Here is a 53,977-nt window from a genome sequence, read left to right on the forward strand (position 1 = left end):
TTGCCGACGGGTGCCATGGCGACGAGTTTCGGCAGATCGCGCGATTCCTTGATCGGGGTATTGTCGAATTTGACGATGACGTCCCCTGTCTGCAGCCCGGCCACTTTGGCAGGTCCCTTGGAGTCGACACCGGCGATCAGCGCACCGCGCGCATTGCCAAGGTTGAGGCTCTCGGCGATCGTTTCGTCGACATTCTGAATATGGACGCCGAGCCAGCCGCGCCGGGTCTCACCGAATTTCTCCAGCTGTTCTACAACCGGCATCACAGTGGCGCTCGGCGTCGCGAAGCCGATACCGATCGAGCCGCCGGAAGGCGACAGAATAGCCGTGTTGATGCCGATGACTTCACCGGCCATGTTGAACAAAGGTCCACCGGAATTGCCGCGATTGATGGCGGCATCTGTCTGAATGTAATTGTCGTAGGGACCGGAATCGATGTTGCGGTTACGGGCCGAGATGATACCGGCCGTCACCGTGCCACCGAGACCGAAAGGATTGCCGACGGCCAGAACCGGATCGCCCACGCGCATCTTGTCGCTATTGCCGAATTTGACGGCTTTCAATGGTTTTTCTGGTTTGACCTTGAGTACGGCAACGTCGACTTTCGTATCCTTGCCGATGACCTGCGCCTTGAGTTTTTGGCCATCCGTGAAAATGACAGTCACTTCGTTGGCATCGGCGATGACATGATTATTGGTGATGATGATGCCTGCGGGATCGATCACAAAGCCCGAGCCGAGTGAATTCGAGCGCCGCTCGCGGGGCTTGGCGCCACGCTCGCCGCCGCCGCCGCGCTGCTGCCGGCGACGGAAAAACTCTTCGAACAGATCGTCGAAAGGCGTGCCTGGCTCGAATTGCGGCGCGCCATTGCCGCCGCCGCGTTTGTCTTCGACGGTCTGGCTTGCAGAAATATTGACGACGGCATCGCTGACGGCCTCCGCCAGATCGGCAAGCGATTCCGGCATGTGGGAGGCGGTAGGCGCGCTTGGTTTCACCGGCTCTTCCGCGAAAGCAGGCAGGGCCGCCGCCGTCAGCATGAGGCCGAGAGCGAGGCGCAACCTTGCCGCCCGCGCTGCCGTGGCAGGGTAAACAGGACGGGATCTACCAACCGAACCCATGAAACATTCTCCAATTATGGCGTAATGCCTGTCGCGTTTCGTTTTCAGAAGAATGGGCTATCCGAAGAAACAATGAATGGTGCCGTCATGAAACGAAAGCGCGGTTTTTTCGTGCCAAAGATGCCATTTGCGCGTGTGAGCCGCTGGCGAAAGCGCTTTGTCTCATGGCGCCTTCGTAAACTGCAAGGAGAAACCACATAGAGAAATCAGCCCAATTGACGAAAATGTGAGGGGAGAGCGCCGGCGCTAAGGAACAATTTTTTCTTTAACTATGCGTCGGAAGATTCCGGGTCTTTTCCGTCGAGCAGCGCATTGACATAGGGGCGACCTCCAAGGCATCCCTGAAGCTCCTGAACACGATGTCTGGAGACCATCATGCAGCGAATCAGGTTTGTCATCGCAGCCATTCTGGCCACGGGGCTTGGAGTGCAAGGCTTGCTTGCCGAGACGGCGCCGGAAAAGGCGAAGGGAGCCGTGCAGGAAAAGACGGTCGCGAAGGATTTTGCCAATCTCTCCGCAGACGGCCATCTCGCTTTTGAGGACATCGATCTCGCCCGCCAGGCGCTGTTCGATGGCGATCCGCAATCCGCGGTGAAGCTCGTTACCGAGGCGCAGCAGGCCCTGGGGCGCGCCAAGAATGATGACGCCATTTTCCTGAAGGATGCCGGTAAAGGCGCCGCGGCTCCCGCCGAGGCCTCAAAGGCGGCCGAGAAGCCGAATGATGCGGAAAAGCCAGCGGTTGCCTGGATCCCCGTCGATGGCGAATTTGTCCTGAACGAGAGCTTGACCGCGAGCCGCATCAAGAATGCCGCCGTCGCTACTGCGAACCGGCATTTGCGTCAGGGCCATCCCGGCAAAGCGCATGAAGTGCTCAAGGTCACCGGCGCGGAGGCCGATTTCATCCTTGTCGTAGCGCCGCTTCAGGCCACGACAGATGCCGTTGCGCATGCCGCAAGCCTGCTCGATGCGAAGGATTATTATAACGCCGGTCTCGCGCTCAAGGAGGCTCAGGAAGGGCTTCGCTACGTTGCTAAGGATCTGATCGCCAAGCCGAAGGAGGCTGGTGAACCCGCCAAAAAGACCTCTGGCGCCGCCAAGCCCGCAGAAAAATAATTCGTTCAACGGCATTAAACCGGAAAGTGAATATGACTTTCCGGAAGACATTTGTTGCTCTCAAGCGCTTGCGGATGGTTCCGAAACGCTTTGGACTATGTGCAAATAAGAGCCACCCGTTTGTTTTCGGGTGGCTCTTTTATTTTGATGGTTTTCTTTATCGTGCCGATGCGGCAGCGGGAAGTTTCGCATCATTTGTGACCGGGCGGCCGGATGCTGTCCCGAAATAGCGGAAGAAGTCGGAATTGGGGTCGATCAGAAGCTTCGTCGTCGCCGGTTTCAGGCTCGTTTCATAAGCCTGCATCGAGCGATAGAAGGTGAAGAAATCGACATCACGGCCAAAGGCTGCGGCAAAAATCCGGTTGCGTTCCGCATCACCCTGGCCGCGAATCCGTTCCGCTTCGCTTTGGGCTTCGGCACGGATGACGGTGACGTCGCGATTGGCCTTCGCCTTGATCTTCTGAGCCTGTTCCGATCCTTGCGCGCGATATTCAGCCGCCTCGCGCGCGCGTTCCGTCTGCATGCGGCTGAACACTTTCTCCGAAATCTGGCGTGGCAAATCTGCTCTGCGGATCCGTGCATCGATGACTTTGACACCGAGATTGGCCGCCTGTTCATTGACCTGATCGCGAATCGTCAGCATCAAGCGTTCGCGTTCATCACGCACGATCTGCGCGAGATTGGCATCGCCGAGCACCCTCCGGACGGCTGAATTCAGAATATAGACGAGCTGATTATCGGCACGTTCCACCGAGCCGACGCTTTGGTAAAACCGCAGCGGGTCGATGATCTTGTAGCGAAGGAAGGCATCGACCTCGATGCGCGTATTGTCCGACGCCAAGACTTCCTGCTTCGCTGTCTCGGCGTCGAGAATGCGATTGTCGAACAGCACGACACTCTCGATCAGCGGCCATTTGAAATGGAGCCCAGGCGTCGTTACAACCGCCCGGCCGGGAACGGGTTCACCGAAACGAAGCACGAGCGCTTGCTGCGTCTGCTGGACGGTAAACAGGGCACCGCCCGCAAAAGCCAGAACGGCAACGGCGAGAACCAGAAGAACCACAAGGCCCGTTTGCGTTTTCATTTGGTGTCTCCCGCCTTTGCAGCCTCGCTCCCCCTTGTCTCCATCCCTCGTGTCTCCTTCCCGAACGCCTCGCTTCCCTCACCTTCATCTCGGGGCAGGATGCGATCGAGCGGCAGATAGGGCAGGACCCCTTGCAGCCCGCTCGCCGTGCCCTGGCCGGTTTTCGTGTCGATGAATACTTTGTCGAGACCACCAAGCACGCGTTCGAGTGTCTCTAAATAAAGGCGCTGACGCGTGACGACGGGTGCCTTGGCATATTCATCATAGATGAGGTTGAAACGACCAGCCTGGCCATTGGCCTCGGCAATGGCGCTCACCTTATAGCCCTCGGCCTCCGCGAGAATGGCGGCCGCGGCACCCCGCGCTTCCGGCACGATCCGATTGGCATAGGCTTCGGCCTCGTTCCGCATGCGATCGAGATCCTGCTGTGCCGCGGTGACGTCGCGGAAAGCCGCAACCACCTGTTCAGGCGGATCGACAGATTGAAGCTGGACCTGCAGAATGAGAACACCGGCTTGGTAATCGTTGAGAATTTTCTGGATGAGAGCCTGAACCGCAGGTTCGATCACCTTGCGCTCGGCGGTCAGGATTCTCTGGATCTGGCTGCGGCCGATTACTTCCCGCATCGCGCTTTCGGCGACAGCCTTTACCGTCTCCCGCTGGTTGGCGACATTGAAAGCGAAATCTTCCGGGTGCAGCGGATCGATCTGCCAGACGACGACGAATTTGACATCGGCGATATTTTCATCACCCGTCAGCATCAAGCTCTCTTCCGGCAATTCATAATGGATCGGCACGTTGGGATGGCGCGGGTCTACACGCACGGTGAAGCCGATGTTGATCGTATTGCGATCGGTGACCTGCAATAATTGCACGCTGCCGACCGGAAACGGCAGATTGTAATTGAGACCGGGACCAGCTTTGCCTGTATACCGGCCAAAAACCTTGTTGAGACCGATTTCGTTGGGGCGGACCGTGTAAAATCCGGAAGCGAGCCAAAGCAGGATCGCTCCCAAAACGGTGGCGGCTACGACCCACAGGTTCCATCCATCCGGAAGATGATCGTGGAGGCGGCTCCAGAGAGAGCCTTTGCCTTGCCGCATCATTGTTCTGAAATCGAAGGGAACAGGCTCCGGGCGCTGACCCCAAGGGCCGGCCTTGCCAGGTTTCCAGGGATCGCGGCCATCGTCCTGTGAGGATCCGTTTCCATTATTGATCCAGGGCATCATTCCATCCGGGTTGGGAGAGCATGGTTCGCGCCTGTGATGCTCTCAACAAATTTTCCCGAGTTTTCTTGAACTCTGGAATTTCGGGTAGCAGTGATTTCGGGTTGAAAAAGCAAAATCACCCGGGTTTTGGGCAAGCAAGACCGCCTAGAGCATTTTGTCTTTATATTGGATCGCTCCGCGATTCCATTTACCTGAAAATGCTCTAAATTCTCTGAGTGGAGCGTTTCTGGATATATCCGAAACGCTCTAGAGATTATATTGAACCGTGCCAATCTCAAGCTGCCTAGAATGGGAAGGGCAGTTGAAAACTGCCTGTCCTGTACCGCTGGTATGGTGCCAATGCACCCTTTTCGTCGGATTGCCTTCAAGGATCGGGTGAAAATGAGAGATCATGCGCCGGTAGCAAGCCTGCGATTCGATTCTGCGGCAGGATTTGGCTCTGTTCCCGAGATACGATGATAATCGACGAACACATAGGAAGTTTCGTCGCCTGGACCTTGCTGTGGAGGGGATCTTTGTTCCTCCCGCCATTGTGCCCAATCGACGGGCGGGAAAAAAGTGTCGCCTGACGGCGCCGCATCGACGAGCGTCAATTCGAGCCATGTCGTGCGTGGCAGAAAGGCTTCAAAAAGGACGCTGCCGCCAATCAGCGCCACCCGGTCGGCGTCAAGGGCCTGCGCCCGCTCGATTGCCAAAGCGAGAGCCGCTTCAGGGTCATGCGCAACGAGCACGCCACTGGCGGCAAAGGATCGGCGCGTCGTCAGTACGATGGTCTCGCGTCCGGGCAAGGCGTGACCGATGGATTCGAACGTCTTGCGGCCCATGAGCATGGGCTTGCCCCAGGTCCTTTCCCGAAAATGGCGTCGATCTCCAGGGAGATCCCAGGGCAGATGACCGGCTTGGCCAATGACCCCATTGCTGGCGATGGCGGCGATGATGCTCAGGCCAATTGTATGCGTGGACAACGACAAGAACTCGAAATTATGGATCACGCCGTCTGCCGGGCGACCAGAATGGAATGTCTGATTGTGCGGATGCGTTCCTGAATCGCTGGAACATCGCTCTCACAGCGCCCCAATGCCATCGCTGATTTGCGGAAAAGAATGATCGATTTCAATTCTGTTCCGGCACGCCGGATTGCGCAAGGTTCAGGAGACCGCCTCCGTCGATACGGCAACTGGTCCATTGATCCAGGAGTGTCGCACCCATATGGCGGTAAAAGCCGATCGCCGGTTCATTCCAGTCGAGAACCGACCATTCGAGACGGCCGAGATTCTCGCGCGCACAGCGGCGCGCGAGATTGACGAGAAGCGCCTTGCCGCAGCCATTGCCGCGGAAGGGAGGGCGAATATAAAGATCCTCCAACCATATGCCATGAAGGCCCTTAAAGGTTGAAAAGGAATAGAACCACACGGCGAAGCCAGCGAGCTGGCCTTTGAAATCGATGAGTTCGCAAAATACGCGGGGTGCCGGGCCAAACAACGCGACGCGCAAGCTCGCAATATCGGCTTCCACGTCGCTGCTCAGCTTTTCATAGGCTGCGAGTTCCTGCACGAGGGCGTAAATCGCGTCTATGTCTTCGGCCACGGCGCGGCGAATGCGCAACCTCGATGGTTGCGTTCGCGCTATGAAATCAATGATCGTCGCCATGCTTTGCCTGAACCGCGTGTTTGATCTCCCGCGCGGCATCAATGGCGAGTTTGATCTGCGTGTCTGTCAGCGCTTTGTTCGCTTGCAGAGCCGCCTTGATCTTGGGCATTTCGACATGTTTCGCGTCGGGAATTTCACTGACGAAAGCCGTAAGGGCGGCGATGGCCGCCAGCAATTCGTCCAGCTTGTCATCGATGGATTTCGGTTCGGACATGAGGATCTCCGAAAAGACAGAGGCGGGATCTTTGACAGAGCCGAGACATCATCAGTATCGGACCTGCTTGACTTCGCTATGACGGATCGAGAACAGACCTTTATCGATCCAATGGTTTTGCGGGCCGCCGCTGCAATATACGGTCTGCACCGTAAAGGATTCGCAAAAATCGGGCGCTTTCCAACCCGTTTAGGGGGCAGGCGCCTTTAAAGCAAATTTCAATGCTATTGCATCGCTTCGAAGAGACTCTGATTTTTGAGTGAGGTATGTCGGCACTTGTCCACCGCGTTTCGCCCTTCGGGTGCGGTGTGACCAATTTTACCAAGGGGATGCGCGCCCAAAGGATGTCCAGCTCGCAATGGACAGGGACCAGCCGGCGACCTATAAGCGCCGTCGATCATCCCTTCGTGTCTTGCACGAATTGAAGCTATTTTGATCGCAAGAACTTACTCTTGCCGGGTGCAAGGAACTTTGCGAGACGCTTCCGTCAACAAAACCGCTGGCGTATTTTCGCGAATCCTTGGGGGCGCGGACCGATGATCAGCCCAAGGGACCAACGAAATTCGGGCAATTCAAGAAAGAAGATGGCAAGAGCGGGATCGGGTTTTTATCGACGATCTTCTATCTGGGCCGGTTCTGCCACAAGCCCGATCACAATGATGAAAAGCTGAGCGTGGCCGAGGCGGGGCAGAAAGATCACGCCTTTTTGCTTGCAACCGGCGTGTCGGCATTTGCCTGTGCGGGAGATACATTTTAGGCAGTGGCGATTCTGCTTCAAAAATGCAAAATCAATCGCAGCCTGTGCCATGCCAGACGGATTCGGGTCCGGTTTCAGCGCCGACGCCGGAGATGGTTTCCGATCGGTGCTTCGGCAATCGATGCGCCTCCATGCCGTCCTTTGTCTTGAAGAGTTCAGGAGTATCGCTCAGGAACCAGATTCACGAGTGATGCCCCCGGTTTTTGATGAATGCGTCAAGCCTTTCCAAAAGGGCGTCCTTTTCGGTTTGATGCCGGAGCCTTCCTTTCAGGAGTTTTCCATGACTGCAACGTCGCTCGGTGAATCCGCACCGTCCTCCAATCCGGCTCTTGGGGACCAATCCTTTCTGTTGCGCCAGACCATGGTTGATTGCCAGGTGCGTACCTTCGACGTCATCGATCAGCGCCTGCTGCAGCAGATGCTTGACGTGCCGCGCGAGGATTTTCTGCCCGCCTCACTCGCACCTCTCGCTTATTCCGACAAGGTGCTGACTCTGGTTCCGACGACTCCCGGCACCGCCCCTCGGAGCCTGCTGCCGCCGTTGATTCTGGCGCGGCTCCTTCAGGGTGCCGGGGTGCGCCCCACTGATCGCGTCCTCGATGTCGCGCCGGCGCTTGGCTATTCGACGGCATTGCTCGCAGGCTTGGCGAAGGATGTATCGGCGCTCGAATGCGAGGCGGAATGGGTGGCGGCAATGGGCGGCGCTTTCGCGACTCATGGCCTGAAGAATGTTTCTGTTTTCCAGGGGCCGCTGGCCGGAGGCGTTCCGTCGAAAGCACCTTTCGATCTCATCGTGATCAACGGTGCCGTCATGGCGCATCTTGAAACGGCGCTGGATCAATTGGTTGAGGGCGGTCGGCTCGTCGCTTTCCATTATGAACAGAATGATCCAACGCGGCGGGCTGGCAAGGCTGTCCGTTTCGAAAAAATCGGCGGGGATATCAGCCGGCGGGTCCTGTTCGATGCGTCGCTGCCGGTCCTCGATGCTTTCGCTGAGCCGGAACGCTTCACCTTCTGAGCAGTCTTGTGGTGCGGAACGGTTCAGAATGCGGCGGTTGATCCTGGTTGTGAAACCGGGATCAAGAATGTCGTGCGGATTCTGTCGGCTTGATTCTGCGCATGATTCTCTCGTGGCCGGTGCCGCTGCTGTCTGTTGAAAAAATAGCACACAACTCAAAACTTCAGCCACCGCCGACAATATGGCCACGACAGATAATTCCGATTTTCATAAGCTTCAGCCTAACGTAGGGTCACCAATAGTCTTCCCGAAGCTTTAACCAAAGAGCAAACACTTCGACCGATTCTTGGTTTTCGTTGAAAGAGACTGGAATCATTTCGGAGCCGCTGCTGAAATATTCGGGGTGGCCTTGCGATGGAGGAAAGCTGCAGCCTCATGGCAATGCCTGGATTTTTCGAATTGCATTCAAAAAGTCTTGTGCGTTGCGTTGGTTAATCCCTTTTGTCCTCGACAGTCGGGACGAGCCCAGACCGGGGATGCGGTATGAGATGTCTGGTAAAAACTAACGCTTTAGGTTAAGTCGTTTTTACACTGATTTAATGGGTTCGTTCCACGGCGCCTATGGTAAGCGGAAAGCCGGAACGGCGTTCTGCGTCCGAGGAGTACGGGGTGCAGAGGAATGGGATCGGGCTTGCGTGATGCCTCACATTGAACGTCGGCGAAAATCATCCACCCTGGATGGTCGAGGCCTGAATGATCAGGGTTCCTGCACGCGTGCCAACGCCGATTGTGTCGATGTCGATCATGTCGATGCGAGCTCCATTCACCAGCTCATAAGGAAGGGCTTCTTGAGGAAGGAATCCTTCGCCCGATCGCGCCATGCGGCCGGCCTGTGCATGGCCCTGCTGCCGTTTTTCGCCGCTTTTGCGCCCGATGCCAGGGCGGAAAGCATGTCCAGTGCGTTGGCGCGTGCCTATATGACTAACCCTGATCTCAATCAGGAACGTGCCTCCGTTCGCGCTACAGACGAATCCTTGCCGCAGGCGACTTCCGGCTGGCGGCCCAATGTGTCGGCTGTCGGCAGCTATGGTTACAGCCACCTTTATACCAATCTGCCGACGCAAGGCACGGTCTTCTCCGGTACCTATAACAACGATATCGGTTCGGTGGGTTTGAATTTCTCCCAGAATGTTTTCAACGGTAATCGAACGCTCAACACCGTTCGCCAGTCCGAATCAAACATTCTCGGCGCGCGCGAGGGCATGCGCAATACCGAGCAGAATATTCTGCAATATGGCGCGACAGCCTATATGAATGTTCTGCGCGATACCGCTATTCTCAATCTGCGCCGGAACAACATCATCGTTCTTGAAGAACAATTGCGGCAGACCCGCGATCGCTTCAATGTCGGTGAAGTCACTAAAACCGACGTCGCGCAGTCGGAATCGAGCCTCGCTTCCGCGCGTTCGGATTATTTCGCCGCCCAGGCGAATCTGCAGACCAACATTGCCAATTATCGCCAGATCATCGGCGTTGAACCGAAACGGCTGGAACCTGCTGCGACCATCGAGAAATTGCTGCCTGGCAATCTCGATCGGGCTGTGGATATTGCGATGCTCGAGCATCCGGCCATTCAGGCCGCGCTCCATTCCGTTGATGCAGCGCAATCGCAGGTCAAAATCGCCGAAAGTGCGCTTTATCCGAAGGTGGATGTCGTCGGCCAGGTCCAGCGCCAGTTCAACGCGAATGGTATTCCCGGTTATCCGACCTTCAACGTCTCGCTCGTTGGACAGGTTTCCGTTCCGCTCTATGAGAACGGCGGTGCTAGCTATTCGCAGATTCGTCAGGCGAAGGAAAAGCTCGGTCAGGCGGAATTGCAAGCCGATCTGCAGCGCACTGCCGTGCGTGCTTCCGTGGTTTCCAGCTGGAGTCAGCTCGAAACCGCGCGGGCGGTTATTCAATCCTCTCTCGCAGCGGTGAAAGCCGCCGAGATTGCCCTCAATGGCGTCCGTGAAGAAGCCCGCGTCGGCCAACGCACGACACTCGACGTGCTCAATGCCCAGCAATATCTCTTGAATACCCGCGTCAGCCTCGTCACGGCGCAGAGAGATCGGGTCGTTGCGTCCTATGTCGTCATGGCATCGATCGGCAAGCTCACAGCGTCGAACCTTCATCTTTCCGTGGTCCAATACGATCCGACCGTTCATTTCGAGCAGGTCAAGGATAAGTGGATTGGTATTCGTACCCCTGACGGGCGCTGATTCCTTTGCCTCGCCTCCTCAATGGGAGGGGCAGGGCCTGTAGCCGAATGATTCCGGTCCTGCCTACGGAGCAGGCCAATCTAAAATTTGCTAGAGCGTTCCGGATATTTTCGGAAACGCTCGGCTAGAAGGAACCAGAGCGTTTTCAAAGCTACGGAATCGCGAAGCGATTCAGCTTCATCGGACAATGCTCCCGAGCATTGAACCTGAAAGTGGACGTCTTTTTCTACTCGAAGGCGAAGCGTTTACGAAAAGTTGGAGTATCGCTCACATGTCCGATCGATCGAGCGATTCTCTTCAAACGCGGGGCGAAGTCTTCGGCCGCCCACTGCGCTGAGGCATCAGGACCGAAAAGATTCCACTTTCGGAATCAGGCAAATGCATTTCCGAAGAATGAGTATCGGGCAGAATTCGAAGGAATTGTCCGAGGCTCTGGTGATGATGCCTCGGTTTTCGTGACAGGAGGAAATGCTCAAAATCCACATGTCCACGCAATGGTAATTACACCAAGCGTTTTGGCATATTTATCGTATTGCCATACTCAGTTTATCGGTGCTTCGCGCCAGAATTCACCAAGGGCAAGCGTTAACCTTAAGTAAAAATGCTTCCCACTTTCGTTTCCAACGCTTGCCTTGATGGTTCAGCCGAGTTTACTTTACAAAAAGTAAATGCTGGCACAGGCAGCAGGGATGCGTAAGCAATCGACCTCGTGCCTGTCCTAATTGAAGCGTAACCCTGTTGGAAAGCGTAAGAGGCCATGAGCGCAGTCAACCCTGTTGCAAAAGACAGCCACGAGGCTGAATCCAAGGCGAATGAACCTTCGATGGAGGACATTTTGGCTTCAATCCGCAGGATTATCGCCGATGATCAAGGCACATCGGGACAGGCTGTCCGTGGGCCGGCTTATTTGCATGCAGAGGCAGAGACTCAGTCGGCCGCAGCCGGAGAGCTCGTTCCGCATGAGGGACTTCGCGAGGGATCATTGATTTCTGCTGAAACCGCGGCGTCGCTGACGGCTTCTTTCAACGCCTTGTTCGGTAGCCGCTTTGTTCAGCAATCGGATGTGATTATCGCCATGACGCAGGATATGCTCAAACCGATGCTGAAAGCTTGGCTCGATGAAAATCTGCCGGCTCTCGTCGAGCGCCTCGTCCAGGCCGAGATCGAACGCGTCGCACGCGGCGAATAATCTTGGGTTCTTCTCTCGCAGCTTTGGTGATGGAGAATCAGGATCGTTGATACAGCTCAAGAGATCTGCATTTTGCCTGCGTCGCCTCTGAATGCTGCGATCATGACAATAAGGTGGGATGTTCGGACGAGACCGGACCTCTCCTGATAAAGAATCGGAAGCAGGTGTCGCATGCGACCGGTTGGTTCCTGGTGTTCCCGAAGGGACGCAGTGCGATAAGGAAATAATACTGGTGCCTTTCAATCAGGCTTGCATGCAAAGCCATTGGATTGAAAGAGACAATGCCAGAGGGCGCGATCATCGGGTGGACCGACCCGGACATGCCGAAGAGGAATGCAAAAAGGGAGCTTTCCGAGTGAAAGCTCCCTTTTTGCATAGTGGCGCCTATTGCATTTGCTACCGCTTATGCCGCAGCCGTGGTTAAAAGGAGGCGATCCAGTGATGTCGCTTCCATAATGCCGCTTTATGTTTGATGCTTGGAAATGGAATGCTCGGGAACGCGGGGGCTTCGTGGGTCCGCTGACGCTCCAGACCTGTTGACAAGCCGGCCGTGAACGTGATCCCACACATATGGCCGATGGCTATGAAGAATGCGAAATTTGAGTCGAATCCCGAAGTGCCGTCGCAGGGCCTGCATCAGGCTTGATGGCTGATCGGGCGCGGGATCGACGGGCGGGTGGTGACAAAATGGAAAAGACTTTCGATCCACAATCGGTCGAAGGCAAGATCGCGGCACGTTGGGAAGAGGCGGGCGTGTTTCGCGCGGGCCGGACGGACAGGGCGAATGCTCCAGCTTTCTGTATCGTGATTCCGCCGCCGAATGTCACTGGCACGCTGCATATGGGCCATGCGCTCAACAATACATTGCAGGATATTCTCTGCCGTTACGAGCGCCTGCGCGGCAGGGACGTGCTTTGGCAGCCGGGCATGGACCATGCCGGTATCGCGACACAAATGGTCGTCGAACGCCGTCTCGCCGAGCATAAGGAGCCGGACCGCCGCACGCTCGGCCGCGAGAAATTTCTCGAAAAGGTCTGGGCCTGGAAAGAGGAATCAGGCGGCGCCATTCTCGCGCAGCTGAAACGGCTGGGCGCCTCCTGCGACTGGTCGCGCGAGCGCTTCACCATGGATGAAGGGCTGTCGCGGGCGGTCGTCAAGGTTTTCGTCCAGCTCTATAAGGAAGGGCTCATCTACAAGGACAAGCGCCTCGTCAATTGGCATCCAGGCCTGCAGACGGCGATTTCCGATCTCGAAGTCGCACAGGTCGAGACGAAAAGCTTCCTTTGGTATTTCAAATATCCGGTGGTCGATGAAATGGGTGCCGATACGGGCACTTTCATTATTGTGGCGACCACCCGGCCGGAAACCATGCTGGGCGACGCCGCCGTGGCCGTGCATCCGGACGATGAACGCTACAAAGACTTGCAGGGATGCAATGTCCGCCTGCCGCTCGTCGGGCGCATCATTCCGATCATCGCCGACGCCTATTCCGATCCGGAAAAAGGAACTGGTGCCGTCAAGATCACACCGGCGCATGATTTCAACGATTTCGAGGTTGGGCGGCGGCATAATCTGCCGCAGATCAATATTTTCGACGCCGAAGCCAAATTATCCTTGCAGGAGAATGAGGATTTCCTTCTTGGCCTCGATGATTCCATCGAAGCGGGCATTGTGCTCGATGATTTCGAGGGATTAAGCCGGGAGGAGGCGAGGACCCGCATCGTCGCCATGATGGAGGAACGCGGTCTCGTTGAGAAGATCGAACCGCATGTGCATATGGTCCCGCACGATGAGAAGAGCAAAAGCGTCATCATCGAGCCGTTTCTGACTGATCAATGGTATGTCGACGCCAAGACCCTGGCGCGTCCGGCGCTTGCCGCCGTGCGCGATGGCCGGACGCGTTTCGTTCCCAAGAATTGGGAAAAGACCTATTTCGATTGGCTCGAAAACATCCAGCCCTGGTGCATTTCCCGCCAGCTCTGGTGGGGACACCAGATTCCGGCCTGGTATGGGCCGGACGGCCATGTTTTCGTCGAAGCCTCGGAAACCGACGCGGAAATCGCCGCGCTCGCGCATTATGGCGCGCCGACGAGCTTGATCCGCGACGAGGATGTGCTCGATACTTGGTTTTCCTCGGCTCTGTGGCCGTTTTCGACGCTAGGCTGGCCGGAGGAAACGCCAGAACTCAAGCGCTATTATCCGACCAATGTGCTCGTGACGGGATTCGACATCATCTTCTTCTGGGTTGCCCGAATGATGATGATGGGCCTGCATTTCCTTGGCGAAGTGCCGTTCCGCGACGTCTATATCCATGCCCTGGTTCGCGACGAAAAAGGCGCGAAAATGTCGAAGACCAAGGGCAATGTGATCGATCCCTTGAATCTCGTTGAGCAATATGGCGCCGACGCTCTGCGCTTTACACTTGCCTCGATGGCCGCGCCCGGGCGCGATATCAAGCTGTCGACGCAACGCGTCGAGGGTTACCGCAATTTCATGACCAAGCTGTGGAACGCAGCGCGTTTCGCCGAGGTCAATCGTTGCGGCCTGAAACCGGATTTCGATCCGCATAAAGTGGTGGTCACGCTTAATCAATGGATCGTTGCCGAGACCGCCCAGGCGATCGAGGCGATCGGGACGGCGATTGAAATCTACCGGTTCGACGATGCGGCGAATGCGGCCTATCGTTTCGTCTGGAACGTGTTCTGCGACTGGTATCTCGAACTGGCCAAGCCTCTTCTGCAAACGCGGGAGGCCGGGGAAAGCGCGGAGAATTTCGTTCCGGACGCAGCGGCCAGCGAGGAGACACGGGCAACTGTCGCCTATGTCCTCGATGTCATCGTGCGGCTTCTGCATCCCTTCATGCCTTTCGTCACCGAGGAACTCTTCGCGCAATCGCATCCCGGAGAGCTTCTGGCGGCTGCGGACTGGCCGCGCCTTCTCGGCTGTGCCAATCCGCAGGCGCAGGCGGAAATCGGCTTTCTCGTGGCATTGGTCTCGGAACTGCGTTCCGTGCGCTCGGAGATGAACGTGCCGGCGAGCGCGCAAATTCCGCTCGTCGTGGTCGGCGCCTCGCAGGAACACATCGCGCAGATTCTGCATTCGGAAGAAACGCTGAAACGGCTCGCGCGGGTGAGCGAACTCGCTTTCACCACGGAAGCGCCGCCGCAATCGGTGCAGATCATCGTGCAGCAGACGACATTCGCTCTGCCACTTGCCGGCGTCATTGATTTCGATGTCGAAAAGCGCCGTCTCGCCAAGGAGATCAGCAAGCTCGAAAGCGAGGCGCAAAAGATCGCGGCGAAACTCGACAATGCCGATTTCCTGGCCCGCGCCCCGGAAGAGGTGGTCGAGGAGAATCGTGAGCGCCGCGAGGAAATGCTCGCCAAAAAGGAAAAGCTCGAAGCGGCACTTCGACGCTTCGGATGATTTGGCAGCGACGGCGAATGCATGGCATTGCATTCGCCGTCGCTCAAAACATCGTGCCGAGAGCGCGGATCAGATTATGGCCATCTTCCATTCGGGCAGAACTGAAACGCGGGGTTTCAGGACGATAGCGTCGCCGGGTGATACCAGAATTTGGGCATGAGGAGCTCCCATGGCCATAAAACAAAAGGCCGGGTGTTAACCCGACCTCTCACAATCACCTGACTCTTCTGCTGCCAGTCCATCCGTGGTCAGCGGGAGCGAATGACGAATTCAAGCCGCTTCAGGCTGCCTGAAGGTTGTCTGCGGAGCTCTTGCCCGACTTGCGATCCTGAACGATGTCGTAGCGGATTTTCTGTCCATCCGAGAGAGACCGGAGGCCAGCGCGTTCGACAGCGGAGATATGGACGAAGACGTCGGTGCCGCCGTTGTCAGGCTGAATGAAGCCGAAGCCCTTTGTAGCGTTGAACCATTTTACAATACCAGTGTTCATAACGATTTCCTTTCCAAGCAATCGTTGTGGTTCCCACGATACCTTGCGGGATTAGATCGATTATTTGAGAGGAAATCTGACGGGAGCGAGACGCTCTGGACCGATGTCACAGGCAATGTTCGATAATTACTGATATAGGCGCAATTTTCGATTCCACAACGGGTGAAACGCATTTTTTCGTCCAAGCCATTTAAAGCGACTTCCCAATAGGCTGTTTGCAAAGGGGAATATTTTTGCCTGCGGGACGATTTATCGTCGAAATTTCTCTCTTCGCGTTGCAATTTACGATCGTCGAACCATGGAGGAAGACGCGATGAATGTTGGATTTGTTGGTCTTGGTGCGATGGGCCATGCTATGGCGCAGCGCCTTCTCGATGCAAAACACACCCTCACCGTTTACAACCGCACCACGTCCAAGGTGGCTGATCTCATAAGCGGTGGGGCGCATCTCGCGCCTACACCGGCCGATGCGGCGCGGGGCGCGGATGTCGTGTTTAGTATGCTGCTTGATGATCATACAGTCGAGGAGATGACCTTTGGAGAAGGAGGCATTGCTGCCGGATTAGACGGGGATACCATCCATGTTTGTTCAAGCACGATCTCGCTCAAACAGGCGGAGCGGCTCAAGAATGAGCATGCCGAACGCCGTCAGAATTTTGTGACGGCGACGGTTCTGGGGCGTCCGCCGGCGGCGATCGCAGGTGATCTTTACGTTTTGCTCGGCGGCGCGGAATCTCTTCGTAAAACGGTGACACCGCTGCTTCAAACATTCGGCCAGCGTATTTTCGTCGTCGGCGAGGATCCGGTTCACGCCAATCTGGTCAAGCTGTCCCTGAATTTCATGATCATGTCGACGATCGAACAGATGTCGGAGGTTTTCGCCATCAATGAAAAGGCGGGAGTAGCGCCAGAAACGATTTTCGAAATCATGATCAATAGTTTCTACACGGCGCCGGTTCACAAGAATTACGGCAAGATCATGGTGGAGAAAAACTACAAGCCGACCGGGGCGCCGATGGCCATCGGCCTCAAGGATACCGAATTGTTTCTGCAGGCCGGGCATGATCTCAATGTCCCGCTCCCCTATGCCTCGGTGGTGCGGGATCGTTTCCTGTCAGCGCTCGCCGTTTTGGACAAGGATCTCGACTTTGCGGCGATCCTGGAACGCGTCCGCGAGGATGCGGGGCTTCCACGCGAAGTTTAGAGCATTTTCAACGATGTTGGAAATGCTCTACGGCGCATCAATGTTAAAGGTGCGTTTCCTTGATCCGGGAGGCGATACTTTGGGCGATGTGAGGCCACAGGCTCTCATCATTCGCACCGTCACTTCTCAAGTTGAAAGTCGTAACGGTTTCATCATTTCTGATATCGATGATCTGCATATCGAAGAACGTGAGCAGGTTACTTAGTTTTGTAACCTGGCCAACCAGAATATAGTGTGCATGGGCATCCTTGCCGATGTCCAGCATACATGAACGACATTGAGTCGGATATTGATAACGGGCTGTCTGTGAGTTGAATGATGCTGACAGTCCGAGGGGCTCGAAAATGGCAAATTTGGATTTATCGTTCAAGCTCTCGCGAATTTCGCCGGGTAATGCAGCCACCCATTTGCGCAGCGCCTGAAGCCCATCCGGCCGATTGTCCAGAGAATAGTTGACTACGTCGAATGGCAGGATCATGAGCGAAGGTTTTGCTATGGTTGGTGCATTTGGGTTGCTTTGCCCATTGTCTGCACGCGTGGCGCCGTGGAAGCCGTCGAACCAAGCGAAGAGCCCGATGACGGCAACGAGCCACGCACCATGTCTGTGTAACCTCCGGACCCGCGTTTGGTGAGGCCGCTTGCGATAAATCGTCCGTTCTCTGGCGATGTCGCCCCACCTTATCGATTTGCTTCCGTGCATCGTTTGTCTCCCTGCCGCCAACGCTGGATCCGCTCCCGGATGACGTTTTCGTCGCTTGCTTTCCATTGTTCGGCGCGGAGAGTTTACACCGGTCCGCCGATATTCCGGAGCGCAGAGTTGCTTTTTCCTTGTTGCGGTATTGTTCGCAGCACGCCGTCGAGAAGCGAAGTTGAATGTCTGACGAGACTGATTGAACGGCCTGCAGGCGCTGCGAGCCAAACCGCCGGGTGAACCTGGAATACATGCGCGATGCTCGGCGGGACCGGTGACGCCTGATCTTTTCTGTCATTCTTGCAAAATGGTGGAAACCGTGAAAGCGTCCCTTTCCGGGCGGCGCGCAAATTGCCGAAATCCTTTTCTGCACCCCCAACTATATGACGTCGACTATCTTGCCGCCTGCATGTATAGCATCGCGCGGCTTTCGCGCGTTCGAAGGCTTCGGAACAGGCGCAGTGCAACAAGGCATGCGGGACCATGCAAAAACGGACGGGCGAGCGCTCCCATGCGCTGGAACAAAAGCAGCAGGATCAGCGGCGGCTCGATCTCGCCGCACGGGCTGCCTGGCTCGCCTATGCACTTGGCCGCACGCAGGATGAAATCGCGGCTGAACTCAATCTGTCGCGCCAGAATGCGCAACGCCTGATCGCGCTTGCCAGCGCGCTCGGTCTCGTCAAGTTCCGGCTCGATCACCCGCTCGCCGATTGTATTGTCAAAGCCCAGAAATTACAGGATAAATTCGGACTGAGACACGCCGAGGTGGTGCCGGCGACGCAGGATGAGGCGGATAACCGGCTCTCCATCGGTGTGGCGGTCGCTTCCTATATTGAGACGCTGCTATCGCGAACAGAGCCGCAAATACTCTGCCTCGGCACCGGCCGGACATTGCGTGAGGCGGCGCATCAGATCCCATTGTTGGAAAAGCCGAAACACAGGATCGTGTCGCTGATCGGCACGGTCGGGCCGGATGGACGCGCGAGCCCCTATGATGTCGTCATGCGTCTTGCCGATCGCGTCGGGGCCCAATGTTACCCCATGCCGATGCCGGTTCTGGCGGATGGTCCGGAGGAACAGCGCGTTCTGCAGGCGCAGAAAGGCATGCGTGCGCTCCTTGCGCTGGCCGAGGAGGCGCGTACCTGGATCGTCGGCATTGGTGATCTTGGACCGCAGGCTTCCCTCCATGTCGATGGCTTCGTCACCGATGAGGAACTGGCGGAAATGCGCGAAAAAGGTGCGATCGGGGAAATTCTCGGCTGGACCTTCGATGCCGCCGGGCAAAAGGTGAAAACATCGATCCATGATCGGCTGATTTCGGTCGGTCTCGCTTCTCCCATTCCGGAACATCGGACGATTATCGCTGCTGTGGGAGGCGCGCAAAAGGTGGCGCCACTGCTAGGGGCTTTGACTGGCGGATTGATCAATGGCGTGATCACGGATGAGCGAACCGCGCAGGCTTTGATCGATATGTCGTAGGTTCCAGGCTGAGACGTGCTCTGCCTGCGAACGCAGGATGAACGCGGCTCGCCCTCGATGGGTCCCGCGACTCCCTAGTGCGGCGTTCCGTCGCACTTCATGGTTGCCGACCGGGCGTAACCCATTGGGAATGTCGAGATTCCTATGGGAAGCAAAGGTTGAGCATGGTTGGGCTCCAGCTAAACCCTGGCAGGAAGTCCGATTGCTTGTAGCGGTTCGATAGGAAAATATGAAAAGTAACCAAAGATCGGACCGAAGAAAAACGGCATTATCAGAAATAATTTCCGGAATTATCGAAAAATTTTCAAGCCGGCGAAGTTGGTGGATACTTCCGGCAGATATTGGGATCATCTTTCAGTACGTTTCAAGTGCGGCAAAGCTGGATCGGAATGCTGTTGCAATGAAGTCAGTAGGAGGCCGTGCTCTCTCATTTTGCCCATTGCGCCGGTGTCGATAGCCACCAGATTTCCCGAAAGGGGACGGCCGCATTTTGAATTGATGCATTTTGGAAGGATTTAAAGTCGATGACGGGGCTTATTCAGCCGCTCAAACTTGCCGACAAGGTCGCACAATATCTCGAACGCCTGATTCTCGAAGGCGTTCTGAGAGAAGGGGAGCGGCTTGGCCCCGAGCGCGACCTTGCCGAGAAGCTTGGCGTCTCCCGCCCTTCTCTGCGGGACGGACTTGCCCGCCTCGAGCAAAAAGGTTTGCTGGTTACCACCAAACACGGGACTTTCGTCACCAATTTCATGGCGCCGATTTCCGAACCGCTTGCGGCTTTGTTCAGCAGCGAACCCAGTGCCTTGAAGGATTATTTCGAGTTTCGGCGTCTGCTTGAAGGACAGGCGGCGGCGCTTTCCGCCGAGCGCGCCACATTGATCGATCGCGAGAAGATCGCCGCTTGTCTCGAACAGATGCAGGCCTCTCATAATGAAGACGATCCGCGCAATGAGGCTCGGCAGGATGTCGATCTGCATGTGCTGATTTACGAGGCGACACATAATGTCGTTCTGCAGCATACGATGCGCATGCTCGCCAATATGCTGATGAAAGGCATTTTCTACAGCAGGATCAGGCTTTACGAGCGGCCTGACGTGCGCAAAAACCTGCTGGATCAGCATGTCCGTCTCGCCAAAGCCGTTCTTGAGGGGCAACCGCAGGAGGCGCGGGATGCTGCTCATGCCCATATCGATTATACGGGGCAGGTCACGGCGTCACTCGCCGAGGAGGATGAGCGCACGGCGGCGTCGCTGCGGCGTCTCAATCGCGAGGATTTTCTGGCAGGCTGATCCTTCAGCGATAATCCCACTGACCGCCGATTCCGAGCTCGGCGCCTCCATCCATTCCGGACGAGCCCGTAACTTTGAGATTGCGGGTGATATCGATATCCACCGTCGCCCGGCTGGAGCTTGGTGTCGTGCCCTGCGTGACGCCGAGATAGATCCGGTCGTTGAGCCTCTTGCCGAGGCCGAATTGCGCGCCGGAACCGCTGCTCGTATCGACTCCGAGCGTATCGACTCCGAGCGTCTTGCGCAGGGAATTGAGGGCGCTCGATCCGCCCCCGGAGAATTGCGCGACCGTCTGCGCGAGCTGGATCGCCTGGCTGGTGGTCAGCGAGCCGGTCGAGCGGCCAAAAAGCAACCGCGCCAGAATTTCATCCTGAGGCAGTTCTGGCGTCGAGCTGAAGGAGATTTTGGGCTCCGAAGCGGTTCCGGTGACGAGAATTTTCGCCGTTATATCAGAGCTGGTGGTCTCTGTGGTGAAATTGAGATCAGGATCAGTGGTGCCGTTGAAGGCGACGTGACCTTCTGTAAAGGTGAGGCGGCGGCCGAGCACATCGAATTGACCACGCTGGAGGTCGAAGGCGCCGGAGGTTTGCGGCGCCGCGCTGGTGCCGGTGATATGCAGATTTCCACTCAATTCGGCGGCCATTCCCATGCCGTGGACGAAGACATTATTCACGGCGGCAATGGTCAGGTCGAGATCGGCGATGAAAGGTTGCGGCCGCTTTTGCTGGTTGCGTTTGCGGCGCTCAGCCTCGGCCATCCGTTTGGCGATTGGATGGTTGGCCGGCACATTGATGTGGTGCACGCGCAGAATTTCGGCGTCCGAGCCGGGCAGGCGTTCCTGAATATTGATGTCGAGCGCCTTGACGTCGATGCGGCCGGCGACTTTCGGCCGCTGCGAGAGCGAGCCGGTCAGATTGAGCTTGCCGTTGGCGATGAAGCGCATGAGATCGCTTGAAACCAGCACCGCATTGTTCATTCCTATATCGATGCTTCCAGGGAAACCTGCTGCTGGATCGATCCTTATCTGTCCCTGTCCGTGCAGGCTGCCGTTCGTTTGTGTCTGCGCGGTAAAGGAATTGATCCTGATATCGCGGCCTGACGCCGTTGCCGTTGCGGTAATCGGATCGAGTTTCACGCCGTTGACGACATCCTCGAAGGCGCCATTCGCGAGCCGCAGCGAGCCATAGACCTGCGGCGCGGCGATGGTTCCCTTCACATCGGTGTCGATAGTCACCTCGCCGCCGACACGCATGCCCGAGGTTGCGAGCAGGGCATTGGCCTGTTCAAGCGCTAGCGTGCCGCGCAGTTTCAGCGCAAGCGCACCATCACCGAGTGGCGCCGAGCCGGTCACAGTGAACGGCCTCCCTGAAAGGCCGGACAGGCGCCCGTCGATACTGACGCGCTTGCCATCGAGCTGGCCGCTGGCGCTGGCATCGAGCGGCCTGACACCGGAGCGGATCAATTGCGGCATGGTGAATTGCTTCACCGAGACCGAATAACGCCCCGACGGTGCCGAGGCCGAACCCGTAAGATTGACCGTGGCATTGACCGTGCCGCGCAGATCGAGATCGGGTGAGGAGGCGCGGGCGACCGCCAGAGGCAGATTTTGCACGGCGACATCAAGCGCGAGCGTTTTTCCGGCGCGGCCGCGAACATTGATTTGGCCCCGGTTGGCAGCTAGCACGAAACGATCGATCGTCAGGGTCCCGTCGCGCCAGAGAAGTTGCGCGGGCGGGCTGAGCGTGGCGGTGACGTCGGAACGGGCGAGCCGCAAGGATCTAAGCGTAACCGCTTTCTGATCAGCGGTGGATGTCAGCAGGGCATCTGCCGTGAGCCGGCTTCCATAGCCTTCCCCGGCGAGGGAAAGCGTGCTCGAGGGACCGCTAGAGGCGGCGTTGAGGCGAAGCGTGTCGAAGCGTGCGCCGGCGGCCTCTATGCCGGAGAGGCTGGCCTTGCCGTCGAGCAGCAGACTTGCCTGTGGATCGGCAACGCGCAGATCAAAGCTGGAAGCAGCGAGCCGATAGGTATCGTAGAGAAGGTTCGTGGCATTGCCTTTGGCATTGATGATCGGCTTGCCGTTCTGCATCGAAGCCGAAACCTCCGCGTCGAGCCGGCCACCGAGTTGCGCCAAGATAAGTGGTGAAAGATCGCCGAGATCGGTGGCCTTGATCTGAACCTTGCCGTCGAGCGCCCCATCAACCGCGCGCGTGCCCTGTCCTACGAGCCGGACGGACCCAAGCGAGAGATCGAGCCCTTCAAGCGCCTGCGACTGATCCGGCCGGGTCAGAAATTGGCCACTGCCTGAAGCTGTCTTGCCGCCGATTTTTCCGGCCAGGGTCAATTGTGCTTGCGGCGCGCCGATGAGATCGGCGCCGATGATGGCGAGGCGGAGATCCTCGATTCTTTGTCCCATTGCCTGTCCCTGCGGCACGCGGAACGTGAGATCGAGACCCGGTTTGTTCAGACTCCCAGTGACGGCTACGGTCACGTTTGCCTTGCCCGCGAGACGATCGTCGAACAGGGAGAGATCGGCGGCGGCAAGATCGAATTTGAGATCGGATTGCGTGCTGTCAACGATCCCGTTGGCGGTCAGATCAAGTCCCTGCGCATTGAGCGTAAAAGATTTGACGGACAGGGTGCCGTCCTTGGCGCGGGAGAGAGCCCCGTTGAATTTCGCCTGTTTGAAGGGGCGATCTATGGCGGGGATGTTCATTTTGAGATTGCGCAAGTCGCCGGAGAGATCGATCGCGACCTGGCTAAGGTCGGGCGCTCCGTCGAAACGTGCGGATAATTGCATCGTCCCATCGACCGGCCGCCCGACGAGGGGCGCGAAAGCCGAAAGATCGAGCCGTGGCATTTGCATCGTGCCGTTGAAGGCGCCGCCACCGAGCTTGCCTTCGAATTGCGCTTCGAGCGGCAGGAAATCGAGGCGCGCGGAGGTCCAGGTCATTGCATGATCGGCTGACAGAAGGCCATCGGCGGAAAAACGGGCCTCCTTGCCGATCGCTTGGGCGATTTTCGGCGAATCCGCGCGCAATCCGGAAGCCGATGCCTCGACCCGCAGGGCGAGCGGCGCCAGCGGCGAATGCTGCGTGGTGGCATTCACGGCCAAGGTCCGGGCGCCATAGCCATCGGCGGAGGGCTGGTCGATGACGAGCTTGGCATTTGCGAGTGGTTCGAGAAGGGCGCCGCGCGCCGAGCCGCTGAGATGCAGACCGGACCAGTCGAGACCGCGTGCCAGTGCGCCATAATTTTTTGCGGCACTTCCCTCGGCCTTGAAGGTGAGATTGGTTTGATCGGCGGCAAGATCCAATGTTCCCTGCATCTCGGCCGAGAGCGCCGCCAGAGACAGGGCAAGGGAATCGATGGCGAGCTTTTTGTCTTCGCCGATCGTCATGGTTCCGGTGAGTTTGGAAGCTCCGGCCACCAGCGGCGCGACCTCTTCGGAAACGAGCGGCGCAAGATCGCCATTGAAGGCGAAACCGGCGTTGATGCCTTGCTGTGCCGCGCGCAATTGAACGGTCCCCTTCAACCGCTCTGTCTCATTGGCAGCGAGGTCGAGCGCACCATCCCAGTTTTTCAGCGTGCCGCTTCCCTTGATGGCGAGCCGCAGGGCGGGCTGATCGCGCAGAGAGAGAAGGGTTCCGACGAGACCGCCAGCAGGCTCCGAGGCTTCGATGTCGAGATCGAGCTTTTCCCCGTCCGGAAGGTAGCGCAAAGTGCCGGCGAAACGGCCTGGCACATCCTTGCGATCGAGCGTCAGGGCGAGCTGCAATCCCTGCGCGGGGTCGTCGAAGGCGGCGGAGCCGTTGATTGCAAATTGTACCGGCTGGCCGAGGACCGGAGCGCCGAGACCGATGTTGGGCATCGAAAGATGATCGAGGCGCAGGCTGGGCAGGGAAGGTAGCGAGAAGGATTGACCGGAAGCGGGAGATTGAGCCTGACTTTCCGGCAGCCGGAAGAGATGGACCGTGCCGGCGCTCAAATCCTCGACGTGGATGCGACCGCCAAGAAGCGCCAGCGGTTTCCAACGCAAAGTGGCATCCGTGACCTCTGCGACGGCACCCTTGCGGTCTGTCACATTGATGCGGCCGACGTGTATGTCGAAGGGCACGAAGCCGCTGATCCGCTCGATCGTGATGGTCTGGTCCGGTGATGAGGCGAGGCGTGACAGTAGGGACGCGAGTGCATCCTGGCCGGGGCGTGTCTGCAGACCGAGGATGATAAGGCCACCGAGGCCCGCGAGTGCGGCGAGCGTGGTCGCGCCTGTACGAACCAGAATCCGCCTCAAAACGCCTGTCCTATGCTGATATAGATGCCGTAATTGGAATCGCCCGGCTGACGGTTGATCGGGACGCCGACGTCGAGGCGAATGGGGCCAACGGGTGTGTAATAGCGCAGGCCGAGACCCGCCGAATAACGGATCGTGCTGAGCGACGGCAGCGAGCTGCGAAACGCCTCGCCGGCGTCGATGAATGGCACGACGCCGATGGTATCGGTGACGCGGATACGCATTTCCGCCGAGGCCATGAAGAAGCTGAGGCCACCGATCAGATTGCCATATTGATCACGCGGGCTCGCCTGCTGATAGCCATAGCCGCGCAATGTCCCGCCGCCGCCGATATAGAACCGCCGTTGTGGCGGCACGGCATAAAGATCGGCGCCGATCAGGCTGCCCGCGCCGACCCGCCCGGCGATAATATACTTTTTATCCTCGTCGAAGGCATGGTACCCGGAAACGATGGCCTTGGCGAGAACGGGGCCGGGGCCGTTCTGGCCGAGCGAGGCGAAAGGCTCGAGTGTCGCGGTGACGCGCGCGCCGCGTGACGGATCGAGCGGCGAATCGGTTGAATCATAGGAAAGATCGATCGGGATGCCGGCGGTGAAATCGTTGCGCGGGTAGATCGGATTGTCCTGGCTGCGTGAATATTCGAGGTCGACGCCGGCCTGTACGCTTAGCTGATCGGAATAGCGGTGCCTGACGCCGCCGAGGAATGTCGCGGCGGAACGGACATAGGCGCTGGTGACCTCGCGCAGAATGGCGGCCTGCGCGTTGAGATCGTCCTGCGGCGTAAAGATATCGGGCTTGGTGAAAGTGGCGGCGAGCTTATAGCCCAGCCGGTTGGCATTGGGCACGCCATAGAGCGCGCCGCCATACCAGGAGCCGTATGCGTCGATGCGCAGGCTTTCGCCGCGTCCCCAGAGGTTTCTGTCACCCCAGAAAGCGTTGATGGCGCCGCCTTCGGTATTGGAATATTTGGCATTCGCGCCGACGAAATGCGGCAGACGCTCGACAATATCGAAGGTGACAGGCAATTCTCCGTTCTTGTCGAGCGATTGTGCCTCCTTGATCCGGACCGTGCTGATAGCGGGGAGGGCGACGAGCCTCTTGCGGATACGGCTGATGCGATCGGGGGAATAGGGTTCGCCCTGTTCGATGTCGATCTGACGCTCGACGAAATCGCGTTTCAGATCCTGCGTCCCCGTCACTTGGATGGGGCCGAACCGGCCCTTGGGACCAGGATCGACGAAAAAGGTCATATCCAATTGCCGCGTCGCATGATCGGCGACAATGTCCCGGCTGGTGATCTTGGCGAAGGGATGGCCTTCTCCACGTAAATGGTCGACGATCATCTGCTCCGCGCGAAAGATCGGATCCGCGAGCGCCGGCTTGCCGGGATCAAGGCGCATGTCATGCGTCGAAGGGACGTCGGTGAAGGGTCGTTTGGTCGCGGCATCGAGAATAGTCAGCTTGCCGTAGGTGAAACGCTCCCCCGTCGCGACATGGATCGTGACTTTGACCGGCCCGGCCTTGCGGGCTTTTTCCACCGCGGGAAAGGCGTCGAGATCATCGGGTGCGTAACCTGCGACCTTGATATCGATGGTTCCGCCATAATAGCCCTGACCAAAGAGCGCCGCCATCAGCCGTTTGCGGTCCGCGAAGGCACGGCGGATGAGTCCAGCGGCACCAGAAGGCGTCACCTCTTGCAGGCTTTTCAGATTGGAGGCGTCATTGAGTGTCGACGCCAGGGATTCATCGCCTGAAACAGTCAGCGTGACATCATAAGGCACACCATCGAAGGCAGCCTTCTTCTTCTCATTATCGTTGTTCTGGCCGTCAGGATTGAACCAGGAAAAGAGCTGACTGAAGAAGGTCGGGTCGTCATCGGCATGGGCCTCGGTCATCATGCCGGTCTGCGCAATGAAAACTGGAAGAACCAGGCCATAGGCTGTGGCAAGGAAACGTGTGATCGTCCCTAGCGGGGGCAAGCAACTTTCCTTCATGCCTCTTCCAATGACGTCATCTGCAGTTCAAACTCGCATGCTCCCGGCCGGAAGACCCGGTCGTGCGTTGAACACTGGCTTGGAGAAACCCTGGCGCATTTCCGGGAGCATCTGGCGACTTTATTAAGCTAGAAGTTTATCAATCTCTTTCCGGTCATAGCTTCGCGGCTTTCGACCCGTGCTTAAGGTTAATAAAATCTGATGTGTGGATTCGAAACGATCGCCGAGAAAGGGCGCCTCCTTCCGGACTGAGGGTCTCAGGCGGGTTTCGCTTCGGCTTGCTTGATTATGGGAATGATTTCCGGCTTTTCAGAAGGTTTATGGGGTGCCAGCCATTTTTCGGCGGCATCCTCATCCTCCTTTTTGGCACTGACCCAACCACCCACGCCTTTGGCCTTGAGATGTTGTTTCTTCCAGAACGGCGCTTCGGTCTTGAGGAAATCCATCAAAAATTCCGCCGCATTGAAGGCTTCGCCGCGATGCAGGCCGGTGGTGGCGACAAGAACGATAGGCTCGCCGGGAGTGATCATCCCGAAGCGATGGATGACGAGAATGTCCTGGACCGGCCAGCGCTCGCGCGTATCGGCGACGATTCTCTTGATCTCGTCTTCCGCCATGCCAGGATAATGTTCGATTTCGAGGGATTGAAGCACCCCGCCTTCATCACGGCAAAGGCCGGTGAAAGTGACGAGAGCACCGAGATCGCACCGTCCATCAGTCAAGACGGCGCATTCCGTCGCCGCGTCGAAGAGTTCCGCCTGTACCCTGACGATCGTCTTGCCGGTCACGCTCAGCCTCCTGTCATCGGCGGGAAGAAGGCGATTTCACGCGCCTGGCCAAGTGCGGTCTCCGGTTTGACGTATGTATGGTCGAGCGCCGCGCGGATGGTCTTTTCGTTTTCGAAGGCGGCGGCATAGCCTTCTCCCTGGTGAGAGAGCCAGGTCATGAGTTCGCCAACCGTCTTGATCGAATCAGGCGGCGTGATGTCTTCCTCATTTTTGCCGATGCGTTCCCGCACCCACGAAAAATAAAGTGCTTTCATTGGCTCACTCGTCGATCACATGCTTCACGCCCGCGAGAAGATAATCGCAGCCCGTATAAAGTGTAAGCAAGGCCGAGGCCCAGAAAAGCCCGAGACCGATCACGATTGTGCCAGGGATAAGCTTTTCACCGGCCGGACCGGCGATCAGAAAGCCGAGGGCGATGAGCTGCACGGTGGTTTTCCATTTGGCGACCTTACTGACCGGCACCGGCACTTTAAGCTCGGCGAGATATTCGCGCAGGCCTGAGACAAGGATTTCCCTGCACAGAATGACCACTGCCGCGCAAAGCGAATAGCTCTTCAGTGTATGATCGGCGACGAGCATCACGATGACCGACGAGACGAGCAGTTTGTCGGCAATCGGGTCGAGCATTCTCCCGAGTGAGGATTGCTGCGAGAGGGCGCGCGCCAGATAACCATCGAGAAAATCAGTGATGCCGGCGACGACGAAAAGACCCAGTGCGATCCAGCGCATGGCGTCGAATTCCGACCAGAACAGACAGCCGACGACAAGGGGGACGACAAGCAGCCGTCCGTAGGTCAGAAGATTAGGCAAAGTCAGCGCCTGACTATTGCCGCGGGAAATCGTCGAAAGTGCCATGCCTCTATTTGCCACGCTCATGAAAAAAATCATAGATGAGCTTCGCACTTGCTGCATTGATCCCCGGAACTTTTTCGAGATCCGGCAGGGCGGCGCGGGAGACGGCTTTCGCTGAGCCGAAAGCGTTCAGGAGCGCGCGCTTGCGTGCCGGGCCAATGCCGGTGATTTCATCAAGCGGGTTTTTGGTGAATTCCTTACGCCTTTTCGCGCGGTGGGTTCCAATCGCGAATCGATGGGCCTCATCACGCAGCCGCTGTACGAAATAAAGGGCGGGATCGCGCGGCGGCAGGCGGAATGGCTCCTGCCCCTCCACAAAGAAGGTCTCGCGCCCAGCGTCGCGATCGACTCCCTTGGCGATCGACGCCAGAGCGACGCGCTCGATGCCCAATTCGTTCAGGATCGTCCGGGCCGCCTCGAACTGACCCTGACCGCCATCGATGAGTACCAGATCGGGCCATTGGGGGAAGGTCTCTTCGGTATTTTCCGCGCCGGTACCCTGATCTTGGCCTAGATCTGGGGTTGAGTCTTCGCGCAGAAGCCGGGTAAACCGGCGGCGCAGCACCTCCCGCATCATGCCGAAATCATCGCCGGGCGTCAGTTCCTGATCCTTGATGTTGAAGGTGCGGTAATGGGTCTTCATGAAACCGGAAGCACCGGCGACAATCATGGCGCCGATCGCATTGGTACCCATGATATGGGAATTGTCATAGACCTCGACGCGTCTCAAGGGCCGGTCGAGATCGAATGCGCGGGCGAGTTCCGCAAGCAGTTTCTCCTGCGAGGCCTGATCGGCCAATTGCCGCGCCAGCGTTTCGCGGCCGTTTTGCGCAGCCGCCTCGACCAGTTCCCGCTTCTCGCCTCGGCGCGGAACAGCGATTTCGACTTTATATCCGCTGCGTTCCCCGAGGGCCTGCGCGAGCAATCCGGCATTTTCGATCTCTTCGGATAAGAGAATGAGCCTGGCGGCAGGTTTATCGGAATAGAACTGGGCGAGAAAGGCATCGAGCACTTCGCCGAGGGACAGGCTCTTGTCGGCGCGCGGGAAATAGGCCCGGTTGCCCCAGTTCTGCGAGGCGCGAAAGAAGAAGACCTCGACGCAGAAATGGCCGGCCTCCTCGACGATGGCGAAGACATCGGCTTCTTCAACGGTTCGCGGATTGATGCCCTGCGCGCCCTGAATCGCCGACAAGGCGCTGATTCTGTCCCGCAGGCGCGCGGCCTGCTCGAATTCCAGGGCTTGCGACGCCTGTTCCATTTCGCGCGCGAGCATTTCCCGGACAGTCCGGCTTTTACCTGAAAGAAAGTCGCGCGCCTCGCCGACGAGCCTTTCGTAATCCTCAAGGCTGATCTCGCCGGTGCATGGCGCCGAGCAACGTTTGATTTGATGCAGAAGGCAGGGCCGCGTCCGGTTCTCGTAATAGCTGTCGGTGCAGGAGCGCAGGAGAAAGGCGCGCTGCAGCGCGTTCAAAGTCCGGTTGACGGCCCAGACGCTTGCGAAAGGCCCGAAATAATCACCATTCCGGCTGCGCGCTCCGCGATGTTTGGTGATCTGTGGCGCGGCATGATCCTTGGTGAGCAGAATGTAGGGAAAGGATTTGTCGTCGCGCATCAGGACATTGAAGCGCGGCTTCATCTGCTTGATGTAATTGGTCTCGAGCAGAAGCGCTTCGGTTTCCGTCGCCGTCGAGACGAAAATCATGGAGGCCGTCAGGCTGATCATCCGGGCGATGCGATTGGTATGGCCACCAATCCGCAGATAATTGGCAATGCGCTTGCGGACGCTCTTCGCCTTGCCGACGTAGAGAACCTCACCATTTTCGCCGATCATCCTGTAGACGCCGGGACCCAGCGGGGCGTGCTGCCAGTAATGCCGGATGACATCGACGCCACGCCCGATGGCGGCGGCATCCGCCTCCATGCCTTCCATCGTCGGGGCAAGAAGTGCCGTGCCATCATTTTCATCTGGCTTGGTAAGGTCGTCGATCGCCTCTTCCGGATCGAATGGGAAGTCTTCCTGGTCCGGCGCGCGATTCTCCGCGCTGTCGCAAGGCACGGATTTGCCAGCCGGCCTCACGCCAGCCTCATCCTTCATGATTTTGGGAGTGGAAGCCATGGGACAGATTTAAGGAACCGGGCCAAGCGTGAAAAGAGGGTTTTCAAGACCGCTATCAATGGGCTCGGAGCAGCGAATCAATCCTTCGCCAAACCGGTCACTGTTGTGACCTTTCGAGAGACGGTTTGAAGTGTTCGAATTACCGCTGGTGAGAAGCGGTGTTTTTTCAAGGTTTCCATTCGGAGAGAGCGGCCGGGCAGGTGGGGAGCGCGCCATCCATCTCCTGAAATGAAAGCGTCATTTGTGCCGGAGAACCAGCATGATTTGCGAGAGACCTCCACAAGGGGTCCATTGACGAAATGCAGCGACGGCTGGACCTTGGTAAAAAATCAGTTTAGCTGTTGCTTGTTTATCAGAAAATAAGTGCGGTTTTCGGCCGCAGTCTTCCGCGTGTAGGTGGGGGTCATGGATCGAGCGGTTTATTCAGCATGGTCGCGGCGGTTGGCCAGTCCCTCACGGTCAATGTTCATCTGCTCATTGGCATTATTCATTGCAGGCTGTGTCTCTTCCTCGACGCAGCCGTCGGTGGGTACGACTGAAATGCGCATCGCCTGGCGGGAAGGAATGAGTCCCCGCGGCGCACGGATCGCCCTTGCCAGTTTTGGCGGCGCGTCTGAGGTTGTGGCTGATCGTTTCACCTATCTGTTTCACCAGGCCGCGGAACGCCGGGATATCGATCTCATTGCCGATGCCGAGCGGGATGGCGGCAAAACCGGCAGAAAACCGGAGTCCAAGCCAAACTATTTCCTGCGGGCCTATTTGAGCGCCACGCCGGATGACGGGGGAACATTGGTCGCGGCCGTTTGGGATATTTTCGATGCGTCGAAGAACCGGCTGCAGCGTCTCAAGAACATGCGGTTCATCAAGGCTGGCGCCGCGGATCCGTGGTCGGTGGTGTCGGATGCGACCTTGCAGGATCTCGCGACCAATGCTGCGGAAAATCTCGCAGCTTTCCTCAGTAACATGCCGGAAGCTCAACCGAGACTGTTGCAGGCCAATAATGCGCGAACGCCGGTTGAAGGACGAGCGGTTTCAATGGGTGCGCAGCCAAACGGCGACGCCTGGAACGGGCAGGGCGCCGCACGATAGGGAACAGGTCTGAGTTGGCCGTGCTTCCCATGCTTCTTCCCGGATCTGGAAACATAGCTCATGAAAAACTTTGCTTCATGACGAGCAATAATCTGCGAGAAGGCATATTTCCAATTTTTATCAGTTGTTTGTGCGATTTCCTTGAAATCCGGCCCGGACACCGGCGCTTTTGACTTGCTCCAAATTATTGATAGAAGACAGCGTGTCGTTGAAGACGCATGTCTCTTGATCGGAATAGGCGATCTTTCCGGTGTTCTATCGAGCCGAAAAGCGTGTTTTCCTTCCTGACGATCGCATGCGTTTCCAAAAGTATAGGGTGTCGCGCTTGAGCTGGTTCATCAAGCATTACTTTTCCCTATCGTATACCCGAATTCCGCAGGAATTCCGGGTTCCGTTCTTGTAAATCATTCGATTCCAATGATTTGCAAAAGTGTACCGCCTTATTCCTTTGGAATGGCGGTATATTAAGTCTCTTCAATCCCGACCTTTCGCGATGAAAGAGATCCGCCGCCACGCCGCCGGGGGCTTGGTCCCTGCTAGATTGTGCTCGCCGAGATTGGGTATATCCGGGATGAAAACTGAGAGCGGTTCCCGTAGTCTTCTGATGGATCGGCGCTCGACTTATTATCGGTTTGTAAATGTTCTTTGAACTAATTCCCTCGATATGCCTTCTTCGTGGCACTCTCCTCCCCGGCAAGATTTCGATCTGATGGCTCGCCGAAATCCGGTATCGAGCGTTCAGACCAATGGGTCGACCGCTCGAAGCTGAGATGATTTCGGGAGTCTCACCCTATACCTGCTCAAAACCCCTGCGGACTGGCCGGTTGATTGGCCACGATATTGATGAGAAAGCGAGAAGCTGATGAAACGTCTCCTTGCCTCCGTTCTGGCTGTCATGGCGCTCGGCGGGATCGCGCATGCCGATCCAGCCGGACAATGGCGTGTCGCCGACGGCAGCGCGATCGTTCAGATCAAGAAATGCGGCGGAAATTTCTGCGGTTATGTGGTCTCGACCAGGGATCCTGCCGGCAAGGACGTGAAAAACCCGGATCCGGCGAAACGCAATCGCTCCGTTCTCGGAATCGAGGTTCTGTTCGCTCTTAAACCCTCTGGCGACAATGTCTGGAAGGGTTTCAGTTATAATGCTGATGATGGGTTGACCTATACCGCGACCGTGACAATGACGGGCGACAATTCGCTCAAGATTGAAGGTTGCGTTCCCAATGGCGGCATGTGCGGTCGTGAGACGTGGTCCCGCGCAAACTAGAGCGTTTCGTCTATATCCGGAAACGCTTCGCTCAAAAAATCAGCGTATTTTCAATCCCATGAGATCATAAAGCGTCTCGGTGGGATAAGGAAAATACTCCAAGCCCGGTTTGCGGATCGCAATATGCAGAGCCTGCATGGCTCTGCTGGATCCGCTGCTGGAATGGCTCTCTGAACCCGTTCGGATATTTCCGAATGGCTCCATTGAAATGTGGAAAATTTTCAAGCGTTTGACGTGCGCATTTCTGCCGCGCGAGACGCAATCTGCCGACGGGCCGCAATTGTTTCAGCTACACAACGGAGTCTTCAGCTGTGTTGGGGTGGCATGATTGCTCCGGTTGGTGATCACTGGTAAGGGATGGGCTGCTTTTACGGCTTTGCCTGGACGTAATTGGCCGATTTCATCCACTGGGATGAAGTCGTCGCTGGCTTTCGTCCTGCAGGGGCCAATCGCATCCGGTTTACTCCCGCATCGGCATGGCGAATGAGATGATCATCCTTTCTGGTAATTCCAACCGTCCCTTATGCGAGGCTATTGCGGCCTATCTCAGTGTTCCCCTTACAAAATGCCAGGTCCGGCGCTTTGCCGATATGGAAGTCTTCGTCGAGATTCAGGAAAATGTGCGGGGCGAGGATGCGTTCATCGTTCAGTCGACATCCTTTCCGACCAATGATCACCTGATGGAATTGCTGATCATGACCGATGCGCTTCGCCGCGCGTCGGCGCGCCGCATTACCGCCGTCGTTCCTTATTTCGGCTATGCGCGGCAGGATCGCAAACCGGGGCCACGCACACCCATTTCGGCGAAACTCGTTGCCAATCTGATCACAAGGGCTGGGGCCGATCGCGTGCTTACCGTCGATCTGCATGCGGGCCAGATTCAGGGCTTTTTCGATATACCGACGGATAATCTGTTTTCGGCTCCGGTGATCGTCCGCGACATCAAGGAGCGGCTGGACTTGAGCAATGTCATGGTGGTCTCGCCGGATGTCGGGGGTGTGGTCCGCGCGCGCGCCTTGGCGAAACGAATCGATGCTCCCTTATCGATCGTCGACAAGCGCCGTGAGCGTGCCGGTGAGTCCGAGGTTATGAACATCATCGGTGATGTATCCGGCAAGAGCTGTATCCTGGTCGACGATATCATCGATTCCGGCGGAACGCTCTGCAATGCGGCGGAGGCCCTTTTGAAGAACGGCGCCAAGGAAGTGTATGCCTATATTACGCATGGCGTGCTTTCCGGGGGCGCTGTCGCCCGCGTCGCGGCCTCTTGCCTCAAGGAACTGGTGGTGACGGATACGATTCAGGCCACGGAAGCCGTTCGTGTCGCCAAGAATGTGCGTGTGATTTCCATCGCGCCGTTGATCGGCGAAGCGATAGGCCGCACGTCGAAGGAAGAAAGCGTCTCGAGTCTTTTCGACTGAGGCAGATTGGCTGGGGTGGCGGCCGTCGCATCCGGGCCCTTTGCAAGGAATGATGTTTATGAAGGCCAAGGCGCGGCTTCACGGCTTGGCCTTTATCTTTGCCGCTTCTCCCGGGTCTGCCTCTGCGGGACTCTTGACATTTAGTATATAAAATTTATAGATTAAATATGTTGATGCTCGGTGAGGTACCGGTGGCATCGTGACATCTTTTCCGAATTCCGTTCGCCCCTGAGCAATCTTGAATTTTAAGTATAAGCAGGCTTGAAGGAATTGCTTAGGCGCCGGCGGTATTGGCTCGTGGAGGCATTATGTCGGACGCCTATATCATCCAGATTGCGGGCAGCACGGTTGGCATCGTCGCGCGCGACGAAAGTGATCAAATCTTCAATTTCTTCTCCGCGACGCGAGAATTCAACATTTTGGAGAAGCATCGCTTTCAGGACCCGCTCTGCGCGGAAGAGGCTGCGCGTCACCTGCGCCGGCATGGCAATCTTCCGGCTCATTATGGCCATGAAGGACATGCCGAGGGGAGTGTTCCGGTTTGAACTGGCGGGCTGTCTGAGAAATTGGCAGGGGAAATTGGCAGGGCTCCATCACGTGCCTTTGATCGATAGCGCATGGGGCTCTGACGGCATTGGCCGCAACCTTTCCCGCTCACGATCGTTTTCCAGCCAACGGGAAGAAGAGCTTAATCCCCGATCAGTGAAGCTTCCGTCTTCAACCCGGAGAATCTTCTTCCGGCGTCGTGACAGGAGTATTCCCATGACTATGTTCTCGGATCGTGAAAGAGCCTATGAACAGGTTTTCGTGAATCAGCAGGACGAGGAATTTCGAAGGAAAACGCGGAGAAACCGCCGGTTCGCCCAATGGGTTGGCAGGAAACTGGCTCTCTCCGACAAGGAAGAAGCGATCTACGTCGACAATATGGTCGCCTATGGTGTCCTGCAGGATGACAAGAGCTTGATCGACAAGGCCTGGGAGGATTTTCAGCGCGCGCATCTTCCAGTCGATAAAGGCGATCTCGCACGTCAGCTCGAAATGTCGCAAAATTAGGTTCACGATAATTTTTAATTCGAAAGCCCCGGTCGCCAGATCGGGGTTTTGTCTTGGAAGAAGGGCAATGCTATTGCCTGAAATGGGCTGCCGTCGCCAAATGACTGTGGAACGAAACCTGTGGTGAGGGGGATCTGACGCCCTTCTTCATCAGGCTGTGACGTTCGTGCGATTGGATTGACGCATCAGGCTCTGCGGCCTTTCGATGATCCCACCGGTTCTATCTCGCCGCCATATTCGCAAAATTCCCGTTTGCCACTGCATCATCGCAATGGATTCCGATTACGCTTCGAAGAGGCGATCCATCGCGAATCCTCGTCGTCACCGCTCGCCGATCCTCATTTGAGAATTTGCATGCCTCCTGCTCTTTTCGCGCTGGCCCTCGCCTCTTTCGGCATTGGGACCGGCGAATTCGTCATTATGGGTATTCTGCCGCAGATCGCTCACGATCTTGGCGCGACCATTCCACAGGCCGGATCACTCGTCAGCGCCTATGCCATGACAGTGACTTTCGCGGGGCCTTTCGTTGCCGTTCTCGCGGCGCGGTTGCCACAGAAAGCGGCTCTGCTCGGTCTTCTCTCGCTTTTCCTTTTCGGCAATCTCTTCTGTGCGCTCGCCCCTGGCTTCTCGTTTCTTTTTCTGGCGCGCATCTTCACCGCCCTTGCGCATGCGGCTTTCTATGGCAATGGCGTCGTCGTTGCCGCAGGTCTCGTTCCGCCGCACCGCCGCACTCAGGCGATTGCTTTGATGTTTTCCGGCATGACCTTGGCCAATATTATCGGGGTTCCGGCTGGAACCTTGATAGGTGTTGCCTATGGCTGGCGGGCCACCTTCTGGACCATCACGCCGTTTCTCGCCATCGCATGGATTGCGCTTGCCGTTTTCCTGAAGCCGAGCAGGCAGGAACGATCGGCGGGCGGCTTTTTCAGGGAGTTCGTCGTCCTTCGGCGACCACAGGTGCTGCTGACGCTCATCGCCAGCGTTTTTGTCTCCGCAAGCCTGTTCATCATCCTGACCTATATTGCTCCATTGCTCTCCAATGTGACGCATATGGACGAGGCGCAGATTTCGAGCGCGCTGCTTCTCTTCGGCGCGGGCACTTTCGTCGGCACCTTTCTTGGCGGTCGGCTTGCCGACTGGCGGCAGACGACGACGATCGTCGGTGCCTTCCTGGCGCTCGCTGTCGTCTATGTGCTTTTTGCCTTTGCCGATCATTCCATACCCACGGCTTTTGTCACCATGTTCTTTCTTGGCGCCATCAGTTTCGCCAATGGGCCGGGCATGCAGGCAAGGGTGATCGATAAGGCGCATGAGGCGCCCAATATCGGCGCCTCGCTGATCCATAGTTCTTATAATTTCGGCAATGGGGCAGGGGCCTGGCTGGGTGGCGGTGCCATCGCCGCCGGTCTTGGCTATGCCGATCTGCCGTGGCTTTCCATGGTGCTCATCATTGTGGCTCTGATGACGATCGGCATCGCCCATGCACAAGATCAAGCGGCAAAAAACATGTCGCTTCCCAAATTAGAGTCTGACGCTCCGAGCCAACAAGATCGCGCCGCCTGATTGAAAGACTGTTTTTGTTCCGCCTTATTCAGGTAAGGTTTGCGATTGGAGGCATGCGATAGGCAGCCCTGCTTTTACTCGTAATTTCTTTGTCGTGAGGAACCATGTCTACATCAGAAACGCTCCCGGCCTCGGCTGCTCCCGATCTCGTTGCGACGTTCAAGACCGCCATGCGGCGGCTTGCCGCTTCCGTCACTGTTGTCACGGCGAGCAAGGACAAGGAACGGTTCGGCATTACCGCGACAGCGGTGACATCCGTCACCACGCAGCCGCCGGCCATTCTCGTCTGTGTCAATCGTACGACCAGCGTTCATTCCGTGCTGCAACTCGGCACGCCGTTCTGTGTCAATCTGCTGCACCATCAGCATGTGGAAATTTCCAACGCCTTCGGCGGATTCGTCAAATGTGACGATAAATTCGCCTTCGGCACCTGGCAGGATGATGAACAGAGCGTTCCTTTCCTTGTCGATGCGCAGGCAAACCTGTTTTGCGTCGTTGATGGATTGTTCGATTACGGCACGCATACGATCGTCATCGGCAAGGTGACATCGATTCTCACGACGGGTGATGTCGCGCCGTTGATCTATCAAAATGGCGGCTATCTCGGCCACGGAGCCTGATCAATACCATTGGTCATGCATCGGCCCGTCGGCAGCATCCCCGTCGATAAAGCCTGCACCCGGTTTTCCTGTGGAAAATCATTGCAAGAAGCGTTGCGGCAGTTTCTGCAACGCTTCTTCGAAAAATCGGCAGATATCCTAAAGGCTTAATAGAATGAGCCGATGCCACCGGATGAGGAAGATGATTGCCGGAGCTAAATGAGCAAAGGTCGGCGGTTCCACGCTCTTCTTTATTATATAAGATATAACAAAGTCTTATAAAACAGGAGCGGTTCTCGCGCTCGCTGCTTTTTCGTCGCAAGCCAGCTCTTTGGTCCTTGCTTAAAGGGTCCCTCGCCAAAGAGAGATGAAGAACCGTTAAGAGGTCTTAACAGTAAATTAACCAAGGACTGCCTAGATGAAGGGGTAAATTTCAAGAGGCGCCCTTCGTGACAGCAGCGGTTCGCTCCCGTCCTTCCCTTCGTTTTCGTGGCCGTTCCTTCCACGCCATGGTGCTGGCGCCAGAAGCGCCTGTATCGGCCTGGTTCGACGATCTTGATGAATGGATCAAGCGTTCGCCGGGATTCTTCCTTGGACGCCCGGTGGTTCTCGATGTGACCGGCCTGAATTTGAGCCGGTCGGCGCTCGGCGATCTGCTGCAGGAATTTTCCGCGCGCAGCATTCGCATTATGGGGCTCGAAGGCGCGGAGCTTTCCGGCCATGATTTACAAATGCCGCCGGTGCTGCGCGGCGGCCGGCGTGAGAATGTCATCGACCTTTTTGCCAATGATGACACTCAGTCCGCCATCCATGTCAATGGCCAGGCAGCCGGAACGGATACACATGAGGCTGAAGCCGCCGGTGCACTGCTGATCGATACGCCGGTGCGGTCCGGCCAGAGCATCATGCACCTTGAAGGCGATGTCATCGTCGTCGGTTCCGTGGCATCCGGAGCGGAAATCATCGCCGGCGGCTCCATCCACATCTATGGGTCGCTGCGCGGCCGTGCCATCGCTGGCGCCTCGGGGCGGAAGTCCCGGATTTTCTGCAGGAAATTCGAGGCGGAACTGCTGTCGATCGATGGCTTCTACATGACAGCGGATGCTGTCGAGCCACATCTCATCGGGCGGTCAGTCCAGGTCTGGCTCGATGGCGACAGGTTGATGGTGGCCGTACAGGAATGACAGCGACCAGGCTAGAGCATTTCGTATCTATCCAGAAATGCTCCACTCAGAACATTTACAGCATTTTCATGTATATGGAATCGCGGAGCGATCCAACGTAAAGACAAAATGCTGTAAAGCGAATTCGGACGTTGAAAGTAATGGATTTCGGTGGCTCACGGGCCTTTCCGAAAGCGGCTGCAGGGGAGGCCAGCATGGCCAAGGTTTTAGTCGTGACGTCCGGCAAGGGCGGTGTAGGTAAGACAACGTCGAGCGCGGCCTTGGGGACGGCGCTCGCACAGACAGGGCAGCGCGTGGTCGTCGTCGATTTCGATGTCGGCTTGCGTAATCTCGATCTCGTCATGGGTGCGGAGCGGCGGGTCGTCTTCGATCTCATCAATGTCGTTCAGGGTGAAGCGAAGCTTGTGCAGGCGCTCATCCGCGACAAGCGCCTCGATAATCTTTCCTTGCTGCCGGCCTCGCAGACACGCGACAAGGAAGCCCTGACGGAAGAAGGCGTCGGCAAGGTCATCGAGGAATTGCGGGAGAAATTCGACTGGATCGTCTGCGACAGTCCGGCAGGCATCGAGCGCGGCGCGACGCTTGCCATGCGTTATGCCGACCTCGCAGTCGTTGTCGCCAATCCGGAAGTTTCTTCCGTTCGTGACTCCGATCGGATCATTGGCCTGCTCGACTCGAAGACCTTCAAGGCCGAGCGGGGTGAACCGCTCGAAAAATATCTTCTGCTGACGCGCTATGACGCCGCGCGGGCCGAGCGCAACGAAATGCTGGCGGTCGAGGACGTTCTCGAAATTCTTTCCATCCCGCTGCTCGGCATTATCCCCGAGAGTGAGGAAATTCTGAAGGCTTCCAACGTCGGAACGCCTGTTACGCTCAATAATCCCTCCTGCGCGCCGGCACGTGCCTATCAGGAGGCTGCGCGGCGGTTGAACGGTGAAATGGTTTCCGTTTCCGTTCCGCGTGAGAAGAAGGGCGGTTTCCTCGGCAAATTGTTCGGACGGAGGGCTGCATGAGTCTGTTTGATTTCTTCAAGCGCCCGACGACCTCGGCGCCTGTCGCCCGGGAGCGGCTGCAGATCCTTCTCGCGCATGAGCGCGCGGTCATAGGCCGATCGGATCTGATTGCGATCCTGCGCGAGGAAATCCTTGCCGTCATCGCCAAACACGTCACCATGGAACCTGAAAAGGTCAATGTGAAAATGGAGCGTGGCGATACAGTCTCGACCCTGGAGGTTGAGGTGGAAGTGCCGACATCCGCCACCGCATCGAGCAAAAAGAAAGTCGAAGCGGCTCTGAGCGCCGGCTGAGCGACCTGTGCCTTCCTGAACGGGTCTCGACCCGTGCCCCTTGACCGGATTCCTTGACCGGTTCATCGGCGAGCACGGCTGCGAGACCGTTCTCGAAAACCTGCTTTGGTTCGCGGCTACGTTTCAGGGGTCGACAGGCTGCGGCGTCACTGATCTGGACCGCTCTATATGCGGATTTTATTCGCATCCCATACGCAACAATTGTGCGGTGTCGGATCGAGATCGCCGAAATAGATCTATTCTTCGTGTGTCATGACGATGTGCCGCTCTCCGTTGCCACGGTATTGATGGTGGCGATGACGGCCGGATAGGTGTTGGGGCTTCTCGCATCGCTCGCGAGGATACCGTGATCCGAGACGAGCCTCGGATCACGACAATTCCGTCTCTTCCCCATCATCTTGTCTCTCTTTGTCTCTCTGGCAAAAATGTGGACAGGCGGACGCGCACAACCGGAAACGATTTGCGGACGGTTGGCCTCGGCTTGAGGCCATAGCCGGCGAATCCCGTATGAGTCGCTCAAAGATTCTCTTCCAAGCGTAATGATTTCATCGCGCAAAGGCGCTGCGTGCCTGCCCGATCTGCTCTTTCGGGTCCTATCCCTACACGGCTTTCGAGCAGATCAGGTCTGTTGCGCCGATGTCATGGATGGCGCGGTTGTCGCGGAAAGGGAACGACGATGTTATGTAATCGATCATCATAGCGCAATAGCACTTCTCCGCGCTATGGCGTTTCCAATTGCCGGATGATGATCGATGCATGCAAATCTGCTTCATGTCGTAGGTGTCTATTCGAATGCCAGGCGCTTTCAATCGCGCATACGCCTGCTGCGTGAATGGATTGCGCATATGCTTGACTCGGGTGTTCAATTAACCGTCGTCGAACATGCTTTCGGAGAACGGCCCTACGAGCTCGATCCGGACGATCCGGCGTTGCGGCATGTCAGGATCGTGCAGGTGCGCGGCGGTTCGGAACAGGAGATCTGGCTCAAGGAAGGTCTTGTTAATCTCGGCTTTTCCCACTTGCCGGAGGACGCGAAATATCTCTGCTGGGAGGATGCAGACATCAGGCATGTCCGCGCGGATTGGGCGTCCGAGACGGTGCACATGTTACAGCATTGCCGGGTTGGGCAGACATGGTCGCATTCGATGGATCTTGGCCCCAAGGGAGAATGCCTCACCAATGAATGGGGCCATGATATCGACCGCAGCTTCTGTGCGGCCTGGCTCGCGGGAGATGTGGATATGCCGAATGACGGCTATGGACCGGGGCGTTTGTCCCGCGCTCTGCTCACTAATCCGCGAACACAGAAGGACTGGCGCCAGCATTACGGCTATTCCTGGGCCATTCGTCGTGATGCGCTGCAAGGGATCGGCCGTTTGATCGACTGGATGGTGACGGGCTCCGCCGATTATCATATGGCGCTTGGGTTCTGCGGCAAACTCCTGAGCGTGACGGAAAGGGAATTGGCTGATCAGCGCATGCGTCCGCTTTCCAAAGGCTATATCCGGCGGCTCCGGGAATTCGCCCAGCGCTGCGAGATACATATCAAACAGGATATCGGCTGCGTGCAAGGCAGCGTCCTGCACGGTTTTCACGGACCGAAACGCAACCGCTTCTACATCAGCCGCAAGGATATTTTGATTGAGAGCGGCTTCGATCCGGATATCGATCTTGCCCAGGATATCCATGGCTTGCCGGTCCTGGTCAGCGACAATCGCCTGCTGCGTGACGGTCTGCGCCGCTACCATATTCAGCGCAATGAGGATTCAATCGACGTCTGAAACAGGGAGATGTTAAATGGCCAATGATGGCTGCCGCCGCGGACATCCGAGATCGCAGTTCCGCGGGAGCCTTCTGGTCGAAGAAAAATCGCTACACGTGCCAGATCAATCGGAAAGGCTCTGATTTCGAAGCGAATCCCTATGGGCACATCAATATCTCTTCATGTCCCATTCCCGGGAATCCTGCGGATGCGATGGGGTTCGTCCCATCGCGTTTCTCTCGGATGGTGCGTCCATTCAGCTTGGGCGGTGCAACAATTCTTTCGTCCGACGAACTGTCGTTATAGCCGCCGCCTTGGAACGATCCCGTAGCCAGGATTTTCCCGGAGGATTGGGAATGATACCCAATTTGCGCAGATAGCGGTTGAAGCGATAGACCTCGGCCTGATGCCAGGCGGGAAATTCCATATTCAGGCTGAAAGATACGGATACATTGTCGTGATTCTGTACCCAATGACAGGCATGTGAGGGAATGTGTACGGCATCGCCAGGCTGCAGGAAGTAATGCCAGGCGGCTTGTTCCGCATGCGGTTTGTAGGTGCCGGCGGTGATATTGCCAGCGTAATAGCTTTCGAGTTCCTCTTCCGTTGTTATGCTGCGGTCCTGCGGATCGCAGATCCAGACTTCCTTCGTTCCCTGCACCTGGACGAGGAAGTTGATTTCCGAGTCGAAATGAAAGGACGTCTTCCGGTTCGGCGATGTGACGATGGCCAGCATTTCCGGGTTGAGGATCATGGAAGCGCCTTCGGGACCTGCGATCTTGCGCACGAAAGCGGCAAAATTATCGAGAAACTCTCCGTAAACCGGATCAATCTCGACATGTTTCATGATGATCCAGGCGTCAGCTGTGTCGATGTGTTTGAATACCTCGGCGACGGGCACATCCGGGGTTGGAATTTGCCCCCATTTGTCGGTCAACCGCACCTTGCCGGCGTCCATGTGAAGATCGTCCGGTCTTATGCTCGCCGCTTCCGCGACCTTGGCGAAAGCCTCGACGGAGAAGATGGGATTTCCTGCAAGATTATGGCGCAGTAGAAAAGGACGTTTATGAAGCGCCTGACGGCAAGCTTCAATCGGTTCCACCGTGCTCCATTGATAAGGTGAACTGGTTTCCGGATTGATCTGAAGCATGATGGAAAAGGTCCCTCCGAAAAGAACGTGCCTTGTTCATTTTATAAAGAAGATGTTTAAACGCTGTTTGCAGGATAGGATGTTTTGATCTGGAATTGTTCGATATCTTTACTTTTTACTAAGTAAATCTAGTAAATTTGAAATCAACCTATAGTGCTGCGAATATGCCCCAGCTTTTCATTGGATAAAGCCCCTAATCATCGATTCTGTCAATTTCGCTGTTGATGCTCAAGATTGCATTGTTGCAATCAATTTAGACCCGGAGCACACGAGAGATAGATGCACACGGTCCGAAACGAGCGGTCGCAGTAAGGCTCGGCGCGTAACATGCGTTCGGCCCGAGGTGGCGCGCGGGCAGGTCGTTTCCGAGTGGATTCGGTGGAAAGATACTTCCTTTCAATCGGTATGACTCGCGTTGCCGCTCTCTTTGACGGATAATAATTCGATGTCAGCTTCTGTCGGTTTCATCCATTTGCATGTGCATAGCGCTTATTCCCTGCGGGAAGGCGCCATCAAGATCGACAAACTGCTCAAATTGGCCACGGCCGATGGAATGCCGGCTCTGGCCTTGACCGACACGAACAATCTGTTCGGCGCACTCGAATTTTCCGAAAAATCCTACAAGGCTGGGATCCAGCCTATTACCGGCCTGCAATTGACGGTTGATTTCGGCGATGGCCAGGCGTTGGCCACGCGCGGCGATGAGAATGGCGCCGGCTGCGCCAATATCGTTCTGCTCGCCCAGAATGAGACCGGCTATCTCAATCTCATGCATTTGACGTCGCGCGCTTGGCTTGATCCGTCAGCGGGCGAGTTGCCCCACGTTCGTCTCTCGCAACTGGCGTCCGGCCATTGCGAGGGGTTGATCGCCCTGAGCGGTGGTCCCGACGGCCCGCTGGACCGGGCGTTTGCTGCGCGACGCCCCGAGGCCGCTTTTATCCGCGCTGATCAACTCGCCACGCTTTTTCCGGGCCGCTTCTATACAGAACTGCAACGCCATCATCTTTCCAACGAACAGAGCGTCGAACCACAGCTTCTCGATCTCGCTTTCCGTAAATCCCTGCCGCTCGTCGCGGCCAACGAGCCTTATTTCGCGGCCGCTTCTGATTACGAGGCGCATGATGCTCTCTTGTGCATTGCCGAAGGGGCCGTGATTGGCAATGCCGACCGCCGTCACCTTTCGCCGGAGCACCGGCTTAAAACCCGGTCTGAAATGGTCGCGCTCTTTGCCGATCTGCCGGAGGCGACGGACAATAGCGTCGAAATCGCCATGCGCTGTGCCTATCGGCCGTTAACGCGCAAACCGATTCTGCCACGTTTCGGCAGTTCCGGGCAGGCTGATGAGGAGGCGGTCGAATTGCGGCGCCAGGCGGAGGCGGGTCTTGAGGCGCGCCTTGCCGCCCAGCCGCCAGCAGCGGGCCTCACGGTGGAGGATTATCACGCGCGCCTCGCCTTCGAGCTCGACATTATCGTCAAAATGCAGTTTCCGGGCTATTTCCTGATTGTCTCGGACTTCATCAAATATGCCAAGGCGCAAGGCATACCCGTGGGCCCCGGACGTGGTTCGGGCGCCGGTTCGCTGGTCGCTTATGCGCTGACGATCACCGATCTCGATCCCCTCCGTTTCGGCCTCCTGTTCGAACGATTTCTCAATCCGGAACGTGTGTCGATGCCGGATTTCGATATCGATTTCTGTCAGGACCGCCGCGACGAGGTGATCGCTTATGTGCGCCGCCGTTACGGCGCGGATAAAGTTGCGCAGATCATCACTTTCGGTTCGTTTCTCGCGCGCGGCGTCATGCGTAATGTCGGTCGCGTGTTGGAAATGCCGCTCGGCCAAGTGGATAAACTTGCCAAACTGGTACCGCAGAATCCGGCAGCGCCGGTCAGCCTCAAACAGGCGATTGAATCCGAACCCCGCCTGCAGGAAGCGGCCCGTTCGGATGCGCTCGTCGGGCGCATGCTCACGATCGCTGAGACGCTCGAGGGGCTTTATTCCAATGCCTCGACCCATGCGGCGGGCATTGTCATTGGCGACCGTCCGCTCGAACATCTGGTGCCGCTCTATCGTGATCCGAAATCGGACATGCCGGCAACCCAGTTCAACATGAAATGGGTCGAGCCCGCCGGTCTCGTGAAATTCGACTTTCTGGGTTTGAAGACGCTGACCACGCTTTCGACCTGCGTCAAGCTTCTTGCACGGCGTGGGATCGAGGTGGATCTGGCGACAATTCCCCTCGATGACGCGAAAACCTATGCGATGCTCGGGCGCGGCGAGACGGTCGGCGTGTTCCAGCTTGAAAGTGTTGGCATGCGCAAGGCGCTCGTCGAAATGCGCGCCGACCATTTCGAGGACATCATCGCTCTCGTCGCCCTCTACCGGCCGGGGCCAATGGCCAATATTCCCACTTATTGCGCGGTGAAGCTGGGTGAGGAACAAGCCGATTACATTCACCCCAAGATCGAACATATTCTGAAGGAGACCTTTGGCGTCATCATCTATCAGGAACAGGTGATGCAGATCGCCCAGGTGCTGTCGGGCTATTCACTCGGCGAGGCGGATCTCCTGCGCCGCGCCATGGGTAAGAAGATCAAGGCGGAAATGGACGCCCAGCGCAGCCGCTTTGTCACGGGTGCGGTGGAACGCGGCCTTACCAAGAAACAGGCAGACGAGATTTTCGATCTTCTCGCCAAATTCGCCGATTACGGCTTCAACAAGAGCCATGCCGCAGCCTATGCCCTGATCGCCTATCAGACCGCCTGGTTCAAGGCCAATCATCCGGTTGAATTCCTGGCCGCGTCGATGACGCTCGATAAATCCAACACGGACAAGCTGGCGGAATTCTGCAACGAGGCCCGGCGTCTCGGCATTCCCGTCGATCCTCCCAATGTGCAGACCTCCGGCGTCGATTTCGACGTCGCCAGTGAGAAAGAGAACGAGAGCGAGCGGCTGCATATTCGCTACGCTCTATCGGCGATCAAGGGCGTTGGCTCGGCGCAGGCGGAAGCCCTGGTGACGGCGCGCGGCGGCCGGCTTTTCCGTGATCTGAATGATTTCACGCATCGCCTCAATCCGCGCGAAATCAATAAGCGTATGCTCGAATGTCTCGTCGCGGCGGGGGCCTTCGACGCTTTGGACAAGGATCGCGCGAAAGTCTTCGGGGCGATCGAAACCATGATCGCCATGGCCAATCGCCGCTGCGAGGAGGAGGCCGCTGGCCAGAGCGTCCTTTTCGGCGGCCCCGCGTCAGGCACGATCCTGTTTCCGAAAACTGAGCCTTGGACGCTTGCGGAACGGTTGCAGAAGGAATTCGATGCGGCTGGTTTCTTTCTTTCGGGCCATCCGCTCGATGGTTATACCTCGATTCTGACACGGCTGCGGGTGCAGCGTTGGGCAAGCTTTGCCAGGCAGGTGAAGCAGGGCGAGGCTTCCGCCGCGCGGCTTGCGGCAACAGTGCTCGACCGCAAGGAACGGCGCACAAAATCCGGCACCAAAATGGGTATTGTGCAATTGTCCGATCAGTCCGGCCAATATGAGGCGATCCTGTTTCAGGAAAGCCTCAACCAATATCGTGACATGCTCGAAAAAGGCGCGGCGGTTCTTGTCGCTTTGCAGGCCGTCGCCGAGGGCGAGGATGTGCGCGCCCGCATTCTTTCCGTCGAACCGCTCGATCAGGTGGCGAGCCGCATACAAAAAGGCCTGCGTGTCTTTGTCCGCAATGAAGACAGTCTGGCCTCCATAGCGCAGAAATTGACGACACGTGGGGATGGCGAGATATCACTGGTTTTGATGACCGATGGCGGCGATGTGGAAGTGCGATTGGCCGGCACATTCAATGTGTCGGCGCAGCTAGCGGGAAGCCTGAAAACGATACCCGGGATCGTGGCCGTAGAGCCGGTTTAGAGCATGTTCGGATGTTTCCGAACATGCTTGAAGCGTGAAACGGAAAAGCGATCCTCACCCAGGGCGTAGACATTTTTGTTTTCGTCTGCGCCAAAGTCTGCCTTACCGGCACGGGTTGAATGATGACAATTGCGCCAGCAGGCCGACGAGCTCGCTCTGGCGATGCGTGTCGGTCTTCGAAAACACGGCTTTGAGATGCGCGCGTGCCGTCTCCAGCTTGATGCCGAGCACCTCGGCGGCGTCAGCGAGGCTTTCTCCCGATGAGAGTTGCCTGGCGAGCCGGGCTTCAGCACGCGTGAGACCGAAAATCGCCCGTAAAGTTTCCTCTGGCGGACGAGGGCGATGATCAAGATCTACGAGCACGACGATGGCGCGGCAGGCGGCGATGAGATCGCCTGAAGTCGGTGTCATGCGTGAAGGATAGGCGAGAAGCGGACGCCGGGCGGGATCCTTGCGTGGCAATGGAACAGGCGGGGTCAGCGAAACAGGACCGGGAGACCAGAGAAGCGTCCGCAAGGCTTGATCTAGCGCCGATGTTGCCTGTGCCGACCAAGAGGCGAGGCGCTTGTTGGCGATTGTCACATCGCCGTCGAGCAGCCGATCGGCAGATGCATTGGTCCTCTGGACTTGCCCCATGCGATCGAGCAGGACGACCGCCTTCCCCGAGGACTCGAACGCGCCGAGAGCGCTTTCCACTTTAGCAAAGCTTAGGGCTTCGGCAAGCGCCGCGGCGCTCGAGAGCTTGGCGCTCAAGGACGCAATAAGACGAAGTTCCTCGGGGTTAAAACGGCCCTGTCCGATCCCTCGCTGCAGCGACAGTACCCAGACATCGTGATCACTGGCCACTTTGACGATGGCGCCGGACTGCAAGCCTGCCCTCGCGAGGAAGTCCTGGTAATATTCATGCCTCTGCATGTCTTCGGCTGTGAAAATATCGAAATCGGTCGCGACGCCGTTGCGCATCATCAAAGGGATCGCGCGATAGCGTTCATCCCGCTGGTACCATCCGTCACGCAGGTAGGTTTCGTATGTGCCAAGCATGGATCTGGTGAGAGGAATGCTGACGGCGGGGCCTTTGGCCGGAAACATCAAGGCACCCGCGCTACCTGTGGCGTCGGCGGCAATTTCCATCGCCTGATTCCACAAATTCGGGTCGATTGCAGCTTCCACAAAAGCCGCTTCCACTTGAGCGAGCGATTTTCTCACCGGCATGCGCAAACTGCTGTCAAAAAATACATAGAAACACCTTTAAAAATAAGCATATCGAATTTTTTGTGGTGTAGAGTAAAGCTAAGAAAGTATATGGATTATGTAGGTATTAATAAGATAAATACTTTGATAGAACGGAAGGCTACACAGAAGTACGCTAAAAATGAACGTTGCTTCTCCAGAAATACCAAACTCAAAAATTCAGAGCGTTTTCAATGTAAGGAAATCACGTAGTGAGTCAAATTTATCACCGCATGCTTTAGAGCGGAGGATGGTCAGATCTGATACTCTGTATCTTTGATCGGTTTCACAACTATCTTAAATTCGGAATCTGCTCTTGGGCTTGATACTTCACGATAATAGCGAGTGTCACAGGCGAAGCGGAATTTGCGACCGATATATCGATTAAGGCAATCTAGCGCGAATAAGCGGGTGGCCAACCGGAATAAATGATAAACAATAATTTTAATCAAATTTACTTTAGTTTCATCTTGATAAAACAATCTTGGTTCAATTGGAAATAAACACTTTTTGAACACTTATACTAAAGTGCGATGAATCAGGTTCAGACTGTTTTGTTCTTATGGGTCTGAAGCGACAACTCTCGAATGTCATGGACATTAACGGGAATGAGCGTCCTTCTTCCCCAGGACGAGAACGAGCGAGCGTTCGCCGTTTCGCAATTCGATGCTGCGTGGGTCGACGCGTGTCACGGCCCATCCGTCTATCGCATCGCCTTGTTGCAGGCTGCGCGGCTTCGCGGGATTATCCGCGATGAGGAGGACCCGTTTTTCCTGCTCGCTATAGACGATGCCGACCAGGCGCACGCGCGGCGGTGGTGTTTCCACTGGCGGCGGAGGTGGTGGAGGCGGTTCATAATGGGCGACAGGCTTTGGGGGGCCGCGGCGCGTGGGGACGAAGAGCGGGCGCTCGCGCGTAGCCTCGAAATCGGTGAGCGCTGGCTCGGCTATCGCCGGGTGGATGAATTTTGAACCGCTCCCGGCAAGGGCCGAAACAATGAGCAGAAGAAACAGTCCGCGATGCGTCTTTGACCTCATGTTGGCACCCGCCAATAGGCGACAGTCTTGAATGTGGCCCGCAACATCGGTGTATTCGAATTCTCACCACCGATTTGCGCGGGTTGCACATTGAGGGATTCGATGAAGAAATAGGGAGCGCCGGTTTCAAGCTGGAAAATTAACGCTTGAAGCGCCTCGATTTTTCCCTCGACCACGACATCGGCGGCAATACGATGATCCTGTCCTGGTGTCGCCGTCTGGAGAAAATCTTCGCCAGCCCCTTCCACGCGGCTCGACAGAAGATTGCCGGCGGAATCGGTGACGGCAGCGCGCAGGAGCCGATCGACTTCAGCGGCAGCAAGCGTCTTTGTCGTCGCGACGATAAAAGGCTCACGCATATCGACAGCTTGATCGGTGCCTGTGCCTTGAAGCTGCGGCGGCTGTTTCTTGCGCAGGACGGCGAGTTGTTCCGTCTTGGCGTCGCGTTCGAGCTTCATCGCGCCGAGCTCGTTCGCCTGCATGAGCAAAACGCCGATGCTGAGAGTGAAAAAGCCTGCGAGAAGGATGAGAGCGCCGGCCGGGCCTTTGAAGGTCAGGTCCTGTGTCGCGAGGCTTTTGACCGCCGTGGCAAGGGATGCCCAATCGATGGAGAGGCGGTTGGGGCGGACCTTGCGCAGGACGAAGGAAAAAAAGGCGGAAGGCATCAGGAACACCGATTTTCTGAGTTCGCGACAATATGCATTTCGAGATGAAAACGGTCTACGCCACCTTCTTCGCGTGTCGTCGCGCCGGCGAAACCAACTTCGGAAAAAAACTTTGTTCCTTCAAGGCGGGGCACCAGATCCGCGACATTCCGCGACATTCCGGAAATCCGCAGAGCCCCCTTCTCCAGAGCGAAATCATCGATATAGGCATGATCCGGCAAAGCGTCGGAAAGAGCCTCCAACAAACCGGTGACACAGGGCCCGATCCGATGCCGGCGGCGCAGGGATTGCGCCGTCACGACCTTCATATCGGTGCCGAGATCCGGCGGCCGCAAGAGCGCGCGCTGCCGGGCAATATCTTCATCGAGTGTTTCGATCTCCCCGCCGACGCGCCAATATTCTAGAGCAGACAGACCGAAACCAAAGCCGATCAGCAGCAGGGCGGCCGCCAATCCATAGCTGATCCGGCGGCGCAATTTGACCGTATCATTTTCGCCGTCGAATTCATCCTTCATTGAAAGAACGAAAGCGGGGATCGCGTCATTCTCAAGCACCAGCAGACGGATATTCGCTGCCTGGGCGGCGCGGAAAAAATTCAACCGATGGCTGATCTTGGTTCTCGCGACGACGGCGACTTCTACACGCAGTCTTGCCGGATCATCCTCGAAGGGCTCGGTTCTGACGCCGAAATAAGTATCCGCGACACGCCATGGCGTCAGCCGTTCGATCTGGTGCCGTGCCAAAGCTTCGACAAAGGGCAGGCTTTCCGCAGCGATAGGCTGGAGGCTGCGCCGCAAAATCCAGGCCTCGGGCAAAGCGAGATCAATATGTGCATTTTCGAAGGCGGTCTGCACGGGGGATGTCGAAGTCCATCCTTCACCTTCCCGGGTGATTGAGCCAAGCAGGATCCCATCGGCGGCGAAAACATCGCAGACGTCATCACCCAGCCGCACGAGCAAACGCTTCGGCGGCGAGAAATGATCCCGGCAGGCGACGACGACAATGCTCAATGCGTCGATGAACCAGTTCCACAGGATCAGAAGCTTTGCGAAGAGGTCCGTAGGCATCGTCTCGTACCTCAGGGAATCATGCGCCAGGCGAGAGGCTCAGCCTTCTCGTCATCAGCTTTCGGCATAGTGAGAACGAATTCATAGCTCCTTTGGAAGCCATCCGCGAGATGAACGCGGGCGTGAGCCCGCAGGGCGCGTGCCGGTTTGAAGGTGACAGCCTCGCGCACGCGCGAAGGCAGCGCCGAGGTGGCATCATTTTCCGTCGCGAAACCTTCAGCGCGTCTGGCGAGAAAAAGTTCGCTCGCCGGACCTTCCCCTTCAAACAGGGCCGCGATCACTTTTGGATCGGCGATCAAAGGATCGACCTTGGCGCTTCCATTGGTGACGGTCAGATAGGGCCGCATAGCGGCGAAAACCTCGGGGTCAAGGTCCCATGTTGATGCCACGGCCTCGATATCTTCGATCGATTTCTTATTGCCTGCGCCGCGCAGCGAGGCGATCCGTTCGCTCAGCGCGCTGGCCTCGTTGGGTTCGAGACCTGCCGCGCGTGCAAGACCCGCAATCAAGGCAGGAGGCGCGAGATTGACATCGATCCGCGCAGATTCGGAAAGATAATCAATATGAAGATCGGCCTGATCCAGGAAAGCGGTGAATGAGCCGTTGCGTCGTCCGGTAGGATCGCCGGTCTGGATCTGAGCCATGACGAGGTCGACCGCGGTGCGGCCGAGTTCTTCCGCCCGCAGGGAATCAGCGAAGACCTTCGCCGCGCGGGCGTTGCTGACGACAAGATGTTGCGCGGCGGCGAGAAGGGTCGCTATCAGCGCGATCAAAAGAACGACGAAGACGAGAATGGCTCCGCGTTGCGAATGATCTCTCTTTCGTTCGATTTTCCGAGCAGCTTCTCGTGGATCCCGCCTGGCAAGTGATGCGTCTGGCGATTGAAAAAGATCGAAAAAATGCTCCATTGTCGCGATAGAGCATTTCGGAACCATCCGAATGTGTTCCGGTATTGCTGGTGCCTGCGCTTTCATGGCCTCAACCCCAACAGATCCGGCTCCAGCGCGAGCAAAAAAGCGCAAAGCCATGCGCAGGGCGTGAGAAAAGCGCCAAATGGCAAGAGCGTGGTGCGCGGCCCTTGTCGAAATCCACGCTCCAGCAAGGCGACAAGGAGCGCCGAGAAAGCCGCCAATTGGAGCATGACCGAAAAACTGAAGGGATCGAGCCACACCCCCAGCGCGCCTGCGAGTTTTACGTCGCCGAAGCCTAATCCTTCGCGCGCGGTGAAAACATGATAGAGCCGCGCGATTGCATAAAACAGCACAAAGCCAAGAAGCGCTGTGGCAAGGGCAGGCCATAGCTCCGGCCACAGGTTTGACGGAAGAAGCTCTCCGAGCGTTCCCCAACCATCGGCCAATGGCACAATGATCGCCCGTGCAAGCCCCAGGAGAAGGACGGCAAGACTGGCCCAATCGGGAATGAGAAAGGATTCCAGATCGGATCGGATGATGATGACTGCGAGAAGGCCAAATCCGGTAAAGAACCAGGCGTCTGGGGGAGGAAGCAGGGTGGCGGCGCATAGACCTATGACGACGACCGCCAGGAAATAGAGGGCAGGTGGCAGATCGAGCCAGCTTTCTTCCGAAAAGCCGTCTTCCTCGTCTGCTTTGAGACCCTTGCGATCGAGCCCCTCGTGATGGAGACCACCACCTGTCGCAGTCTCGTTCTTCAGGGTCACGCTTTTGGTATTCCTGGTTTCCGGCAACACAGGGGATGCGAGCGCGGCCGATTTCGTAGCCACGCTGGAGCCATTGCAAGGAGAATCGGAGCTATCGAGCACGAGCAATCCTCAATGGTGGTCGCGCATGACCTGCAGGCGTTCACGGAACTCCTCAGAAACCTGTTGAGCGTCGAAACCGTTGCGGATGACCTGCGGCCGGATGAAAATAATCAGTTCGCTGCGGCTGTCTGACGTGCTGCGGTTCGAAACGATATCATTCAGGAAACGGATTTTATTGATGATGGGAATACCGGTGCGTGTTCCATTGCTCTTTTCCTGAATGAGACCGGCCAGCATGACGGTCTGTCCACTGGGAATAGCGATGGTGCTGCGGACCCGCCTCTGGGAAATGGTGGGCGTGAGGGTGGTCGAATCCGTGCTGCTGACGCTGCTGATCTGCTGTTCGACGTCCAGGGCCACAATCCCATTCGCATTCACGCGCGGCAGGACGTTCAGAATGATACCGGTATCCTTATATTCCACGCTGTTGACGATCGCCGAAGTCGAGGTGATCGTCGAGGTCGATTGCTGGCTGAGGATCGGCACCTGATCGCCGACCTGCAGTACGGCGGGCTGTCGATCGACGACCACGAGCGACGGCGTCGACAGGATCTTGACATCCGTGATGGTCGACAAAGCATTGATGACGAGGCGGGGATTGACCACCTGACCGATGAGAAGATTCAAGGCCGGATTGGTCGTCGCGAGGGGAATGACCGTGGAGGTGCTCGTGCTTGAACTTGAGCTCGAACTGCTCGACCCGGAAGTATTGGTATATTGCGCCGCAACCGAGCCCTGATTCAAATAGGCCTGCACGCCATAGTTCAGCGCATCGGTCAGGGTGACTTCCGCCACCGTGACTTCAATCGCCACCTGGGTCGGAGGCCGGTCCATCGAGCGGACGGTATGTTCGATCAGCCGATAGTCGAGCCGGTTCGCGTAGATCAAAAGGGAATTGGTGTCCACATCAGGTGTGATCCTGATGTTCTTGTTCTTGCCAGCGCCACCGCCGCCTCCGGCGGAAGCACTATCGTCCGTGCCTGACCCGCCCGATTGGCCGCCGCTACCGGAGCCGGATTTCAGCGAGCCGAATGGGCTTGATCCGAAGGCACTGGAGCCTGACGCGCTCGCAACCTGAGTACCGGAGGATCCGCCGAAACCGCTGCTGCTCTGGTTCGAGGATTGATTGCCGAAGCCCGAACTGAATGCACTGCTACCGGTTCCGCTTTTTCCAGCCGCCGTGCTGCTTGATGCGCCACCCGGCTGCAGAACATCCTTGTCCTGATCGTCACTGGTTTGGCCGCCGCCGCTGCCGCCATAAATCTGGTTCAGCATTTTGGCGACCGTCTTGGCATTGGCATATTGCAGCTTATAGACCTTGACGCCCAGCGCCGTGTAATCCGCCTTGTCCAGCTTGGCGACCCATTGCGTCACCTTCTGGATCGCCGCATGATTGCGCGAAACCGCCAGCACCGCATTCAGCCGGTTGATCGGCTGCATCTGCACGATATCCTTGCTCAATCCACCTTCGCCGGTGCCGAGTATGTGGTGGACCTCGTTGATCACCGTGTCAGGGCTCGAATTGGTGAGCGGCAGAACCGCCACGGAACGCGATTTCAGCCAGTCGACATCGACCATTTCAGCGGCTTCCATCGCCGCCTGACGTTCGGCGGCGGTGCCCTGCACGATCAGCAGATTGGAATCGGCCTCCATGCGGACCGAGCCGCCACGGCTCCCCAGCCCCTCGAGAACGCGGCCGACCAGAGA

The 53,977-nt window shown here is 57.1% G+C and carries 45 protein-coding genes (1 of these 45 running past the window's edge); 22 read left to right on the top strand and 23 right to left on the bottom strand.

Going from position 1 to position 53,977, the window contains the following annotated elements:
• A protein-coding gene (locus DL88_RS09860) for a Do family serine endopeptidase (RefSeq protein WP_034995326.1) crosses the window boundary here: on the bottom strand, positions 1-1,118 show its 5' portion. It extends 433 nt beyond the left edge of the window; only the first 1,118 of its 1,551 coding nucleotides appear in the window; the start codon lies at positions 1,116-1,118; its stop codon lies off the left edge, out of view.
• Positions 1,119-1,493: 375 nt separating this feature from the next.
• On the opposite strand from DL88_RS09860, the gene DL88_RS09865 reads away from it, so the two are divergent.
• Complete coding sequence (locus tag DL88_RS09865) at positions 1,494-2,231, top strand: YfdX family protein (protein ID WP_034995328.1); 738 nt, start codon at positions 1,494-1,496, stop codon at positions 2,229-2,231.
• Between the two features lie 157 nt (positions 2,232-2,388).
• On the opposite strand, the gene hflC is transcribed toward DL88_RS09865, so the two are convergent.
• The 5 genes from hflC to DL88_RS09890 form a co-directional block, all read right to left on the bottom strand.
• A complete protein-coding gene (gene hflC, locus DL88_RS09870; protein ID WP_034995330.1) occupies positions 2,389-3,315 on the bottom strand; it encodes a protease modulator HflC in 927 nt (308 codons plus the stop codon).
• Entirely contained in the window at positions 3,312-4,541 is a 1,230-nt protein-coding gene (gene hflK / locus DL88_RS09875; RefSeq protein ID WP_084705105.1) for an FtsH protease activity modulator HflK, read from the bottom strand. The genes hflC and hflK overlap by 4 nt, the downstream gene beginning before the upstream one ends.
• Before the next feature lie 392 nt (positions 4,542-4,933).
• Positions 4,934-5,509 carry a dihydrofolate reductase gene (locus tag DL88_RS09880; RefSeq protein ID WP_245270748.1) on the bottom strand — a complete coding sequence of 192 codons (576 nt, stop codon included), beginning with the start codon at positions 5,507-5,509 and terminating at the stop codon, positions 4,934-4,936.
• Between the two features lie 148 nt (positions 5,510-5,657).
• Positions 5,658-6,194 carry a GNAT family N-acetyltransferase gene (locus tag DL88_RS09885; protein ID WP_051955809.1) on the bottom strand — a complete coding sequence of 179 codons (537 nt, stop codon included), beginning with the start codon at positions 6,192-6,194 and terminating at the stop codon, positions 5,658-5,660.
• A complete protein-coding gene (locus DL88_RS09890) occupies positions 6,178-6,408 on the bottom strand; it encodes a hypothetical protein (protein WP_034995332.1) in 231 nt (76 codons plus the stop codon). The genes DL88_RS09885 and DL88_RS09890 overlap by 17 nt, the downstream gene beginning before the upstream one ends.
• A gap of 520 nt (positions 6,409-6,928) precedes the next feature.
• On the opposite strand from DL88_RS09890, the gene DL88_RS09895 reads away from it, so the two are divergent.
• The 5 genes from DL88_RS09895 to DL88_RS09915 all read left to right on the top strand — a co-directional run bounded on the left by DL88_RS09895 (position 6,929) and on the right by DL88_RS09915 (position 14,999).
• Positions 6,929-7,165, top strand: a complete 237-nt coding sequence (locus tag DL88_RS09895; RefSeq protein WP_034995333.1) for a hypothetical protein — start codon at positions 6,929-6,931, stop codon at positions 7,163-7,165.
• Between the two features lie 280 nt (positions 7,166-7,445).
• Positions 7,446-8,183 carry a protein-L-isoaspartate O-methyltransferase family protein gene (locus tag DL88_RS09900; RefSeq protein ID WP_051955840.1) on the top strand — a complete coding sequence of 246 codons (738 nt, stop codon included), beginning with the start codon at positions 7,446-7,448 and terminating at the stop codon, positions 8,181-8,183.
• Between the two features lie 836 nt (positions 8,184-9,019).
• Positions 9,020-10,384, top strand: coding sequence for a TolC family outer membrane protein (locus DL88_RS09905; RefSeq protein WP_084705107.1), 1,365 nt, complete (start codon positions 9,020-9,022; stop codon positions 10,382-10,384).
• Positions 10,385-11,207: 823 nt separating this feature from the next.
• Positions 11,208-11,573 carry a PopZ family protein gene (locus DL88_RS19350; RefSeq protein ID WP_156971038.1) on the top strand — a complete coding sequence of 122 codons (366 nt, stop codon included), beginning with the start codon at positions 11,208-11,210 and terminating at the stop codon, positions 11,571-11,573.
• A 687-nt stretch (positions 11,574-12,260) separates the two neighbouring features.
• Complete coding sequence (locus DL88_RS09915; protein ID WP_034995337.1) at positions 12,261-14,999, top strand: valine--tRNA ligase; 2,739 nt, start codon at positions 12,261-12,263, stop codon at positions 14,997-14,999.
• Between the two features lie 280 nt (positions 15,000-15,279).
• Here DL88_RS09915 and DL88_RS09920 read toward each other — a convergent pair whose 3' ends face one another.
• Positions 15,280-15,489 carry a cold-shock protein gene (locus DL88_RS09920; RefSeq protein ID WP_034995340.1) on the bottom strand — a complete coding sequence of 70 codons (210 nt, stop codon included), beginning with the start codon at positions 15,487-15,489 and terminating at the stop codon, positions 15,280-15,282.
• Positions 15,490-15,802: 313 nt separating this feature from the next.
• Here DL88_RS09920 and DL88_RS09925 point away from each other — a divergent pair, with 313 nt between their 5' ends.
• Positions 15,803-16,693, top strand: coding sequence for an NAD(P)-dependent oxidoreductase (locus DL88_RS09925; RefSeq protein WP_034995342.1), 891 nt, complete (start codon positions 15,803-15,805; stop codon positions 16,691-16,693).
• A 43-nt stretch (positions 16,694-16,736) separates the two neighbouring features.
• Here the strand turns inward: DL88_RS09925 and DL88_RS19880 are convergent, their stop codons facing one another.
• On the bottom strand, positions 16,737-17,393 hold the full coding sequence (locus DL88_RS19880; RefSeq protein WP_169741557.1) for a DUF2380 domain-containing protein: 657 nt from the start codon (positions 17,391-17,393) through the stop codon (positions 16,737-16,739).
• Between the two features lie 474 nt (positions 17,394-17,867).
• Between DL88_RS19880 and DL88_RS09940 the strand changes: the two genes are divergently transcribed.
• Positions 17,868-18,863, top strand: coding sequence for a sugar-binding transcriptional regulator (locus tag DL88_RS09940; protein WP_051955812.1), 996 nt, complete (start codon positions 17,868-17,870; stop codon positions 18,861-18,863).
• 524 nt (positions 18,864-19,387) lie between these two features.
• The gene (locus tag DL88_RS09945) at positions 19,388-20,152 is read left to right on the top strand and encodes a FadR/GntR family transcriptional regulator (RefSeq protein ID WP_051955814.1); all 765 of its coding nucleotides are present in this window, start codon (positions 19,388-19,390) and stop codon (positions 20,150-20,152) included.
• A 4-nt stretch (positions 20,153-20,156) separates the two neighbouring features.
• Here the strand turns inward: DL88_RS09945 and DL88_RS09950 are convergent, their stop codons facing one another.
• From DL88_RS09950 to uvrC, 6 genes are all read right to left on the bottom strand, one after another.
• Entirely contained in the window at positions 20,157-24,443 is a 4,287-nt protein-coding gene (locus DL88_RS09950) for a translocation/assembly module TamB domain-containing protein (RefSeq protein ID WP_051955815.1), read from the bottom strand.
• Positions 24,440-26,437 (bottom strand): autotransporter assembly complex protein TamA, encoded by a 1,998-nt coding sequence (locus DL88_RS09955; protein WP_051955816.1) that lies wholly within the window; start codon positions 26,435-26,437, stop codon positions 24,440-24,442. The genes DL88_RS09950 and DL88_RS09955 overlap by 4 nt, the downstream gene beginning before the upstream one ends.
• A gap of 257 nt (positions 26,438-26,694) precedes the next feature.
• Positions 26,695-27,225: a molybdenum cofactor biosynthesis protein MoaE gene (locus DL88_RS09960; RefSeq protein WP_051955818.1), complete on the bottom strand. Its 531-nt coding sequence runs from the start codon at positions 27,223-27,225 to the stop codon at positions 26,695-26,697.
• A 2-nt stretch (positions 27,226-27,227) separates the two neighbouring features.
• Positions 27,228-27,479, bottom strand: coding sequence for a molybdopterin converting factor subunit 1 (moaD, locus tag DL88_RS09965; RefSeq protein WP_034995354.1), 252 nt, complete (start codon positions 27,477-27,479; stop codon positions 27,228-27,230).
• 4 nt (positions 27,480-27,483) lie between these two features.
• Positions 27,484-28,080: a CDP-diacylglycerol--glycerol-3-phosphate 3-phosphatidyltransferase gene (gene pgsA / locus DL88_RS09970; RefSeq protein ID WP_034995356.1), complete on the bottom strand. Its 597-nt coding sequence runs from the start codon at positions 28,078-28,080 to the stop codon at positions 27,484-27,486.
• A 4-nt stretch (positions 28,081-28,084) separates the two neighbouring features.
• Positions 28,085-30,193, bottom strand: coding sequence for an excinuclease ABC subunit UvrC (gene uvrC, locus DL88_RS09975; protein ID WP_034995359.1), 2,109 nt, complete (start codon positions 30,191-30,193; stop codon positions 28,085-28,087).
• Positions 30,194-30,718: 525 nt separating this feature from the next.
• Here uvrC and DL88_RS19355 point away from each other — a divergent pair.
• The 11 genes from DL88_RS19355 (at position 30,719) to minE (ending at position 39,675) form a co-directional block, all read left to right on the top strand.
• Positions 30,719-31,282 carry a hypothetical protein gene (locus DL88_RS19355; protein WP_156971035.1) on the top strand — a complete coding sequence of 188 codons (564 nt, stop codon included), beginning with the start codon at positions 30,719-30,721 and terminating at the stop codon, positions 31,280-31,282.
• Between the two features lie 862 nt (positions 31,283-32,144).
• Positions 32,145-32,549 carry a DUF2147 domain-containing protein gene (locus DL88_RS09985; RefSeq protein ID WP_034995361.1) on the top strand — a complete coding sequence of 135 codons (405 nt, stop codon included), beginning with the start codon at positions 32,145-32,147 and terminating at the stop codon, positions 32,547-32,549.
• 136 nt (positions 32,550-32,685) lie between these two features.
• Positions 32,686-32,877 (top strand): hypothetical protein, encoded by a 192-nt coding sequence (locus DL88_RS09990; RefSeq protein ID WP_034995364.1) that lies wholly within the window; start codon positions 32,686-32,688, stop codon positions 32,875-32,877.
• 160 nt (positions 32,878-33,037) lie between these two features.
• The gene (locus DL88_RS09995; RefSeq protein ID WP_034995477.1) at positions 33,038-33,970 is read left to right on the top strand and encodes a ribose-phosphate pyrophosphokinase; all 933 of its coding nucleotides are present in this window, start codon (positions 33,038-33,040) and stop codon (positions 33,968-33,970) included.
• Between the two features lie 308 nt (positions 33,971-34,278).
• Positions 34,279-34,515, top strand: coding sequence for a hypothetical protein (locus DL88_RS10000; protein WP_051955822.1), 237 nt, complete (start codon positions 34,279-34,281; stop codon positions 34,513-34,515).
• A 217-nt stretch (positions 34,516-34,732) separates the two neighbouring features.
• Complete coding sequence (locus DL88_RS20540) at positions 34,733-35,023, top strand: ATPase inhibitor subunit zeta (RefSeq protein WP_034995366.1); 291 nt, start codon at positions 34,733-34,735, stop codon at positions 35,021-35,023.
• A gap of 354 nt (positions 35,024-35,377) precedes the next feature.
• Positions 35,378-36,586, top strand: a complete 1,209-nt coding sequence (locus tag DL88_RS10010) for an MFS transporter (RefSeq protein ID WP_034995481.1) — start codon at positions 35,378-35,380, stop codon at positions 36,584-36,586.
• 104 nt (positions 36,587-36,690) lie between these two features.
• On the top strand, positions 36,691-37,206 hold the full coding sequence (locus DL88_RS10015; RefSeq protein WP_034995369.1) for a flavin reductase family protein: 516 nt from the start codon (positions 36,691-36,693) through the stop codon (positions 37,204-37,206).
• A 428-nt stretch (positions 37,207-37,634) separates the two neighbouring features.
• The gene (minC, locus tag DL88_RS10020) at positions 37,635-38,369 is read left to right on the top strand and encodes a septum site-determining protein MinC (RefSeq protein ID WP_034995372.1); all 735 of its coding nucleotides are present in this window, start codon (positions 37,635-37,637) and stop codon (positions 38,367-38,369) included.
• 194 nt (positions 38,370-38,563) lie between these two features.
• Positions 38,564-39,382 carry a septum site-determining protein MinD gene (minD, locus tag DL88_RS10025; protein ID WP_034995483.1) on the top strand — a complete coding sequence of 273 codons (819 nt, stop codon included), beginning with the start codon at positions 38,564-38,566 and terminating at the stop codon, positions 39,380-39,382.
• Positions 39,379-39,675: a cell division topological specificity factor MinE gene (gene minE / locus DL88_RS10030; protein ID WP_034995374.1), complete on the top strand. Its 297-nt coding sequence runs from the start codon at positions 39,379-39,381 to the stop codon at positions 39,673-39,675. The genes minD and minE overlap by 4 nt, the downstream gene beginning before the upstream one ends.
• A gap of 250 nt (positions 39,676-39,925) precedes the next feature.
• On the opposite strand, the gene DL88_RS20305 is transcribed toward minE, so the two are convergent.
• Entirely contained in the window at positions 39,926-40,072 is a 147-nt protein-coding gene (locus DL88_RS20305; protein WP_156971036.1) for a hypothetical protein, read from the bottom strand.
• A 355-nt stretch (positions 40,073-40,427) separates the two neighbouring features.
• Here DL88_RS20305 and DL88_RS10035 point away from each other — a divergent pair, with 355 nt between their 5' ends.
• Positions 40,428-41,456 carry a hypothetical protein gene (locus DL88_RS10035; protein ID WP_034995376.1) on the top strand — a complete coding sequence of 343 codons (1,029 nt, stop codon included), beginning with the start codon at positions 40,428-40,430 and terminating at the stop codon, positions 41,454-41,456.
• A gap of 237 nt (positions 41,457-41,693) precedes the next feature.
• On the opposite strand, the gene DL88_RS19360 is transcribed toward DL88_RS10035, so the two are convergent.
• Positions 41,694-42,587, bottom strand: a complete 894-nt coding sequence (locus tag DL88_RS19360; protein ID WP_051955826.1) for a cupin-like domain-containing protein — start codon at positions 42,585-42,587, stop codon at positions 41,694-41,696.
• A 445-nt stretch (positions 42,588-43,032) separates the two neighbouring features.
• On the opposite strand from DL88_RS19360, the gene dnaE reads away from it, so the two are divergent.
• Positions 43,033-46,491, top strand: a complete 3,459-nt coding sequence (dnaE, locus tag DL88_RS10045; protein ID WP_034995379.1) for a DNA polymerase III subunit alpha — start codon at positions 43,033-43,035, stop codon at positions 46,489-46,491.
• Positions 46,492-46,593: 102 nt separating this feature from the next.
• Here the strand turns inward: dnaE and DL88_RS10050 are convergent, their stop codons facing one another.
• The 7 genes from DL88_RS10050 to DL88_RS10080 form a co-directional block, all read right to left on the bottom strand.
• A complete protein-coding gene (locus tag DL88_RS10050; RefSeq protein ID WP_034995381.1) occupies positions 46,594-47,703 on the bottom strand; it encodes a helix-turn-helix transcriptional regulator in 1,110 nt (369 codons plus the stop codon).
• Positions 47,704-48,320: 617 nt separating this feature from the next.
• Complete coding sequence (locus tag DL88_RS19365) at positions 48,321-48,758, bottom strand: hypothetical protein (protein WP_051955828.1); 438 nt, start codon at positions 48,756-48,758, stop codon at positions 48,321-48,323.
• On the bottom strand, positions 48,755-49,423 hold the full coding sequence (gspM, locus tag DL88_RS10060) for a type II secretion system protein GspM (RefSeq protein WP_034995382.1): 669 nt from the start codon (positions 49,421-49,423) through the stop codon (positions 48,755-48,757). The genes DL88_RS19365 and gspM overlap by 4 nt, the downstream gene beginning before the upstream one ends.
• Complete coding sequence (locus tag DL88_RS10065; protein WP_034995385.1) at positions 49,423-50,490, bottom strand: PilN domain-containing protein; 1,068 nt, start codon at positions 50,488-50,490, stop codon at positions 49,423-49,425. Before DL88_RS10065 ends, gspM begins: the two co-directional genes overlap by 1 nt.
• Positions 50,491-50,501: 11 nt before the next feature.
• Positions 50,502-51,263: a type II secretion system protein GspK gene (locus DL88_RS10070; protein WP_210165297.1), complete on the bottom strand. Its 762-nt coding sequence runs from the start codon at positions 51,261-51,263 to the stop codon at positions 50,502-50,504.
• Between the two features lie 197 nt (positions 51,264-51,460).
• The gene (locus tag DL88_RS19370) at positions 51,461-52,231 is read right to left on the bottom strand and encodes a prepilin peptidase (protein ID WP_169741558.1); all 771 of its coding nucleotides are present in this window, start codon (positions 52,229-52,231) and stop codon (positions 51,461-51,463) included.
• Positions 52,232-52,279: 48 nt separating this feature from the next.
• A partial coding sequence (locus tag DL88_RS10080) for a secretin GspD/PilQ domain-containing protein (RefSeq protein WP_034995493.1) occupies positions 52,280-53,977 on the bottom strand: 1,698 nt, incomplete at its 5' end.

Source organism: Beijerinckia mobilis, from assembly GCF_000745425.1.
GTDB classification, from domain to species: Bacteria; Pseudomonadota; Alphaproteobacteria; order Rhizobiales; family Beijerinckiaceae; genus Beijerinckia; species Beijerinckia mobilis.

What these genes read in the sequence shown, in the direction of transcription:
- DL88_RS09865 (WP_034995328.1), top strand. Translation starts at nt 1,494, where the DNA reads ATGCAGCGAATCAGGTTTGTCATCGCAGCCATTCTGGCCACGGGGCTT.
- hflC (WP_034995330.1), bottom strand. Translation starts at nt 3,315, where the DNA reads ATGAAAACGCAAACGGGCCTTGTGGTTCTTCTGGTTCTCGCCGTTGCC.
- hflK (WP_084705105.1), bottom strand. Translation starts at nt 4,541, where the DNA reads ATGCCCTGGATCAATAATGGAAACGGATCCTCACAGGACGATGGCCGC.
- DL88_RS09885 (WP_051955809.1), bottom strand. Translation starts at nt 6,194, where the DNA reads ATGGCGACGATCATTGATTTCATAGCGCGAACGCAACCATCGAGGTTG.
- DL88_RS09890 (WP_034995332.1), bottom strand. Translation starts at nt 6,408, where the DNA reads ATGTCCGAACCGAAATCCATCGATGACAAGCTGGACGAATTGCTGGCG.
- DL88_RS09900 (WP_051955840.1), top strand. Translation starts at nt 7,446, where the DNA reads ATGACTGCAACGTCGCTCGGTGAATCCGCACCGTCCTCCAATCCGGCT.
- DL88_RS09905 (WP_084705107.1), top strand. Translation starts at nt 9,020, where the DNA reads ATGGCCCTGCTGCCGTTTTTCGCCGCTTTTGCGCCCGATGCCAGGGCG.
- DL88_RS19350 (WP_156971038.1), top strand. Translation starts at nt 11,208, where the DNA reads ATGGAGGACATTTTGGCTTCAATCCGCAGGATTATCGCCGATGATCAA.
- DL88_RS09915 (WP_034995337.1), top strand. Translation starts at nt 12,261, where the DNA reads ATGGAAAAGACTTTCGATCCACAATCGGTCGAAGGCAAGATCGCGGCA.
- DL88_RS09920 (WP_034995340.1), bottom strand. Translation starts at nt 15,489, where the DNA reads ATGAACACTGGTATTGTAAAATGGTTCAACGCTACAAAGGGCTTCGGC.
- DL88_RS09925 (WP_034995342.1), top strand. Translation starts at nt 15,803, where the DNA reads ATGAATGTTGGATTTGTTGGTCTTGGTGCGATGGGCCATGCTATGGCG.
- DL88_RS19880 (WP_169741557.1), bottom strand. Translation starts at nt 17,393, where the DNA reads ATGCACGGAAGCAAATCGATAAGGTGGGGCGACATCGCCAGAGAACGG.
- DL88_RS09940 (WP_051955812.1), top strand. Translation starts at nt 17,868, where the DNA reads ATGCAAAAACGGACGGGCGAGCGCTCCCATGCGCTGGAACAAAAGCAG.
- DL88_RS09945 (WP_051955814.1), top strand. Translation starts at nt 19,388, where the DNA reads ATGACGGGGCTTATTCAGCCGCTCAAACTTGCCGACAAGGTCGCACAA.
- DL88_RS09955 (WP_051955816.1), bottom strand. Translation starts at nt 26,437, where the DNA reads ATGAAGGAAAGTTGCTTGCCCCCGCTAGGGACGATCACACGTTTCCTT.
- moaD (WP_034995354.1), bottom strand. Translation starts at nt 27,479, where the DNA reads ATGAAAGCACTTTATTTTTCGTGGGTGCGGGAACGCATCGGCAAAAAT.
- pgsA (WP_034995356.1), bottom strand. Translation starts at nt 28,080, where the DNA reads ATGGCACTTTCGACGATTTCCCGCGGCAATAGTCAGGCGCTGACTTTG.
- uvrC (WP_034995359.1), bottom strand. Translation starts at nt 30,193, where the DNA reads ATGGCTTCCACTCCCAAAATCATGAAGGATGAGGCTGGCGTGAGGCCG.
- DL88_RS09985 (WP_034995361.1), top strand. Translation starts at nt 32,145, where the DNA reads ATGAAACGTCTCCTTGCCTCCGTTCTGGCTGTCATGGCGCTCGGCGGG.
- DL88_RS09990 (WP_034995364.1), top strand. Translation starts at nt 32,686, where the DNA reads ATGGCTCTGCTGGATCCGCTGCTGGAATGGCTCTCTGAACCCGTTCGG.
- DL88_RS09995 (WP_034995477.1), top strand. Translation starts at nt 33,038, where the DNA reads ATGATCATCCTTTCTGGTAATTCCAACCGTCCCTTATGCGAGGCTATT.
- DL88_RS10000 (WP_051955822.1), top strand. Translation starts at nt 34,279, where the DNA reads ATGTCGGACGCCTATATCATCCAGATTGCGGGCAGCACGGTTGGCATC.
- DL88_RS20540 (WP_034995366.1), top strand. Translation starts at nt 34,733, where the DNA reads ATGACTATGTTCTCGGATCGTGAAAGAGCCTATGAACAGGTTTTCGTG.
- DL88_RS10010 (WP_034995481.1), top strand. Translation starts at nt 35,378, where the DNA reads ATGCCTCCTGCTCTTTTCGCGCTGGCCCTCGCCTCTTTCGGCATTGGG.
- DL88_RS10015 (WP_034995369.1), top strand. Translation starts at nt 36,691, where the DNA reads ATGTCTACATCAGAAACGCTCCCGGCCTCGGCTGCTCCCGATCTCGTT.
- minD (WP_034995483.1), top strand. Translation starts at nt 38,564, where the DNA reads ATGGCCAAGGTTTTAGTCGTGACGTCCGGCAAGGGCGGTGTAGGTAAG.
- minE (WP_034995374.1), top strand. Translation starts at nt 39,379, where the DNA reads ATGAGTCTGTTTGATTTCTTCAAGCGCCCGACGACCTCGGCGCCTGTC.
- DL88_RS20305 (WP_156971036.1), bottom strand. Translation starts at nt 40,072, where the DNA reads ATGATGGGGAAGAGACGGAATTGTCGTGATCCGAGGCTCGTCTCGGAT.
- DL88_RS10035 (WP_034995376.1), top strand. Translation starts at nt 40,428, where the DNA reads ATGCATGCAAATCTGCTTCATGTCGTAGGTGTCTATTCGAATGCCAGG.
- DL88_RS19360 (WP_051955826.1), bottom strand. Translation starts at nt 42,587, where the DNA reads ATGCTTCAGATCAATCCGGAAACCAGTTCACCTTATCAATGGAGCACG.
- dnaE (WP_034995379.1), top strand. Translation starts at nt 43,033, where the DNA reads ATGTCAGCTTCTGTCGGTTTCATCCATTTGCATGTGCATAGCGCTTAT.
- DL88_RS10050 (WP_034995381.1), bottom strand. Translation starts at nt 47,703, where the DNA reads ATGCCGGTGAGAAAATCGCTCGCTCAAGTGGAAGCGGCTTTTGTGGAA.
- DL88_RS19365 (WP_051955828.1), bottom strand. Translation starts at nt 48,758, where the DNA reads ATGAGGTCAAAGACGCATCGCGGACTGTTTCTTCTGCTCATTGTTTCG.
- gspM (WP_034995382.1), bottom strand. Translation starts at nt 49,423, where the DNA reads ATGCCTTCCGCCTTTTTTTCCTTCGTCCTGCGCAAGGTCCGCCCCAAC.
- DL88_RS10065 (WP_034995385.1), bottom strand. Translation starts at nt 50,490, where the DNA reads ATGCCTACGGACCTCTTCGCAAAGCTTCTGATCCTGTGGAACTGGTTC.